This is a genomic window from Chryseobacterium soldanellicola, from assembly GCF_900100115.1.
In the GTDB taxonomy this organism is placed as follows: Bacteria; Bacteroidota; Bacteroidia; order Flavobacteriales; family Weeksellaceae; genus Chryseobacterium; species Chryseobacterium soldanellicola.
Genome location: NZ_FNKL01000004.1, coordinates 461,371 through 519,041 on the forward strand (window position 1 = coordinate 461,371; position 57,671 = coordinate 519,041).

Annotated in this window: 54 protein-coding genes and 3 tRNA genes (2 of these 57 only partly in view); 28 read left to right on the forward strand and 29 right to left on the reverse strand. The window is 34.9% G+C overall.

Annotation, left to right across the window (positions count from 1 at the left end; genetic code table 11):
- Together BLT04_RS16165 and BLT04_RS16170 are read right to left on the reverse strand one after the other, a co-directional pair.
- Positions 1-564, reverse strand: partial view of a CPBP family intramembrane glutamic endopeptidase gene (locus BLT04_RS16165; protein ID WP_089756833.1) — the 5' portion only. It extends 138 nt beyond the left edge of the window; 564 of the gene's 702 nt are visible here — the first part of the coding sequence; the start codon lies at positions 562-564; its stop codon lies beyond the left edge, outside the window.
- 43 nt (positions 565-607) lie between these two features.
- On the reverse strand, positions 608-1,219 hold the full coding sequence (locus tag BLT04_RS16170) for an L-threonylcarbamoyladenylate synthase (protein WP_089756834.1): 612 nt from the start codon (positions 1,217-1,219) through the stop codon (positions 608-610).
- Positions 1,220-1,320: 101 nt separating this feature from the next.
- Here BLT04_RS16170 and BLT04_RS16175 point away from each other — a divergent pair.
- The 6 genes from BLT04_RS16175 to BLT04_RS16200 all read left to right on the forward strand — a co-directional run bounded on the left by BLT04_RS16175 (position 1,321) and on the right by BLT04_RS16200 (position 3,078).
- Positions 1,321-1,393, forward strand: a tRNA-Met gene (locus BLT04_RS16175).
- A gap of 42 nt (positions 1,394-1,435) precedes the next feature.
- A tRNA-Met gene (locus tag BLT04_RS16180) sits at positions 1,436-1,508 on the forward strand.
- Positions 1,509-1,546: 38 nt separating this feature from the next.
- A tRNA-Met gene (locus BLT04_RS16185) sits at positions 1,547-1,619 on the forward strand.
- A 397-nt stretch (positions 1,620-2,016) separates the two neighbouring features.
- Positions 2,017-2,451: a transposase gene (locus BLT04_RS16190; protein WP_089756835.1), complete on the forward strand. Its 435-nt coding sequence runs from the start codon at positions 2,017-2,019 to the stop codon at positions 2,449-2,451.
- Between the two features lie 56 nt (positions 2,452-2,507).
- Positions 2,508-2,774 (forward strand): hypothetical protein, encoded by a 267-nt coding sequence (locus BLT04_RS16195; protein ID WP_089756836.1) that lies wholly within the window; start codon positions 2,508-2,510, stop codon positions 2,772-2,774.
- Positions 2,743-3,078: a helix-turn-helix domain-containing protein gene (locus tag BLT04_RS16200; protein ID WP_228421989.1), complete on the forward strand. Its 336-nt coding sequence runs from the start codon at positions 2,743-2,745 to the stop codon at positions 3,076-3,078. Before BLT04_RS16195 ends, BLT04_RS16200 begins: the two co-directional genes overlap by 32 nt.
- A 93-nt stretch (positions 3,079-3,171) precedes the next feature.
- Here the strand turns inward: BLT04_RS16200 and BLT04_RS16205 are convergent, their stop codons facing one another.
- A complete protein-coding gene (locus tag BLT04_RS16205) occupies positions 3,172-3,624 on the reverse strand; it encodes a carboxymuconolactone decarboxylase family protein (protein WP_089756838.1) in 453 nt (150 codons plus the stop codon).
- A 240-nt stretch (positions 3,625-3,864) separates the two neighbouring features.
- The gene (locus BLT04_RS16210) at positions 3,865-4,446 is read right to left on the reverse strand and encodes a hypothetical protein (RefSeq protein WP_089756839.1); all 582 of its coding nucleotides are present in this window, start codon (positions 4,444-4,446) and stop codon (positions 3,865-3,867) included.
- A gap of 337 nt (positions 4,447-4,783) precedes the next feature.
- Here BLT04_RS16210 and BLT04_RS16215 point away from each other — a divergent pair, with 337 nt between their 5' ends.
- From BLT04_RS16215 to BLT04_RS16225, 3 genes are all read left to right on the forward strand, one after another.
- A complete protein-coding gene (locus BLT04_RS16215) occupies positions 4,784-5,149 on the forward strand; it encodes a BlaI/MecI/CopY family transcriptional regulator (RefSeq protein WP_089756840.1) in 366 nt (121 codons plus the stop codon).
- Between the two features lie 2 nt (positions 5,150-5,151).
- The gene (locus BLT04_RS16220; RefSeq protein ID WP_089756841.1) at positions 5,152-6,999 is read left to right on the forward strand and encodes a M56 family metallopeptidase; all 1,848 of its coding nucleotides are present in this window, start codon (positions 5,152-5,154) and stop codon (positions 6,997-6,999) included.
- A 64-nt stretch (positions 7,000-7,063) separates the two neighbouring features.
- Complete coding sequence (locus BLT04_RS16225; RefSeq protein WP_089756842.1) at positions 7,064-7,951, forward strand: GLPGLI family protein; 888 nt, start codon at positions 7,064-7,066, stop codon at positions 7,949-7,951.
- Between the two features lie 69 nt (positions 7,952-8,020).
- Here BLT04_RS16225 and fsa read toward each other — a convergent pair whose 3' ends face one another.
- Positions 8,021-8,674 carry a fructose-6-phosphate aldolase gene (gene fsa / locus BLT04_RS16230; protein ID WP_089756843.1) on the reverse strand — a complete coding sequence of 218 codons (654 nt, stop codon included), beginning with the start codon at positions 8,672-8,674 and terminating at the stop codon, positions 8,021-8,023.
- Between the two features lie 115 nt (positions 8,675-8,789).
- Here fsa and BLT04_RS16235 point away from each other — a divergent pair, with 115 nt between their 5' ends.
- Entirely contained in the window at positions 8,790-9,275 is a 486-nt protein-coding gene (locus tag BLT04_RS16235) for a YdeI/OmpD-associated family protein (protein WP_089757311.1), read from the forward strand.
- A 45-nt stretch (positions 9,276-9,320) separates the two neighbouring features.
- Here the strand turns inward: BLT04_RS16235 and BLT04_RS16240 are convergent, their stop codons facing one another.
- Positions 9,321-9,881, reverse strand: coding sequence for a tetratricopeptide repeat protein (locus BLT04_RS16240; protein WP_089756844.1), 561 nt, complete (start codon positions 9,879-9,881; stop codon positions 9,321-9,323).
- Between the two features lie 192 nt (positions 9,882-10,073).
- Here BLT04_RS16240 and pepE point away from each other — a divergent pair, with 192 nt between their 5' ends.
- From pepE to BLT04_RS16255, 3 genes are all read left to right on the forward strand, one after another.
- Positions 10,074-10,766 (forward strand): dipeptidase PepE, encoded by a 693-nt coding sequence (gene pepE, locus BLT04_RS16245; protein ID WP_089756845.1) that lies wholly within the window; start codon positions 10,074-10,076, stop codon positions 10,764-10,766.
- A gap of 126 nt (positions 10,767-10,892) precedes the next feature.
- Positions 10,893-12,266, forward strand: coding sequence for a D-alanyl-D-alanine carboxypeptidase/D-alanyl-D-alanine endopeptidase (dacB, locus tag BLT04_RS16250; RefSeq protein WP_089756846.1), 1,374 nt, complete (start codon positions 10,893-10,895; stop codon positions 12,264-12,266).
- Between the two features lie 3 nt (positions 12,267-12,269).
- Complete coding sequence (locus BLT04_RS16255; RefSeq protein WP_228422000.1) at positions 12,270-13,427, forward strand: sensor histidine kinase; 1,158 nt, start codon at positions 12,270-12,272, stop codon at positions 13,425-13,427.
- A gap of 151 nt (positions 13,428-13,578) precedes the next feature.
- Here BLT04_RS16255 and BLT04_RS16260 read toward each other — a convergent pair whose 3' ends face one another.
- The 4 genes from BLT04_RS16260 to BLT04_RS16275 all read right to left on the reverse strand — a co-directional run bounded on the left by BLT04_RS16260 (position 13,579) and on the right by BLT04_RS16275 (position 19,544).
- Complete coding sequence (locus tag BLT04_RS16260; RefSeq protein ID WP_089756848.1) at positions 13,579-15,435, reverse strand: M61 family metallopeptidase; 1,857 nt, start codon at positions 15,433-15,435, stop codon at positions 13,579-13,581.
- A 129-nt stretch (positions 15,436-15,564) separates the two neighbouring features.
- Positions 15,565-17,196 (reverse strand): M1 family metallopeptidase, encoded by a 1,632-nt coding sequence (locus tag BLT04_RS16265; RefSeq protein WP_089756849.1) that lies wholly within the window; start codon positions 17,194-17,196, stop codon positions 15,565-15,567.
- Between the two features lie 445 nt (positions 17,197-17,641).
- The gene (gene tatC / locus BLT04_RS16270; RefSeq protein ID WP_170828496.1) at positions 17,642-18,469 is read right to left on the reverse strand and encodes a twin-arginine translocase subunit TatC; all 828 of its coding nucleotides are present in this window, start codon (positions 18,467-18,469) and stop codon (positions 17,642-17,644) included.
- A 115-nt stretch (positions 18,470-18,584) separates the two neighbouring features.
- Positions 18,585-19,544, reverse strand: a complete 960-nt coding sequence (locus BLT04_RS16275; RefSeq protein ID WP_089756851.1) for a KpsF/GutQ family sugar-phosphate isomerase — start codon at positions 19,542-19,544, stop codon at positions 18,585-18,587.
- A gap of 156 nt (positions 19,545-19,700) precedes the next feature.
- Here BLT04_RS16275 and recQ point away from each other — a divergent pair, with 156 nt between their 5' ends.
- The 5 genes from recQ to BLT04_RS16300 all read left to right on the forward strand — a co-directional run bounded on the left by recQ (position 19,701) and on the right by BLT04_RS16300 (position 26,255).
- Positions 19,701-21,905 (forward strand): DNA helicase RecQ, encoded by a 2,205-nt coding sequence (recQ, locus tag BLT04_RS16280; protein ID WP_089756852.1) that lies wholly within the window; start codon positions 19,701-19,703, stop codon positions 21,903-21,905.
- Between the two features lie 148 nt (positions 21,906-22,053).
- Positions 22,054-23,136, forward strand: a complete 1,083-nt coding sequence (locus BLT04_RS16285; RefSeq protein ID WP_089756853.1) for a glycosyltransferase — start codon at positions 22,054-22,056, stop codon at positions 23,134-23,136.
- Positions 23,137-23,345: 209 nt separating this feature from the next.
- Positions 23,346-23,696: a hypothetical protein gene (locus BLT04_RS16290; protein ID WP_089756854.1), complete on the forward strand. Its 351-nt coding sequence runs from the start codon at positions 23,346-23,348 to the stop codon at positions 23,694-23,696.
- Positions 23,697-23,817: 121 nt separating this feature from the next.
- A complete protein-coding gene (gene lpdA, locus BLT04_RS16295) occupies positions 23,818-25,221 on the forward strand; it encodes a dihydrolipoyl dehydrogenase (protein ID WP_089756855.1) in 1,404 nt (467 codons plus the stop codon).
- 209 nt (positions 25,222-25,430) lie between these two features.
- Positions 25,431-26,255 carry a CvfB family protein gene (locus BLT04_RS16300; RefSeq protein ID WP_089756856.1) on the forward strand — a complete coding sequence of 275 codons (825 nt, stop codon included), beginning with the start codon at positions 25,431-25,433 and terminating at the stop codon, positions 26,253-26,255.
- 35 nt (positions 26,256-26,290) lie between these two features.
- Here the strand turns inward: BLT04_RS16300 and BLT04_RS16305 are convergent, their stop codons facing one another.
- Entirely contained in the window at positions 26,291-29,527 is a 3,237-nt protein-coding gene (locus tag BLT04_RS16305; RefSeq protein WP_089756857.1) for a T9SS type B sorting domain-containing protein, read from the reverse strand.
- Positions 29,528-29,710: 183 nt separating this feature from the next.
- On the opposite strand from BLT04_RS16305, the gene BLT04_RS16310 reads away from it, so the two are divergent.
- From BLT04_RS16310 to BLT04_RS16325, 4 genes are all read left to right on the forward strand, one after another.
- Positions 29,711-30,304 (forward strand): TetR/AcrR family transcriptional regulator, encoded by a 594-nt coding sequence (locus tag BLT04_RS16310; RefSeq protein ID WP_089756858.1) that lies wholly within the window; start codon positions 29,711-29,713, stop codon positions 30,302-30,304.
- A 94-nt stretch (positions 30,305-30,398) separates the two neighbouring features.
- Positions 30,399-31,766: a TolC family protein gene (locus BLT04_RS16315; protein WP_089756859.1), complete on the forward strand. Its 1,368-nt coding sequence runs from the start codon at positions 30,399-30,401 to the stop codon at positions 31,764-31,766.
- 9 nt (positions 31,767-31,775) lie between these two features.
- Positions 31,776-32,837, forward strand: coding sequence for an efflux RND transporter periplasmic adaptor subunit (locus tag BLT04_RS16320; protein ID WP_089756860.1), 1,062 nt, complete (start codon positions 31,776-31,778; stop codon positions 32,835-32,837).
- A gap of 7 nt (positions 32,838-32,844) precedes the next feature.
- Complete coding sequence (locus BLT04_RS16325; RefSeq protein WP_089756861.1) at positions 32,845-36,030, forward strand: efflux RND transporter permease subunit; 3,186 nt, start codon at positions 32,845-32,847, stop codon at positions 36,028-36,030.
- Positions 36,031-36,282: 252 nt separating this feature from the next.
- On the opposite strand, the gene BLT04_RS16330 is transcribed toward BLT04_RS16325, so the two are convergent.
- The 7 genes from BLT04_RS16330 to BLT04_RS16360 all read right to left on the reverse strand — a co-directional run bounded on the left by BLT04_RS16330 (position 36,283) and on the right by BLT04_RS16360 (position 40,881).
- Positions 36,283-36,729: a KTSC domain-containing protein gene (locus BLT04_RS16330; protein ID WP_089756862.1), complete on the reverse strand. Its 447-nt coding sequence runs from the start codon at positions 36,727-36,729 to the stop codon at positions 36,283-36,285.
- Positions 36,730-36,860: 131 nt separating this feature from the next.
- Positions 36,861-37,442 (reverse strand): hypothetical protein, encoded by a 582-nt coding sequence (locus BLT04_RS16335; protein WP_139166271.1) that lies wholly within the window; start codon positions 37,440-37,442, stop codon positions 36,861-36,863.
- A 34-nt stretch (positions 37,443-37,476) separates the two neighbouring features.
- The gene (gene nudK, locus BLT04_RS16340) at positions 37,477-38,058 is read right to left on the reverse strand and encodes a GDP-mannose pyrophosphatase NudK (protein ID WP_089756864.1); all 582 of its coding nucleotides are present in this window, start codon (positions 38,056-38,058) and stop codon (positions 37,477-37,479) included.
- A gap of 34 nt (positions 38,059-38,092) precedes the next feature.
- Positions 38,093-38,998: a TIGR01777 family oxidoreductase gene (locus BLT04_RS16345; protein WP_089756865.1), complete on the reverse strand. Its 906-nt coding sequence runs from the start codon at positions 38,996-38,998 to the stop codon at positions 38,093-38,095.
- Between the two features lie 26 nt (positions 38,999-39,024).
- Positions 39,025-39,369: a hypothetical protein gene (locus tag BLT04_RS16350; RefSeq protein WP_089756866.1), complete on the reverse strand. Its 345-nt coding sequence runs from the start codon at positions 39,367-39,369 to the stop codon at positions 39,025-39,027.
- A gap of 6 nt (positions 39,370-39,375) precedes the next feature.
- Positions 39,376-39,978 carry an HPP family protein gene (locus BLT04_RS16355; RefSeq protein WP_089756867.1) on the reverse strand — a complete coding sequence of 201 codons (603 nt, stop codon included), beginning with the start codon at positions 39,976-39,978 and terminating at the stop codon, positions 39,376-39,378.
- A complete protein-coding gene (locus BLT04_RS16360; RefSeq protein WP_089756868.1) occupies positions 39,979-40,881 on the reverse strand; it encodes an arginase family protein in 903 nt (300 codons plus the stop codon). It abuts the gene before it with no gap.
- Positions 40,882-41,053: 172 nt separating this feature from the next.
- Here BLT04_RS16360 and BLT04_RS16365 point away from each other — a divergent pair, with 172 nt between their 5' ends.
- The 5 genes from BLT04_RS16365 to BLT04_RS16385 all read left to right on the forward strand — a co-directional run bounded on the left by BLT04_RS16365 (position 41,054) and on the right by BLT04_RS16385 (position 44,650).
- Positions 41,054-41,386: a single-stranded DNA-binding protein gene (locus BLT04_RS16365; RefSeq protein WP_089756869.1), complete on the forward strand. Its 333-nt coding sequence runs from the start codon at positions 41,054-41,056 to the stop codon at positions 41,384-41,386.
- A 14-nt stretch (positions 41,387-41,400) separates the two neighbouring features.
- On the forward strand, positions 41,401-41,865 hold the full coding sequence (locus BLT04_RS16370; RefSeq protein WP_228421990.1) for an HRDC domain-containing protein: 465 nt from the start codon (positions 41,401-41,403) through the stop codon (positions 41,863-41,865).
- 158 nt (positions 41,866-42,023) lie between these two features.
- A complete protein-coding gene (gene hisS / locus BLT04_RS16375) occupies positions 42,024-43,373 on the forward strand; it encodes a histidine--tRNA ligase (RefSeq protein WP_089756871.1) in 1,350 nt (449 codons plus the stop codon).
- A gap of 6 nt (positions 43,374-43,379) precedes the next feature.
- The gene (locus BLT04_RS16380; RefSeq protein ID WP_089756872.1) at positions 43,380-44,036 is read left to right on the forward strand and encodes a GNAT family N-acetyltransferase; all 657 of its coding nucleotides are present in this window, start codon (positions 43,380-43,382) and stop codon (positions 44,034-44,036) included.
- A gap of 68 nt (positions 44,037-44,104) precedes the next feature.
- Positions 44,105-44,650, forward strand: coding sequence for a PH domain-containing protein (locus BLT04_RS16385; protein ID WP_089756873.1), 546 nt, complete (start codon positions 44,105-44,107; stop codon positions 44,648-44,650).
- Positions 44,651-44,726: 76 nt separating this feature from the next.
- Here the strand turns inward: BLT04_RS16385 and BLT04_RS16390 are convergent, their stop codons facing one another.
- The 3 genes from BLT04_RS16390 to BLT04_RS16400 form a co-directional block, all read right to left on the reverse strand.
- Positions 44,727-44,963 carry a YtxH domain-containing protein gene (locus BLT04_RS16390; RefSeq protein WP_089756874.1) on the reverse strand — a complete coding sequence of 79 codons (237 nt, stop codon included), beginning with the start codon at positions 44,961-44,963 and terminating at the stop codon, positions 44,727-44,729.
- Positions 44,964-45,065: 102 nt separating this feature from the next.
- Entirely contained in the window at positions 45,066-45,908 is an 843-nt protein-coding gene (locus tag BLT04_RS16395) for an isoaspartyl peptidase/L-asparaginase (protein WP_089756875.1), read from the reverse strand.
- Positions 45,909-46,006: 98 nt separating this feature from the next.
- On the reverse strand, positions 46,007-46,894 hold the full coding sequence (locus BLT04_RS16400) for a cyanophycinase (RefSeq protein ID WP_089757312.1): 888 nt from the start codon (positions 46,892-46,894) through the stop codon (positions 46,007-46,009).
- A gap of 202 nt (positions 46,895-47,096) precedes the next feature.
- Between BLT04_RS16400 and cphA the strand changes: the two genes are divergently transcribed.
- Positions 47,097-49,724, forward strand: a complete 2,628-nt coding sequence (cphA, locus tag BLT04_RS16405; protein ID WP_089757313.1) for a cyanophycin synthetase — start codon at positions 47,097-47,099, stop codon at positions 49,722-49,724.
- A gap of 82 nt (positions 49,725-49,806) precedes the next feature.
- On the opposite strand, the gene BLT04_RS16410 is transcribed toward cphA, so the two are convergent.
- From BLT04_RS16410 to BLT04_RS16445, 8 genes are all read right to left on the reverse strand, one after another.
- The gene (locus BLT04_RS16410; protein ID WP_089756876.1) at positions 49,807-50,820 is read right to left on the reverse strand and encodes a terpene synthase family protein; all 1,014 of its coding nucleotides are present in this window, start codon (positions 50,818-50,820) and stop codon (positions 49,807-49,809) included.
- A 300-nt stretch (positions 50,821-51,120) separates the two neighbouring features.
- Positions 51,121-52,305: a hypothetical protein gene (locus BLT04_RS16415; RefSeq protein ID WP_089756877.1), complete on the reverse strand. Its 1,185-nt coding sequence runs from the start codon at positions 52,303-52,305 to the stop codon at positions 51,121-51,123.
- A gap of 91 nt (positions 52,306-52,396) precedes the next feature.
- Positions 52,397-53,230 carry a type 1 glutamine amidotransferase gene (locus BLT04_RS16420; protein ID WP_089756878.1) on the reverse strand — a complete coding sequence of 278 codons (834 nt, stop codon included), beginning with the start codon at positions 53,228-53,230 and terminating at the stop codon, positions 52,397-52,399.
- A 33-nt stretch (positions 53,231-53,263) separates the two neighbouring features.
- A complete protein-coding gene (locus BLT04_RS16425) occupies positions 53,264-54,382 on the reverse strand; it encodes a carboxylate-amine ligase (RefSeq protein ID WP_089756879.1) in 1,119 nt (372 codons plus the stop codon).
- 31 nt (positions 54,383-54,413) lie between these two features.
- Positions 54,414-55,367: an ATP-grasp domain-containing protein gene (locus BLT04_RS16430; RefSeq protein ID WP_089756880.1), complete on the reverse strand. Its 954-nt coding sequence runs from the start codon at positions 55,365-55,367 to the stop codon at positions 54,414-54,416.
- 48 nt (positions 55,368-55,415) lie between these two features.
- Entirely contained in the window at positions 55,416-56,129 is a 714-nt protein-coding gene (locus tag BLT04_RS16435; RefSeq protein ID WP_089756881.1) for an alpha/beta hydrolase-fold protein, read from the reverse strand.
- A gap of 96 nt (positions 56,130-56,225) precedes the next feature.
- Positions 56,226-57,437 carry an ATP-grasp domain-containing protein gene (locus tag BLT04_RS16440; protein ID WP_089756882.1) on the reverse strand — a complete coding sequence of 404 codons (1,212 nt, stop codon included), beginning with the start codon at positions 57,435-57,437 and terminating at the stop codon, positions 56,226-56,228.
- Between the two features lie 141 nt (positions 57,438-57,578).
- A protein-coding gene (locus BLT04_RS16445) for a leucyl aminopeptidase family protein (protein ID WP_089756883.1) crosses the window boundary here: on the reverse strand, positions 57,579-57,671 show its end. It continues 1,323 nt past the right edge of the window; only the last 93 of its 1,416 coding nucleotides appear in the window; its start codon lies off the right edge, out of view; it ends in the stop codon at positions 57,579-57,581.

Here is a 57,671-nt window from a genome sequence, read left to right on the forward strand (position 1 = left end):
CAAAGGGATAAGAACCTGGCCGACCGTTCCGTATGTGCTGTGAAGAATCCCGAACAAGAGCGCGGAAATTATTACTCCAATATAGGGATTATTGTAAATTTTTTCAACTCTGGTTTGCAGATAACCCCGCATTAGCAATTCTTCCAGAAAGCCTGCGGTTAAGCAGGTAAAGATAATTAATAAATAATTGTTTTTGAATATGGATGAAAGCTGTAATAGCTTGCCGCTGTATTTTTCATGGATTAACAGAGTAATTAAAACATTTAAAAAAGCGCTTCCAAATGTACAGATAAAGTATAAGCTAATGACAGCACCAATATAAAAGCTGATTGAATATTTTTTGTCTTTCCAAAGTAAAAACGAATTTTTTTCAATGAAAAAACTGTAAAGAAATATAATCAGTAAAACAAACCAAAGAACAATTCTGGTATAAAGAAATTTCTCTGCCGTAATATTTGCAGTTCCTGTAATCGTATTAAGTAAAGGAAGAACATATAGCATGACCAACGCCAAAAGCACAAAGGTGAGTAAAATCCCTAAAGAATATTTTCCGGTAAGACTCATAAATCAACGTAAAAAATTAACAATTAACTATTCACGATTGACATTAAATAATTCCTTTTCCCTGTCTGATAATTTCCGGTTCGCCGGAAGTGAGGTCAACAATAGTTGATGCGACATTGTCCCCATAACCGGAATCAATAACAATATCAACCAAATGATCATATTTTTCAGCAATTAATTCAGGATCGGTGGAATATTCGATAATTTCATCATCATCTTTAATAGAAGTTGATGCGATCGGATGCCCTAATTTTTCAACAATAAGCTGTGGAATCGGATGGTCCGGAACACGAATACCGATCGTTTTATGCCCTCTGTAAGCTAAAGGTAAGCTTTTGTTGGCATCTAAAATAAATGTAAACGGACCGGGAAGATGGCTTTTTAAAAACCTGAAAACAGAAGTGTCAATCGGTCTCGTAAAATCAGAAAGATGGCTCAAATCATTACAAATAATTGAGAATTGTGACTTTTCAAGCTTGGTTTTCTTCAGTTGGGCAAGTTTTTCCATGGCTTTTATGTCAAAAATATTGCATCCTAACGCATAAATAGTATCAGACGGATAGATAATCAATCCGCCATTATTTAAAGTTTTAATTACCTCATTAATAAGATTTTCCTGAGGGTTATTGGGATAAATTTTCAATATTTTTGCCATAGTACAAAGATACAAATAATAAGATAGTTTTTATAAAAGTCCTTTATTTAAAAGAAAAATTAGGATTTACAAAAAATAGTCGTATATTTGCAATCCAATATCGCGGGATGGAGCAGTAGGTAGCTCGTCGGGCTCATAACCCGAAGGTCATCGGTTCGAGTCCGGTTCCCGCTACTAAGTTTATGAACGATTGTCGGTACGTTCTAAAAAATACATCGCGGGATGGAGCAGTAGGTAGCTCGTCGGGCTCATAACCCGAAGGTCATCGGTTCGAGTCCGGTTCCCGCTACTAAGCAAGCGTTTTCGGTAAACGCTCTAAAAATATACCGCGGGATGGAGCAGTAGGTAGCTCGTCGGGCTCATAACCCGAAGGTCATCGGTTCGAGTCCGGTTCCCGCTACTATAGCAAGAGAATCACATGGTGGTTCTCTTTTTGTTTTTATTATTCGTTAAGTCTTACCATTGCGATGATTCCTGTCTGAAAATCTGTTGGCGAATTTTTTTCTGTGAAAATTAATAAAGAATTATTCAGTTCTATTTTTCTTATTTTATGATATTTTTTGTAGTAAAATTACTACAAGCTGTACACATTATTCTATAAAAAACGTGGTAGAAGAAATAAATTAATAGTTTATTTTTATAAAACAAACTGTTATTGTTAAAATTATGAAAATATATAGGCATTTTTGTGCATAAGGTGTAAAATTTACCATTCTCATATAGAGATTTACACTGATATTTTCAATCTTATATTTTAACTTTTTACCAAGGTCTAATTTAAATAACTAAATATTATCATGTTTTTTGATCAGAAAGATATCCACATCGGAAGGTTAATAGAATTACGAATAAGCGAACTGGAGATTGACTTATCGCGGATTTGTAATTTTTTTATGTGTACAGAAGAAGAAGCTAAAAAAATGTACGAATCAAAAAGTTTAGATTGCGACATACTCTTAAAATGGAGCAAATTACTGGAATATGATTTTTTCCGTTTGTATAGTCAGCACCTTATTTTTTATGCGCCACCGAGAAGTACAGATTACAATCAGAGAAATAATAAGACGGATCTTCCCCAATTCCGTAAAAATATTTACACAAGAGATATTGTTGATTTTATCCTCGAGCTGGTGAGAAATGGCACCAAAACGAAAAAAGAAGTGATCGAGCAGTACAGAATTCCCAAAGCTACCTTATATAAATGGATCAGTAAATATGATAAAGTGAGCTGATTTTCATAAAAATACAATTAAGTTGTTTAACGCCCTCAGAGCAATTTATAAACCGGATGAAAAATAAAAATTTAGCCTATAATGATTCTATTATTGGCAAAACTAAAAAAGAAATTATAGAAGAATTTGGCCATGGTTTCAATTTTTACCCTGACGACAGTTGGAATTATGAAATTGGTAAAACATGGTGGGGCATGAAAACAACTTTAATTATTGATTTCGAAAAAAATAAAGCAACAAAATTCAAGATCAAAAGCTACTACGGTAAGCTGAATTTAAATAATGAAAAGAATGCAAAAAATAGAAGCAACACCAAACTATAAACGGATTTTTGAAGATATTATTGATTTAAAATATCCTCAGAAAAAGGAAACCTGCTCGAAAATATTAAGCAAAAATGATTTGTCCTTTTTGGATATTATTAAGCTTAATAACATGATTTTTGATCAGCCAAACAGTTCGGGTGATAAAATAAATCAACAATATCGTTCTTATAATACGGATGCAATTTTAGAAATACTGGAATATCAGCAAAAAAATAAACTGAATAACAGCCAACTGGCTAATCATTTTAAGTTAAGTAGAAATACTGTAACAAAATGGAGAAAAATGTTTCCCGATTATTAACTGATGACTAAAATTATTCCTTCAATATTAAATTAAAAGAGAACCCTTACAGTTCTCTTTTTTTTATTAATCATCCTAAATTTTCACGATCTATTATCCAAACATGCCTACTTTATAGTCTCCGGGAATTTGCTTGAATGCGATATTAAACCTGTTCCATATATTAATTGAATTAACAACCAAAGTAAGATCAATAAGCTCTTCTTCAGAGAGCTGTTTTTTTACTTTTTCATAGACTTCATCCGGTACATGAAGGCTGTTTACGGCTTCTGCCCATTCCAGCGCAGCCCTTTCTCTGTCTGTAAAGTAGGGTGTTTCTCTCCATGCGCTTAGCCCGTAAAGCCTCTGTTCTGTTTCGCCCATCGCACGAAGTTCTTTTGAATGCATGTCAAGGCAATAAGCACATTGATTGATCTGTGAAATTCTGAAGTCAACAAGTTCCATCAGCTGTCTGTCAATTGAAGAATGTTTCAGATACTGATTAATTCCAAAAATCGGAGTGATTGCTTTTTTCCCTTTTTCGAATAAATTGATTCTAGGTTCCATAAAATATTAAAATTTAATTGTTATACCTTAATGACAATCGGATTTTAATTTCTGGACAGAATATATATGAAAATTTTAATTAAATTTATTTTTTGAAGCTACGGCGAAGTTTTTTATTCTATAAGATTGTAGATATAACGAAAATGCAACACATTTTAAAAATCTGTGACATTTCAAAATGCATGGAAAATAAAAAATCCCGCTAAAAAAGCAGGAATTTAATATTTTATTGTAAATTAATTATTGTGCTAATTGATTATACGGGGTCAGTTTATAGTCATCGGACATCGTCTGACCTAGGAATTCTTTTTTAGAATTTCCTTTCATTCTTCCTGCTGCATCGTTGGCATTAAAGTAAGCTTCACTAAGCTTTGTAGCTACTTCTGCAGGATTAAATTCAAATTTTGTATCCCCTTCTACACCAAGATAACCGTTTTTTCTGGTAAGGTTGGTGATATAGTTATTATAATTAATCATGGTATCTCTGAACATCGTATTGTGATATTCCATGCATTTTTTTGCTTTTTTAGAGGAGTTATTCAGAATACAGTTGTTCATATTTCCTCTGTAAAGACGCCATTCTGTCTCTACAATACCATATTCTTTTCCTAAAGCGGTTTTGCCGTTTGTAAGAATATTTGAATCGCCCTGTTTGGTGCTTACATCCTGTAAATGCTTGATAACCAAAGGAACTGTATTTTCAATTTTAGTTTTGGTCTCTCTTACCGCACTGAAATCCGCAGCCGGAGAATCTTTCTTTTGAGCTGTAGCAACGTTAAAAATAAGTAGTAATAGTACAATCAATAAATTATATCTTTTCATGAGAAATTTTTAAAGCACTAAAATAAATATAATTTCTCAGTTTAAACAAATCCATTTTAATTTTATTTAATAAAATTTAACAAGTTTTAAGAATTTCTATTGTATTTCGGGCTTTTTCTGCCAATTAATAAGGTGATATTTTAAGTCTGTTAAAAATTTAACATATTTTAATAAAATTTATTTCATTGATTATCAATTAATTACGTTGTTTTCTTTTTTATCACTAAAAAAATAGTTGTTTGAATCAGTTTTATTTCTACATTTGTATAACTAATTTCTTAGTGATATTGATTTTTACACTAAATTTATATCACATTAATGATAAAATGAACGGGATATGAAAATTCAGACTTTAACAAAAGCAGAAGAACAGGTGATGCAGTATTTATGGAAACTTGAAAAAGGATTTTTAAAAGACGTCCTTGATCTTTTTCCTGAACCAAAGCCGCATACCAACACAGTTTCTACTATTTTAAAAGTATTGAAAGACAAAGAATTCGTAGACTACAGCGTGTACGGAAGACAGCATGAGTATTTTCCGCTGATCTCGCAGGAGCAGTATTCAGGGAAAACAATGAAAAGTCTTGTGAAAAATTATTTTAAAGGATCTTACAAAAGCGCGGTTTCTTTTCTTGTTGAAAAAAACGAAATGACCGTAGAAGATCTTGAGATGTTATTAAACGAACTCAAAAAGAAAAACTAGCCATGGAAGCAATTCTTCTGTACTTTGGAAAAGTAATTTTATGTTCTGGTGTAATGTTTTTATACTATCAGTTGTCTTTAAAAGACAAGACATTTCATCATTATAACAGATTTTATTTGTTAGCGGCGATGCTGATATCACTGTTGTTACCCTTAATAAAGGTCGATGATTTTACGATCGAGGTCAATAGCGATGTGTACAGTCTGATTGATAAGATACAGAATTTTAATTCAGATAAAAACGTAATAAACAATGACCACACTTATTTTAGAATTATTTTTTCAGCTTTGGGATTGGTTTCTCTCTATTTTTTAGGGAAATTTATGTATGGGATTTTCAGAATCCAGCAGCTTAAAGGCCAATTTCAGAAAGAAAGTTTTGATGGAATTAATTTTTACCATACAAACTTGACCGAAGCCCCATTTTCTTACTTTAAAAACCTCTTTTGGAAGAATTCTATCATGCTGAATTCAGAAATCGGAGAACAAATTTTAAAGCACGAAATGGTACATATTGAACAGAAGCATTCCTTTGATAAAATCTTTATGGAAATCATTACTTCTGTCTTCTGGTTCAACCCGTTTTTTCATATCATTAAAAAAGAACTCAGTTTAATTCACGAATACCTGGCTGATAAAAAAGCCGTAAAACAATCGGACACAAAAGCATTTGCGCAGATGCTTTTAGCAAGCCACTTTTCCGGAACACAGTTGCCTGCGACCAGTCCGTTTTTAAGTTCAAACCTCAAAAAAAGACTAAAAATGTTACAAAAACCTCAAACCAAATTCGGATATGCGCGCAGAATTTTTGCATTACCGGTTTTATTTTCAGTAGCTTTTGCTTATATGGTAAACGCTAAAAATAAAGAAATTAAAGCAACGAATATTGAGATTGCGAAAGCTGTTTCTCAAATTAAAAAAGACACCATCAGACCTGAAAAAGTGAAAGAATTTGATGCTGTTGCTCCAAGATCGATTAAAAAAAATGAAACTGAAAAAAAACTTACTGATTTAGGTAAAAAAATAGAAGAGAAAAGTTTAGCCTTAAAAGGATTAAAACCTGAAAGCGAAGAATTCAAAAAGAATGTTGATGAATTGGGAGCTCTTTCAGCAGAGATCGGAAAAATTACAAGTTCTGACGATTTCAGAATGGCATATAGCATGAATGATGCAGATGTGAAAAAAATCAATGAATATTTCAAATCTGATGAATGGAAAGGAAAAGTAAAAGAGCTTAAAACCAACATGAATATTGAAATTCCCGAAATGCCGGAAATGGATTTTGATTTTCCTGAACCTCCGCAGCCACCGCTTCCGCCAACTACCCTGAATGAAAAGGATTTTCCAAGATCAAAAGTAAAAATCTATACTTTTAAAGATATGAAAGACATGAAATGGAGCCCCAAAGCTTCCATGGCTTTCAAATCTGCTGAAGATGCAAAAGAATCTGCTTCTACAGCAAAAAAAAGAGCTGAATTAGACCGGAAAAGAGCCAAGCTTAATGAAAAAAGAGCTAAGCTGGAAGGTGAAAGAGCAAAATTGGATGCCGAAAGAAGAGCTTTAGAAGGAAACAAAAGTGTTTACATTTACAGCAACTCTTTCAAACCGATGAAATTTGACAAGGTAAAAGTGATGACGATGAATAATAATAATGCTAAAATCATCACAGGATCAGGCTTACAAAAATACAGCGGAGACACGGCAAACATGAAATTTTATATCGACGGAAAAGAAGTGACTAAAAAAGAATTGGATGATTTGAGCCCTAACGATATTAAAAACATGAACGTAAACAAAAGAACAACCGACGGAAAAAGCTCCGGCGAGATCAGAATCGAAACTAAAAAATAAAGTTCCAACCGGCTTTGTCAATATCAATTAAACTCATGTTGGCAAAGCCTTTTTATAAATAATTATGAAAAATTATCTATTCCTTTTTACCTTCCTGAGTGTGTTTGTAACCGCACAAACCAACCGGTTTTATTATGATTACAAGTATATTTCAGATTCCACCAACAAAGCGGATGTGAAAAGCGATATCATGCTTTTGGATATTGATAAAAATGGCTCAAAATATTACAGCCGGGAAAAGTTTGTGTCAGATTCTGCAACGAAAGCAGATATTGCCAAACAAATGAAAGGCGGTTTTGGAACAAGCATAAATATCAAAAAAAATATAAAGCCGGGAGTGATCTATACAAGCGTTACCAAGGTTTATCCCGATTATAAAGTGTCACTTTCAGAAAAAATAGGAAATACAACCTATAAAATCGCCGAAGATCAGAAACCCGAATGGAAAATTCTTCCTGATAAACAGAAAATTGGTGAATATAATACCCAGAAAGCAACGACAACTTACGGAGGAAGAGAGTGGACCGCTTGGTTCAGCACAGATATTCCTTTTCAGGATGGGCCTTATAAATTCTACGGGCTACCGGGTTTGATCGTGAAGCTGGAAGATAAAACAGGGTCTCATATCATGACTTTAATTGGAAATAAAAAAACAGAGGCGAGCTCAGAAGAAGAGCTGCAAATGCCTGGTGTTACAATGATCGGTTTAGGGGGTAAAGATATCGAGGTAACAAAAAAGCAATTTAAAAAAGCCTGGAAAGATTATCAAACTGATCCTACAAAAGATATGAAGCAAACAATGAGTACTCTTCCCGCCGGCGCTGTAGTAAAGATGAAAAACCAGGACGGAAAAGATATTGACATGAATGAAATGTACAGAAACATTGAAAAAAGAGCAAGAGAAGAAATACAGAAAAATAATAATAAAATAGAGCCTGATCTATACAAATAATAATATATTTTAAATAAAAATCCCGAAATTAAGTTTCGGGATTTTTTATGCAATATGGTTGTTCAGTTATTAAGCTAATTTTTGAGAATCTGCAATAAACTGGGCCAATCCGCTGTCTGTCAATGGGTGTTTCAACAAATTCAAGATCGGAGGAAGTGGTGAAGTGATCACATCAGCACCGATTTTAGCACAGTCGATAATGTGCATTTGATGACGGATAGAAGCTGCTAAAATTTCAGTTTCATACATATAATTATCAAAAATCAATCTGATTTCCTGAATTAAATTTAATCCGTCCGTTGAAATATCATCTAATCTTCCCAAGAAAGGAGAAACATAAGTTGCCCCTGCTTTCGCTGCCAAAAGAGCCTGTCCTGCAGAGAAAATTAAGGTGCAGTTGGTTTTGATCCCTTTATCAGAAAAATATTTTAAAGCTTTGATACCATCTTTGATCATTGGGATTTTCACAACGATATTCGGGTGGATGGCCGCTAATTCGTCACCTTCTTTAATCATTTCTTCATAAGTTGTCGAAAGAACTTCTGCAGAAATATCTCCGTCTACGATCTCACAAATTGCTTTGTAGTGATTTCTGATCGCTTCAGCACCCTGAATTCCTTCTTTTGCCATCAATGAAGGATTGGTTGTTACTCCATCAAGAATTCCAAGGTCTTTTGCTTCTTTGATTTGCTCTAAATTAGCAGTGTCAATAAAAAATTTCATTTGTTTACAGATTTATTTTTACAAAGATAAACATTCCTTTCCGAGTGAGAAATTTTTAATTTTGGTTAGAAGTCGAAGTATCTCAAATAAAAACAATTTTATAAATTTGTTACTAATGAAAAACCACTTTACGGCTCAATTAGAAATTATCGGCATCAATCCTTTTGTTTTTATTCCTGAGAAAATTTTAAATGAAATTTTTGAAGCTTCGGGAAAAAATAAAAGTCCGATTCCTGTGAAAGGAACTGTAAATGGTAAAGAATTCAAACAAAACCTAATGAAATATTTAGGGGAATGGAGACTTTATATTAATATGATCATGCTAAAAGATTCTCCCAAACGTATTGGCGAGATTATTGAAGTTTCTGTGGAGTTTGATGATTCGGACAGAACGGTTTCCATTCATCCTCAATTAGATAAAGCGATCAGAAAAAATCCTGTTGCTCTACGGAATTTTGAAAACCTTATTCCTTCAAGAAAATTGGAATTGATTCGTTATATTAACAATTTGAAGACAGAAGCCAGTATTCAGAGGAATATTGAAAAAATAATTAAACATTTGAAAGGGGAAACAGATTTTTTTGGAAAAAGAATTAATTAATATAAAAACAAAGAATCCGGGAAAATTTTCCCGGATTCTTTTTAACTATGAATTTAACGCTTTGCTCAATTTTACGGCGTCCTGATTGTTAGGATCATATTGCAGTGATTTAGCAATATGTTCTTTTGCTTTAGCAGGATCACTTTGCTGCTCTGCAAAGGCAATATAAAAATAGGCATATGCCAGATTTTTCTTATTTTGCTCGATTTCTTCAGGTTTTACAGTTGCAATATACTTTTCATAAGCGATTTTTGCATTGGCATCATCTTTAGCAGATTGGTAGGCATAGGCCTGACTGTAATAGGATGGTGCCCAATCCGGTAATAGAACGGATATTTTTTTCCATGTATCAACTGCATTCGTCCAGTCTGACGCTTCCTGATAGGCTGTAGCAAGCTTTGCCAGCGCATCTGTATCTTTAGGATTGGCCTCAACCTGTTTTTTCAGGGCGTCAATTGCTGAATTGGCAGATTGGCTTGCGGCCGCTGTATTAGCTGTATTATTTGTACTGTCTGTCTGGGTTGTTTGTGCGTTAATAAAACTTGCACTTCCCACAAGGATTAAACCTGTCAACAGGTTTTTGATATTAATTTTAGCCATTTTCATAATCTTACATTTTAATTTTTAATATTACTTTCTAAAATTCAATAATAATTCCAGAAAAACGTAAATTTTAGAGTCTTTAAGTTTTTTTTGAAAATATTAACGGATAAAATGTTTTTTTTAGCTTAATTTTTGATTCGTTGCGGTTTGAGTTATCTTTGTAAAAACAGCTTTTAATAATTAATAATTTCACATATGAATATCTTATTAGCATCAACTTCAACACTTTTTGGAGGAGAATATTTACACTACTTAAAGGAAGAATTAATTCAATTATATAAAGGAATTGACGAAATTATTTTCGTTCCGTTTGCTAGACCCGGAGGTATTTCCCACGATGATTACACCGCAAAAGCACGTTCTTTTTTTGAAACAATCAATATTAAAGTAAAAGGGCTTCATGAATTCGAAAATAAGATTGAAGCTTTACATAATGCAAAAGGCTATTTTACAGGCGGTGGAAACACGTTTTTATTGGTGAAAACTTTGCATGAAGAAGGTTTAATGTCTGTTTTAAAGCAAAATGTAGAAACCGGAAAACCTTATTTGGGATGCAGCGCGGGAAGCAATATCGGCGGACAAAATATGAAAACCACCAACGATATGCCGATCGTTTATCCGCCAAGTTTTGATTGTATGGGATTGGTTCCTTTTAATTTAAATCCACATTATTTAGACCCGAATCCGGATCTTAAACACAACGGGGAAACGAGGGAAACTAGGATTAAAGAATTTTTAACACAAAATAATACAAAAGTTGTCGGGCTTCGTGAAGGAAACTGGATCCGAAGAATTGGTGAAAAAATTACCGTTCAGGGAAGCGAAATGACAAGAATTTTTGAGAAAGATAAAGAACCTTATGAGATTGAATCGGGTTCTGAATTGTAATTGTTATTTTAATTATATTTGAATTAATAAATGTGATTTAGGATCATATAAAAAATGAGAAAATGCTTCGTGAACATTCGTTTACGAAGCATCTTTAAAAGTAATTACAAGATAATAAAAAACTCAATGAAAAAAGCATTTGCCGTTCTGACCTTATCAACGCAGATATTTTTTGCTCAAAATATTACCCAGAAACTGGATGATGCAACGAAGAATTTAATGAATTCTTCGGGTGCTGTTGCAACCAATTTGTCTTTTTATGTTACAGATGAAAGTGGGAATTTAATTTATGATTATCAGGGAAATAAAGGACTTTCTACGGCTTCTACACAAAAAATCTTTACGGCTGCTGCAGCTTTGGAAACTTTAGGTAAAAATTATACTTTTAAAACAACTTCAGGCTATTCAGGAAATATTTCTGGAGGAAATTTAAACGGAAATCTTTTTATCAGCTCAAACGGTGATCCGACTCTTGGAAGTTGGCGTTACGATGCATATAAGCCGGATATTTTTAAAAAGAAATTAATTGAAGCCATCAAAGTTTCGGGAATTACAAAAATTTCAGGAGATTTAATTATTGATGATTCTTATTTTGACCATCAGACAATTCCCGGAGGCTGGCCTTGGGATGATTTGGGAAATTACTACGGAGCCGGAATTTGGGGTGTCAACTGGCGTGAAAACCAATTTGATATTGATATTAACGGAACAGATTTTAAAGATTTTTCTTATCCTCTGGAAGGGGTAAAATGGCTGAATGACCTGAAAACAGGAGGAAGCTCGGACCAAAGTTTAATTTTCACAGCACCACATTCTGACGTGGCTTTAATTAACGGAACTTTGCCTGAGGGGAAAACGGTGACTGTTTCGGGGTCAACGCCAAATCCGCCGTTGCAATTGGGTGTGGAAGTAAAACAGTGGCTGAAAGACTCAGGAATTGATTTTTCAGGGAAAGTTGTCACCAATTCCCAACTTGAATTGGAAGGAAAGCAAGCATTGGAAGCTCCAAAAAATAATGTAATTTTTACGTATCAGTCGCCAACTTTGGATAAAATTATTTATTGGTTTTTGAGAAAAAGCATTAACCTTTATGGTGAAGCTTTAATCAAAACGTTAGGAAAAGAGAAAAAAGGAAATCCAAGCTTTAAAAGTGGGGTAGCATATCTGAAAGAGTTCTGGAAATCGAAAGGAATTAATGCCAATATGATCAATTTTGCAGACGGAAGCGGGCTTTCACCACAAAATTATGTGGCTGCAAAAGCGGAAGTTCAGGCTTTACTGTATGCTAAAAAACAGCCTTGGTTTGAAGCCTATTATGACGGTTTTCCAACGCAGGACAACGGCATGAAAATGAAAAGCGGAACGATGAAAGACACCAAATCTTTTGCAGGCTATTATACTTCTAAAGATGGAAAAAAATACGTGTTTTCAATCATTATCAATAATTACCAGGGAAGCGGAAGTGCAGAATTACAGAAAATTCTGAATGTTTTAAAATAAATTATATTGAGAAAATCCATATTTGCCAGATTAAATAACTGGATTATTTTTAGCTTAATGACCATTGTGGTATTAACCGTGGTTATTGCATCTACAATTTTGATTAATTTTTTACGTAAAGAAGAGATCAAAAGGGTGGATATTTTGGTGAGCGCAATTAAATTTCAGCAGGAAGTTACAACGCCGAGTTTGGAAGCTCAGGCTTTGGTGCTCCAGATTTACAGCTCAAACACAACAATTCCGGTTATTATTTTGGATAAAGATGATCAGCTTATTGAGCATAAAAACATAGCGCAGGATATTGAAGGAAAGCCAAAAGAAATCGTAGCCCTAGCTAAAAAAATGGCAAAAAACTATCCGCCGATCGAGCTGAAATTTTCTAATCAGAATAATCAGTTTGTTTATTATGACAATTCAAAATTATTGAATAATTTACGGTATTCCCCATATATTTTAGGATTTTTTATTTTGTGCTATTTTCTGTTTTCCTTCTGGTTTTTACGAACAATTAAAAAAACAGATGAAGGTTATCTTTGGGCTGGTTTGGCAAAAGAAACCGCGCACCAGATTGGGACTCCATTATCTTCAATGATCGGCTGGATAGAAATAATGAAGCTTGATATGCCTGATTATGAAGGGGTTAGTGAGATTGAAAAAGATATTGAAAGATTAAGGACGATTTCTGAGAGATTTTCAAAAATTGGTTCGGTTCCTGAGCTGAACGATATGAATTTTAATAAGACCATTCAGGAAAATTATGATTATTTAAAGACGAGAGTTTCAAGAAAAATTAATTTTAGCCTGCATCTTCCGACGTATAATATTTTAGTCCCGCACAACAAAATTCTGATGAGCTGGGTGATTGAAAATTTAGTTAAAAATGCCGTTGATGCCATGAAAGGGGAAGGAACGCTGCAAATGTTTGTTTTTGAAAGAAATAAAAATATTCTGATCGAAGTAAAAGATACCGGCAGCGGAATGACCAAGCAACAGGCCGGAAATGCTTTTAAACCAGGTTATTCCACTAAAAAAAGAGGTTGGGGATTGGGATTGTCATTAGCAAAAAGAGTGGTTAAAGAATATCATAATGGGGATATTAAAATCTCTCAGACCGAAATTGGAAAAGGAACGACCTTTAGAATTATCATTAAAAAAGCTTAAAAAATATTTTTAATAAACACAGATAGCACAAATATTTTTCACAAATAGCACTATTAAAAAAATGTGAATTTTGTGATTACATTAATGTTATTCGTGTTAAAATAAAAAAGCGAGGAAAATTTCCCCGCTTTTTTATTGACATTAATTTTAATTACTTTTTTCCGGTCAGCCACTGGTCCTGCAATTTCTTTTCTGCCGCGGTAGGATTAGCTTTGAATTGAAGCGTTTCCATTGTCAGCTTATCAAGAATTGCTTTTCCTTTTAAGTCAATTTTATCGGTTTTGTCGCCATTTTTTCTTAAAACGGTAACGGTAACATTTTGGCCTTCTTTAATTGTTTTCGAATAATTAATAAAATCCTGAATATTTTTAACATCAATTGTTTTTCCGTCTAATGCAAAAACTTCGTCAGTAATTTTAAAGCCGATGCTTTTTGCAAAAGGCGATAATGCCGAGCTTTCATCAAAAACAAAAGTATTGTTTTTCTCGTTAAAACCGGTCTGATTCGGATCTTTGATCATCCAAAAAATAGGCGGAGTTTCCTGTTTGCCGATTTCCACACCAACTTGACTTAAGTATTCTGCATAAGGCGTTGGCTGATTTCCTGCGATGTATTTATTGTAAAAATCTTTAACTTGTGGATAGCCTGTAACGGTTACCAGTTCATCAATTAATTTATCATCTTTAAATGGTTTGTTTTCACCAAATCTTTGCGATAATTTTCTGATCATATCGCGGTAACCCATTTCACCGTTTGACAATTTTCTCAATTCAATATCAAGACACATGGTCAAAAGTGTCCCTTTTTCGTAAACATTTCTGTACTGATCTTTGTACTGATCCAGCAAAACATTCTTGCTCATTACCGTAAACGGCATAGTATCATCGTAGTTTTTAGAATTGGTAATTTTTTCGTTAATTCTTTTCAAGAACTCATTTTTATCAATTAATCCTTCCTGAATCTGGAATAAATTTGCGAAATACTCCGTTCCGCCTTCATACATCCAAAGGTGCTGAGACATTTTCGGATCTGCATAATCGAAATAATGAATTTCTTCAGAATGTGTTTTCAAAGGATTCACGGTATGGAAAAACTCGTGAGAAACAACGTCTGTAATTGCTTTGTCGATCGCATCTTTAGGCATCATTTCGGGTAAAACAACACTTGTAGATTCGTGATGTTCCAGAGCTCCGAAACCTTTAATCTGCGGCCCACCCGTACCTGAAAGATAAAGCAGGATCGCATATTTTTTATTGGTATTCATATCACCCAAAAATTTCTTTTGAGCAATAACCATTTTTTCTAAATTATCCTTAAAATCCGCAGCTTTATATTTTCCTGTCGGTGAATAAACTCCCAACACAAGATCCATTCCGCCAGCGTTGAAAGTAGTGTAATCAGGCTTTGTGTACATCAGCGGAGAATCGGTTACTTTAGCATAATTTGCCAATGTAAAAGTATCTGTAGCCTCAGATTTATCCTGATCTACCAAGGCCGTTGTTCCGTAGAAATCATTCGGTTTCTGAATCACTAACTGATAAGGAACATCCTGCATATTATCGATATAGCCTACAAAACCGTGGGTATTAATCAGATACACTTTTCCCTGCTCAATATCTGTTCCTGAAGGTGAAAATACAGCTTTATGTTTTGAAGCATCCATTTCTTCGTCAAAACTGTCGTTTACCAGATAGGTAACTTTGCTTAAATTCTGAGCATTTTTAAGCGAATAAGAATTATCATTGATTTTTGTGAAAGTCAATTCTTTTCCTTTATTGTCTAAAAATTTGATTCCTTCTACAAATCTTCCGTAATCATCTACAGAATACGTTCCGGGAACAGTTTTCGGAAAATGGAATTTTATATCGCCTGATTTCATTTTAGGAAATTCCATTGTTACCGCCACTTTATCGTCTTTTACATTAACAAGATCGATCGTGGTCTTTATCGACTGAGCGTTGACCAAAACGGCAGTTAAAACGCCTAAACTTAGTGCTATTTTTTTCATTGAGTTTAAATTATAGTTAAATAGTTGCTTAAAAATTGATTTTGTTACGAAAAGCTGTATTAAACTTTTCTTAAAATTCAAATAAATAAAAAGGCAACCGATATTTCACGATGTTGCCTTCATTTTTAATTACTGTGCTTTTTTATAATTGATGTAATAATTCTTGTTAAACTGTACCGGACTTCCTTTTTTAAGCTTTACCGTTTGCCAGCTTTCGGTTGGATTGATGGTTTGTTCGCCATCAATTCTGATTGGTAATTTTAAATTTTTAACACCATTTATATAACGGAATTTTAATTCTTCACCTTTCTGAATATATTCCAACGTCGGAATATTTGTTGATCTTAAATATTGATTAAAAACGCTTGAAAAATCAATTCCCGATTTTTTTGAAATATAATCTTCAACTTGTTTTGTAGTAACCGTTTGATGATAAAAATCTTTATTCAAACCTCTTAAAATCTGCCTGAATTTTTCATCATTATTAATAACCTGGCGAATCGTATGAATCATGCTTGCGCCTTTTGGGTACATATCGCCGCTGCCTTCTTTCTTTACGCCGTATTTTCCGATAATAGGATTGTCATTTGCGATAAGATTCCGAATTCCAATGGCGTAAATATCAGCAGATTTTTTGTCCATATATTTTTCGGTGAAAAGTACTTCAGAATAATTTGTAAAACTCTCATGAATCCACATATCAGCCTGATCTTTTGCTGTAATATTGTTGGCGAACCATTCATGACCGCTTTCGTGGATGATGATAAAATCCCAGTTCAGACCGACTCCTGTTCCTGATAAATCTCTTCCGAGATATCCATTTTGGTAGCCGTTTCCATAAGCCACGCTGCTTTGGTGCTCCATGCCTAAATAAGGTGCATCAACAAGCTTGTAAGAATCTTCATAAAAAGGATACGGACCAAACCAATATTCAAATGCCGAAAGCATTGGTTTTACCTGTTGAAACTGTTTTTTTGCCTTATCTAAATTATAATCCAGCACCCAATAATCCAAATCCAAGGTTCCTTTTTCTCCTTTAAAAGCATCTTTGAAATTCACATATTTTCCAATATTCGGAATAATAGAATAGGTATTGATCGGATTTTTAACCTGCCACGTATAAGTTGTTTTATCACCCTCAGTTTTTTTATCGATCAGCCTTCCGTTTCCTACGCCTACAAGGTCTTTTGGCGTAATAATTTTCATAATAACTCCATTATCAGGCTCGTCGCTCCAGATATCTTTTGTCGGAAGCCAGATTGAAGCTCCGACAGCTTCATCTGCAACGCTCATCCAAGGATTTCCTTTTTCATCCTGGGTAAAAATCCAGCCGCCGTCCCAGGGCGCATTTTTAGCAATGGTCGGATTTCCGGAATAGGCAATATTGATAGTATATTTTTCTCCTTTTTTGAAGTTTTTGTTTGATTTAATCCAGATAAAATCACCGTCCTGCTTAGATTCTGCCATTGGAAAGCTGGCTTCTACTTTATCCGCTTTCATCGGCTGTAGCAAATCGATCTGGAAAGTCGGATTAGCAACATCTTTAATGATTTCAAAGCTTATTGTATTGGTTCCTTTGATGCTTTTTTCAGCAAAATTAGGCTCAACGGATAAGTCATACTTTTTAACGTCCCAAAAATTCCGGAATTCGGTATTAGAACCTTTTAAGGTATCTTGTTTTGTATAAACTTTATTTTTTTCGAAGAGTTGCCCGAAAACCAATCCTGAAGCCAACAAAAGTGAATATGACAGCTTTTTCATTTACAATTTAATTAATCTTTCCAAAAATAGAAAATTAATCCGTAGCAAAATTGAGAAAAGCTAAAAATGTAGAAAAGGGTTTTAATCAAATATAAAAACGTAAAGCTTTTTTATTATTAATTACACATTACTTATTATCCATATCTAGGAGCTATTCCCGCTTTCCGTTACAATCTTTTTTTTCAAAAAAGGATTTTCTCTGCAATCGGGGCTAGGTATTTGTTATCTTTTTCAATATTTGTCATAATAATTAATACATTAAGTTTGCCATACACTTTGTCATCCTGAAAGGATCTTAACAGTTAAAAAAGATGGGTTATTCTAAAAACTTAATGAAGTGCTTCGTCGCTCCTGAACCTCGTTCACAAACCTTCAGTCCTGTCTGCATTGACAAAAAATCCCGCAGAAAATCCACGGGAATATATTGTAAGTTTAAAATCTAAAATTAATTCTGAACTGTTGGTAAGTTTCCTGAATTTTTCTGCACTTTTTTATAGGTATAAGCACACATCAGAATACTGAATTCATACAATAAAAGCAGTGGCAAAGCAGCCATCATCATACTCAAAACATCTGCAGGAGTGATAATTGCGGCAACAACCATAATTAGAACAATCGCGTGACGGCGATACGTTCTCATGAAAGCCGGTGTTAGAATTCCGATATTGGTAAGGAAATAAATAAGGACCGGAAAAAGGAAAATTACCCCCATTCCTAAAATTACCTGTAAAAACAAAGTGGTGTAATCGCTCAAATCATAAAGCGGAACGATAATATCTGAAATTTTAAAAATAACTCCAAAATTAATTGCAAAAGGAAGGATCAAAAAATATCCGCATAAAACACCGGTCATGAATAAAATCCAAACCGAATTAATAATAAAGATTGAATTTTTTCTTTCTTTCGGATGAAGTGCAGGACTGATAAATCGCCACAATTCCCAGACAATATACGGAAAAGCAGCCACAATTCCTCCAAAAATGGAAACTGCCATCATTACATTAAACTGCTGGTAAAGCTTGCTGGCGCGCACAGGAAAATCTTTCGGAAGATGAATGCTGTCTTCACCCAAAATCATTCTGGAAAAGTGATTCACGATCTTAAAAGTAGGAAAACCATTTCGTGTCGGACCAAAAAAGATATGATCCATGATCCAGTTAATATTGAAGCCGACAATAAACGCCGCAACCACAATCGCAAGAATCGAACGAATGAGATGACCTCTTAATTCTCCAATATGCCCAAGAAAGGACATGTCTTTACCTTCACTCACAGAATAATTTTTTAAGATACCAAATTTATGAAATATTTATAGAAGTTAGAGATTAGATATTAGAAGTTAGACTTTTCTATTTCAGAACTAATTTCTAACCTTTACTATCTAGATTTTAATTTATTCCCTCGTCTAATAATTTGTGTAAGTCAATGATTCCGAAATACTTGCCATTTTCTGTTACAATAAGCTGCCCGATATTATTCTCCTTTAAAATTTTCATGGCTTCTTTTGCCAATACATTTCTTTCGATGGTTTTTGGATGTAAAGACATAATATCTTTAGCCAAAACCTTAGAAACATCTTCACCTTTCATCAACATTCTTCGCAAATCTCCGTCTGTAATTACCCCGATGATCTGATCTCCGTTCGTTACCACTGTAATTCCGTGTCTGGACGCGCTGATCGAGATGATAACGTCTCTCACAGGAGAGTCTTCCGCAACCTGTGGTTTTTGAGACGAAAGAAAATCGTCAACTTTTGAGATTAAATTTTTCCCTAAGCTTCCACCAGGATGAAATTTCGCAAAATCATTCGCCTGGAAATTATTTAATTCCATTAAAGCAACGGCCAAAGCATCTCCAAGAGCCATCTGCAATGTTGTTGAGCTTGTCGGAGCCAGCTTGATCGGGCAGGCTTCCAGGTCAACATGAGTGTCTAAAATCACTTCCGAAAACTCTGCAAGCTTACTTTTTTTATTTCCTGTCATTCCGATCAAAGCGGAAGAATAATCCTTTAAATAAGGAACAAGGTTCATAATTTCCGGTGAATTCCCCGAATTTGAGATACATAAAACCACATCCTGCTTCTGAATAACTCCTAAATCCCCATGAATTGCTTCCGAGGCATGAAGAAACTGTGAAGGGGTGCCGGTAGAGTTTAAAGTAGCTACAATTTTGTTTCCGACGTGGGCCGATTTTCCGATTCCAACGATGATCAGCTTTCCTTTTGCGGAATGTATGATCTCAACAGCTTTTGCAAAATCTTCATCTATTCTGTTTTTCAATTTTTCAAGTTCAGAAATTTCTATCTCTAAGGTGCTTTTCGCTATTGAAATAATGTTGGCTCTTTCCATTTTATTTTATAGGGTCTACAAAAAAATTCTTAATAAACGTTATACTTTAAAAAGAATATTTAATATAAATTTTAGTTTTATAAATTCGTTCGCTTTTATGTTAAGCAAAAAAGTTATAACTTTGGATTAGATGCAAATTTAGCAATAGAAAATTAGATGAGCGAAAAAAAAGCCAACTTATCAGGCGAATTGAAAAAATATTTCGGGTTTTCTACTTTTAAAGGCCAGCAAGAGCAAATTATAGAAAACCTGCTAGAAGGAAAGGATATATTTGTCTTAATGCCTACAGGAGGTGGTAAATCCTTATGTTATCAGCTTCCGGCACTTATTTCCGAAGGTACGGCAATAGTTGTTTCTCCTTTAATAGCCTTAATGAAGAACCAGGTAGATGCTGTGAATGGCCTTTCATCTGAAGATGGAGTAGCACACGTTTTAAATTCATCATTAAATAAAACGCAGACCAAACAGGTTTTTGACGACATTACAAGCGGTAAGACAAAACTTTTATATGTTGCCCCGGAATCATTAATTAAAGATGATTATCTGGAATTTTTGAAGGAAGTGAAAATTTCATTTGTCGCAATTGATGAGGCGCACTGTATTTCAGAGTGGGGGCATGATTTCAGACCGGAATACAGGAATTTAAAATCGATTATTGATAAAATTGCAGATGTTCCTGTGATTGCCTTAACAGCGACGGCCACTCCTAAAGTTCAGGATGATATCCAGAAAACATTGGGAATGAGTAATGCTTTGGTATTTAAAGAAAGTTTCAACAGGCCGAATCTTTATTATGAAGTACGGCCGAAAGTAAATGTAGATAAGGAAATCGTAAGATTTATCAACGGACACAAAGGAAAATCAGGAATTGTTTACTGTTTAAGCCGAAGAAAAGTTGAAGAATTTGCCCAGCTTTTACAGGTCAACGGAATCAATGCGCTGCCTTATCACGCAGGTCTTGACCAAAAAGTAAGGGTTGCGAATCAGGATAAATTCCTCATGGAAGAAGTAGACGTTATTGTTGCGACCATCGCATTCGGAATGGGAATCGATAAGCCTGATGTGCGTTTCGTGATCCATTACGACTTCCCGAAATCTCTGGAAAGTTATTACCAGGAAACCGGTCGCGCAGGTCGGGATGGTGGTGAAGGCTACTGTCTGGCATTCTACGATCCGAAAGATATTGAAAAATTAGAAAAATTCTTGGCTCAAAAGCCTGTTTCCGAGAGGGAAATCGGGTTGCAGCTTTTAAATGAAGTCGTAGGTTATGCCGAAACTTCGATGAGCAGAAGACAATATATTTTGTATTATTTTGGTGAAAATTTTGATCCTGAAAAAGGAGACGGAGCAAAAATGTGCGATAACGCATCAAATCCGCCAAAATTAAAAGACGCAACCGATGATCTGCAGAAAGTTCTCGAACTGATCAGAGATACGGGAGAAAAATTTAAATCTAAAGATCTGATTTCCGTAATTGCAGGAAAAGAAAATGCAGTTACAAAATCATATAAGCTTGAGCAAAATTCTTATTTCGGATTCGGAAAAGAAGAAAAAGATAATTATTGGAAAACCATTTTAAGACAGGCAACCGTTCAGAATTTCCTGCAAAAAGATATTGAAACGTATGGTGTTTTAAAATTGTCTGAAAAAGGACGTGAAGCTTTAGAAAATTCGTCCAAAGAAAAATTCATGATCGCTGAGGACAGAGAATTTGATTTGTCACAGACAAAAGCCGAAAGTGATCAGGTTCAGATGCAGTCAGCGGGCGGTTTAGACCAGAATTTATTCACTTTATTAAAAGAATTAAGAAAAAAAGTAGCCAAAAAACACGGAATTCCACCTTATACGGTCTTCATGGACCCAAGTTTGGAAGATATGACGGTTCAGTATCCTATTTCCGTGGATGAGATCGCTAAAATTTATGGAGTCGGAGAAGGAAAAGCCAAAAAATATGGTAAAGAATTCGCCGATTTTATCAGTAAATATGTAGAAGACAACAATATCGAACGTACTCAGGATATGGTGCTGAAGCAGGTTGCAAATAAATCCAGCCACAAGGTTTTCATCATTCAGAGTACAGATAAAAAAATTGACCTTGAAGACATTGCAAGAGCCAAAAACCTGTCAATGAATGAGTTGTTAAAGGAAATGGAAAGTATTGTATATCAAGGGACAAAGTTAAATATCGATTATTATATTGAAGATAATTTTGATGAAGATATTGTAGACGGCTTCATGGAATTCATGACCGAATCTGAAAGTGACAGCATGAAAGTTTTGCTTGATGAATTCGGGGACGAGCTTTCTGATGAAGAAGTGAGAATGCTGAGAATTAAGTTTATAAGCGATGTAGCAAATTAAAAATTGAGAAAGCATCTGAAATATGCTTTTAACATTCTGCTATTTTTAGCAATACGGGCTTTTTGATTTTTAATTGAATGTTTTACTAAGGAAGAAAATAAAATAAATTGAATATGCCTGAGACAAAACTTTAGCATATTTTACTCTGATGAAAAAGATTTCTGTTATGTTTATTCTGCCGGATTTGGAAACCGGAGGCGCAGAAAGAATTGTTACCACTATTGCGAATCATCTCTCCAGAGATCGTTTTGAGCCTAAGATTTTGCTTTTACGCAAACAGGGCGGCTACCTCAAGCTTCTTAAAGATGACGTTGAAATTATTGACGTAAATACCGAGAGAATCAGACATTCTTTAAAGCCTATTTTAAGGGAAATTTACAGAAGAAAACCTGATATCGTGTTTTCGGGATATGGTGAAGTAAATGCTTATTTATCGCTATTTATCAAGCTTTTTCCGAAAACGAAATTCATTGCAAGAGAAACAAATGTTGTCAGTGAACACGTGACCAGAAAAGAAATCAAATTTTTCTATAATTTTTACAACAACTATCAGCGGATCATTGCCCAAAGTGATGATATGATGAAAGATCTGACTAAAAATTTTAAAATAAAACCCAACAAAATCATTAAAATTAATAATCCTGTCGATTTTGATTTTATTAATGAAAAACTGATGGATTCCAAAAAGCCGGAATGTTTTAAATATAATTATAAAAACGTTGTTGCCATCGGGAATTTATCGGGAAGAAAAGGTTTTGATAATCTGCTGAAAGTTTTTTCCAGACTTAAAAATGAGAACGTTTTGCTTCATATTTTAGGAGACGGAAAAGACAGGGAAATGCTGCATCACATGAAAGAATTTCTAGGATTGAAAAATGTGATTTTCCACGGTAGACAGGATAATCCTTATCAGTTTTTAAAATATGCCGACCTTTTTATCCTTTCCTCAAGATATGAAGGTTTCCCGAACGTTTTACTCGAAGCCGGAGCCTGCGGAACGTATTCTTTGGCCAATAATTGTCCGGGCGGCATTAATGAAATTATTCAGAACCAAGTAAACGGCGAAGTTTCTGAAATTGATAATCATGAAGATTTTTCACAGAAAATAATGAGCATTCTGCATCAGTCTTATGATAAAGATGCTATTAAAAATTCAATTAAATCCAGGTTTTCTAAGGATATTATTTTAGATCGGTACGAGAAGGTTTTGATTGATTTGATGAGCAAATAGTTTTAAGAATTAAGAATTAAGAATTAAGAATTAAGAATTAAGAATTAAGAATTAAGAATTAAGAATTAAGAATTAAGAATTAAGAATTAAGAATTAAGAATTAAGAATTAAGAATTAAGAATTAATTTTGATAATACTCTAAATTCCCGAGGAGTGTATTTTTTATATTTCCTTACATTTGCTTTATTTTAAAAATCAAAATTTTATACATGAAGAAAATTCCGAAATTAGGTTGTACCTGCGAAAAACCTCCTTTACATTATGCTGATTTCAGAAGCTCTCAATTGGGTATAGACCATACAAACGGAAGAAATGCTGAGGTAAGTATTTTTCAATGTAAGCTTTGTCAGAGAATATGGATTAATTATCTTGTTGAATTTGAACATTATTCCAATTCAGGAAGGTGGTACAGAGGGATTATTTCAAAAAAAGAACGTTCGGAAATCAAACCTGAAAATGTTATAGAATACCTGGAAAATCTTGAATGGTATCTGTATGGAGGTTCCTATTTTGAAAGTACCGGAGAACTTGGACAGGGAAAAGCTGATGTAGATTTATAATGTCATACATTATTAAAAATTTCCATTTCAAAAATTGATAAAACTCACTTTCTCACGTGGTAATTAATCAGTAAATTTGTAAGAATTAAAGAGATAATAATAAACAAATTCATAAAATAACATGAGTCAATTCGATGTTACCGTAATCGGTTCTGGTCCTGGTGGTTATGTTGCTGCAATCCGTGCTGCACAATTAGGTTTCACAACAGCAATTATTGAAAAATATCCAACTTTGGGAGGAACTTGTCTTAACGTGGGATGTATCCCGTCAAAGGCACTTTTGGACAGCTCTGAACATTTTGAAAACGCAAAACACAATTTTGCAGGTCATGGGATCATTATCAATGAGCCGCAAGCTGACATTGCAAGAATGATCGAGCGCAAGAACGAAGTGGTAAAACAAAATACAGACGGAATCAACTATCTGATGAACAAAAACAAAATCACTGTTTTTGAAGGGGTGGGAAGTTTCGAATCTGCAACTCAGATCAAAGTAACGAAAAACGACGGTTCTACAGAAACGATCGAATCTAAATATACCATCATTGCAACGGGTTCAAAACCATCTTCTTTGCCTTTCATTACATTAGACAAAGAAAGAGTGATCACGTCTACGGAAGCTTTAAATCTTAAAGAAATTCCTAAACATTTGGTTGTGATCGGAGGTGGAGTTATCGGTCTTGAATTAGGTTCTGTTTACTTAAGATTAGGTGCTCAGGTAACTGTTGTTGAGTTTATGGATAAGATCATTCCTACAATGGACGGAGCTTTGAGTAAAGAATTAACTAAAGTTTTAAAGAAACAGGGAATGAAATTCATGCTTTCTACGGCGGTTTCTGCGGTTGAGAGAAATGGTGATTCTGTAAAAGTTACGGCTAAAGATAAAAAAGGAGAAGAAGTAGTTGTAGAAGGCGATTACTGTTTGGTTTCTGTAGGTAGAAAGCCTTATACGGACAATCTTGGACTTGAAAAAGCAGGGGTTGAGCTTGACGAAAGAGGAAGAGTAAAAACAAACGACCACTTACAGACAAATGTTGCCAACATCTACGCGATCGGAGACGTTATCAAAGGCGCAATGTTAGCTCACAAAGCTGAAGAAGAAGGTGTTTTCGTTGCTGAAACATTGGCCGGACAAAAGCCGCACATCAACTATAACTTGATTCCTGGGGTTGTTTACACTTGGCCTGAAGTTGCCGGAGTTGGTAAAACTGAAGAGCAGCTGAAAGAAGAAGGCGTTGCTATTAAAGTAGGATCTTTCCCAATGAGAGCGCTAGGAAGAAGCCGTGCAAGTGGTGATGTTGATGGTTTGGTTAAAATCATTGCAGACGAAAAAACCGACGAGGTTTTAGGAATGCACATTATCGGAGCAAGAGCTGCTGACCTAATTGCAGAAGGTGTAATTGCTATGGAATTCCGTGCAAGTGCAGAAGATATCGCAAGAAGTTCTCACGCTCACCCGACCTATGCAGAAGCGATCAAAGAAGCGGCATTGGATGCAACAGCAAAAAGACCGATTCATATGTAGTATTTGATTAAAAATTTAATCATTTAAATATTTAAACTTAAAGGCTGCCTCAATTATGATGGCAGCCTTTTTAATTACTCTAAAACCCTCAAACCCTTAAACCCATCTACACTCAAACACTCAAACGCTCAAACCCATCCACCCTCAAACCCGCTCACTCCCAACTTGCAATTATTTTCCGTACCTTTGTCAACTAATTTTATTATTAAATGCTACTCGGAAAAACTCAGACTTTAAAAATTTCAGAAAAAAACCATTCAGGATGGATCTTGACAGATGAAGCAGGTGAAAAAGCTTTTCTACCTAAAATCTTTGCTCAGGATGATAAGGAAATTGATGATGAAATTGAAGTTTTCGTATATCAGGATGATAATAAATTAAAGGCAACCACAGAAATTCCTTTGGCTGAAGTTGGAGAATTTGCAGTAATGAGTGCTGTTCAGAGTCTTCCAAGTGGGGCATTTATGGATTGGGGAATTATTAAAGATTTATTCATTCCTTACAAGCAGCAGAAGTCTAAAATCGTTGAAGGTAAAAGATATTTGGTTTATCTATATGTTGACGAAGATCTTGATTTAATTACCGGAACGACAAAATTCAAAAGAAATCCGCAATACGAAAATTTGCCTTTCCAGAAAGGGGATAAAGTTGATTTGATTATCATGAATGAAAGCGAACTGGGCTGGAATGTTGTCATCAATAAAAAATACATCGGACTGATTTATACTTCTGATGTTTTCAAAAAATTATATCCTTTATCTGAAGAAGGCGGTTACATTAAAGCCATTCGTGAAGACGGGAAAATAGATGTCTCTCTTCAACCTGAAGGTTTTGAAAATATTGACGAATTCAAACAAAAAATTCTTACTAAGCTTGAAGAAAATTACGGTCTTCTTCATCTTTCAGACAAATCTTCTCCGGAAGAGATCAAAGATGAGGTCCAGATGAGTAAAAAGAACTTTAAAAAAGCAATCGGCGGACTTTACAAAGATAAAGTAATTGATATTTTAGAAGGCAAAATCAGATTATTATAAAATAAAAAGAGCAGAAATTTCTGCTCTTTTTTTATTTAATCTCTATTCTTAATCAGTAACCAGCCCGTGTAAACTCTTCCGTCTGAAACTTTGATCGTGTACCAATAGTTTCCGGTAGGAACAGGATTTCCATTCAGTTTTCCGTCCCATTCAAGAGGTTTTTTGTTGATGATTTGTTTAAAAACAGGAGTTCCTCTTCTGTCATAAACATTCACTTCTGAACCGAGATAATTTTCTAATCCAGCGACTTTCCATTTATCATTTCTTCCATCACCGTTCGGGCTGATCGCATTTGGAATATTAAATATCGAGAATGATTTTTGTCCGATAATACAACCTGCTTTTGTTCTTACGTAAACAGTATATTCGCCCATTTCGAGGTTGTTGAATACATTCGAATCCTGCCAGATGAAGTTGTCTAAAGAATATTCATAATTCCCGGTTGCCGACATGAGAACCGTTGCAGAATTATTGGTAACATTAATAGAAACAATTTCAGCTAAAACAGAATAACTCACCTGAACATTGTCTGTAGCTTCACATCCAAAGCTGTTTTTTACCATTACAGAATAATTTCCGGGCGTCGAAACTGTGATGGTCTGTGTTGTGGCTCCTGTACTCCATAAGTAAGATGAAAAACCGCTTCCGGCATCCAAAGTAGCAGTTTTTCCTTTACAGAACTCTATTTTTTCAGGTAAATTGACTGTAGGTTTTGGATTTAAGGTTAAACTTAATCTTACAACGATAAAACATCCATCCGGCGTCATCACTTTTACATGAATAACTGTCGAACCGACATTGAAAACATAATTTGAAGGATTTGAAATAACATTCCCAAGAGCGTCAGTATAAGTGAACGTATAATTTGTCGGATTGGTAATAATATCATCTTCATAAGAAGTTAGATTGATCACCATTGAGCTCGCTGTTGTTGAATTACAAAAAGTATCGCTATAATCATGAGCCGGAACATTGTTCGTAGAAAGCGTCACGGCGATAGCTGATTTTTCAGATTCACAGCCGTTTAAAGTTTGCGTAACAAAATACGTTTGCCCGTGAACAAGCGGTGTGGTAATCGGTAAAACCGTTCCTGCAGCATTATAATAAATTAATGAAGTTCCATTTACTGCCAAATTTGCAATCGTAGGATTTGCAGAAGCACAGAAATCCTGTGTAGCATTAGCTATAGGTTTTGGAGTCGTATTTACTGTAACCTGAATGGCAATTTTAGTACCTTCACAACCGTTGATCGTTTGAGAAGCGTAATAAGTCTGTCCGTTTACAAGTGGAGTTGTGGCAGGTAAAATATTATTAGCCGCATCATACCATTTTATATTCTGACCTGTAATTTGAATGTCTGAAATTTTTGGTTGATTGGTTGCGCAGAAAGTTTGATTAGTATTTAAAGTTGTCGGTAATGCAGGAGAGGTTATAATCACATTTTGATTTTGTGCTGAAATATTTCCGTTATTATCTTCATAAATCCAGTGGATTACATATGTTCCCGGAATTGAATAGGAAAGAGGATCTGTTGTCGTTGCTGTAATTGCTCCTGCGCAGTTATCTGTCGCTGTCGGAATATTTGTAACAGTTGTATGGCAATCTCCTGTAATATTAGGAAGATTTGTTGCATTTGGAACTGGTGGAGTAATATCTCCTACAATGACATGAATAGAAAAACTTCCATCACATCCATTTGTAGATCCAGAAACCTGACAGGTATATATTCCCGAATTTGCCGTAGTAGAATTTGGAATAGTTGGATTTTGTTGATTAGAAGTAAATCCGTTGGGTCCCGTCCATAGATATGTTGTTCCTCCCGAAGCATTCAATTGAATAGTTGAGCCAAGACAAAGATTCATACTAGAATTTTGAGGCAGATTATTACATCTGTCTAATCTTAATAAAAAACCGTCAAAATTAAGTTGATTTCCGTTTATTGAATTCAAAAAATATTCACTTGCAGATGGATCAAAATCACAATTCCAATCAAATAATCCAATATAATAATAAGAATCATTATAATTTACAGTCTGATAAATTCGTGAAACCGAATTGGGATGATTATAGTTTGCTGAACCAATCTTAAAAGAGTTTTTATATACTCTGTCAGTATCAAAGCTTATGGAGCATCCATCAATATATCCACTGCCTTTAACAAGGGTATTAGTTCCTAAATCAGGATTAGCATCGAAAGAATAATTGAATGTTCCGTTGATATGTAAATCGTTATTATCATCACAGCTTAAACCAAAGACTGATAAAGGGAAATTTTGTCCTGAATTTAAATATTTTTTTACATCAAGCAGATTATTATTAGTATCAAACCATAATAGATAAACACTTATATATGTATTTGAAGGCAATAAATATTGATTGCTTGAAGGATCGACGTCAATGGGTAAGAACTGAGCCTGCCATTGACCGGAGACAATAAGTTTGTCATTTTTATCAACTACAATATCAGAAAATCGTTGTTCGGCTTGAGTTCCGGACCAAAGTAAATTTCCATTTGTATTATATCTGAACAGAGTGTATTTTCCGGGACCATAGACATCATTCATAGCAAAATAGACATCATTATTAGAATTCAATGCCAATTTATTCTCCATACCACCCGGTATTTTTTTAAGCCAATCTACCTGTAAATTTGGATTAAATTTTATCACATACGATGCAACTGAAGAATTTGTATCGTTAAAAGCAGCGTTGATTGGTTGTGAAAAGACAAGATTGGAAAAAGTAAAAGTGCTTAAGTATACATTCCCATTATTGTCAACCTCTAATGAATTAGGAGTGGAGTTTAATAACTGAGTTTCATTAAGAAGATTTCCATTTGTATCCAAAACTGTAAGAGTAACGTAACCGTTAACTATGTTTCCCGATAAAGTTGATTTACTTGTTAATGCATATACCTTACCATTTTTTACCTTAAGGTCATATTCATAATCAGAACTCATTTCACTTATTTTGTGACTCCAAAGGTAATTTCCATTACTGTCCACTTTTATAACAAAAGTAGTCCCGTAAGTTCCTGAACTTGAATAATTAGTCGGAATAATTAAATTAACATTTGGACCGGGATCAGCATCGATACCACTAAATCCAAGTGTTCTTCCTAAAAGATAAATATTACCATTGCTGTCTTTAGCCATTTTAGAAATATCATCTTCATAATCTGTATAGCTTTTAAACTGTTTTACCCATGAAAAATTTTGTGAAAATAAGAATGCATAGCTAATAAGTGAGAAAAGAAATAAAATTTTTCGCATTGGTTACTAATTTTCCGGCAAAGATATAAAAACAGCCTGTTTATCAAAGATTAAGAAATAGTAATGTGTGGTATATCTCTTAAAACATGATGCAAATCATAATAATTTTCATTAATTATTTTGTTTAACAATTTTGTCAAAAATCAAAAATGAATTACATTTGCACAAAATTGTTTAACAATAATGTCAAACCAAGCAAAAAAAGACCAAACACAAGAATTAATCAAAGAGACAGCAAAGAATTTATTCTTTGTGAAAGGGAAATTTGACGCCACAACGCAAGAGATTGCCGATGCAGCGGGGGTTAACAGAACACTGATCAACTATTATTTTCGCTCAAGAGACAATCTGATTCAGATTATTTTTGATGAAGCACAATTGGTAGAACAGGAGAAATCTAGAGTAATTCAGAACTCAGACCTTCCTTTTAAGGAGAAAATGAGCCAGTTTATAGAGCACAGTTTATCGACCAGCCTTCAATATCCCTATTTAGAGACTTATATTGTTTCGCAAATCAATAAAGGGAACTGCCACAAAAAAGATATCGAAGAAGATGAGCTGAATAAACTATACGAAGACATCGAAAAAGAAATGGAACTCGGCAATATTGAAAAAATAAAACCGATTCAGTTTGTTTTAAACATGATTTCATTATTGGTTTTCCCAAGTGCTGTACGACCATTACTAATGGAAAATCTGATGATTACGGATAAAGAATTCGACAAAATCATCTCAGAAAGAAAGGAAATTATTCTGAATATGTTGTTTAAAAACTAAAAAGGTTAAAGTAATTTAAGAAATGATTCGTCCTTTAGGAATAAACACATTAGAAATCAACATTACATTAAAAAAATAAACGAGGTATAATATTATGAAAAGAAAACGTATAACTGCAAAAAAGCTAAAAATTGGGATAGCTGCTGCATTTATGATTTTCAGCTTTTCATCGGTGTCTGCTCAGCAGCAGGTTTCTTTACAGGAAGCCATCAAACAGGCACTGCAAAACAAAGCAGAAGCCAAGAAAGCTGCTTTACAGATCAAAAAAGCTGAATACAAAATTGATGAAGCCAGAGCCGGAGCTTTACCACAAATAAGCGCAAGTATTAGCAATACTTTCAACCCGATTTTACAAGAATCGGTTCTTCCCGGTGAGATTCTGGGCATGCCGGGACAGATGATTCCTGTTACTTTTGGAACGAAATGGCAGTCTGTAAATTCTGTAAGCCTTTATCAGAACATTTTTGACCAAAGGGTTTTTACAGGTTTAAAAGCCGCAAAATCAACACGTGAATTTTATATTTTAAATGCTCAGCTAACAAATGAGCAAATCATCGAAAATGTAGCAACAGCTTATTATCAGGTGTTTGTGCAGGAAGAAAATCTTAAAACTGTTGAAGCAAGCTATTCTAATACCGAAAAAGTAAGAAATGTTATTAAAAGCTTGGTAGATAATGGTTTGGCAAAATCAATTGATTTAGATCGTACCAATGTTCAGCTAACGAATATTGGCTCAAACAAGCAAACGTTAATCAATTCTGTAGAGGTTTCAAAAAATGCTTTAAAGTTTTATATGGGGATTCCTATTGAGACGCCGATTGAGCTTGAAGAAAAGACAATTGAGCCGAATCCGCAGCTTTTGGAGCAAAATGTAAGTCTGGATCAGAGATCAGAGGTTAAAGTTTTAAATAAGCAAAGGGAACTTTTAGTATATAATAAAAAGGCAACTGAAGCTTATCTTTATCCAACTGTTGGACTAACAGCTAATTATGGGTGGCAAGGTTTAGGAAATAAGTTTCCTTATTTCTCGGGAGCCTCTCAGGGTACCAACTGGAGTGATTATTCATCAATCGGTTTGGCTATTAAAATTCCGATTTTTATGGGTGGTCAGACAAAAGCCCAGATTCAGCAGGCAGATATAGATATTCAGGATCTGGATCAGGATATTGCCAATACAAAACTTACTTTGAGCCTGGATCACAGAAATGCCATTTCTAATATGGAAAATACATTAATTAACCTCGAAAGCATGAAGGATAATGTAGGATTGGCTGAAAGAGTTCAGAAAAATACTCAATCAAACTATCAGTACGGTTTAGCAACACTTACGGAAGTTTTAGATTCTGAAAATGCCTTAACGCAGGCAAAACAGAATTATGCCAACGCTTTACTGGAGTATAAGCAGGCTGAGATTAAATTAATTAAAGCCAAAGGAGAATTAAACACATTACAAAACCCATAATAAACTATAATGAAAAAAACTTTAATATATATCATCGTAGCCGCTGTACTTATCGGTTTGGCAGCATATAAGATCGCTGATAATAAAAAGAAACAAGATACAGAAGTAAAAGAAGTTGCCAAGCAGGTTGATAAAATCAATGTAAATGTGGTAACGGTGACAAGAGAAAATATCAATACAGATTACTCGGCAAACGGTACTTTCCTTCCAAAGCAGGAGATGAACCAGTCTTCTGAGATCGCCGGGCGTATCGTTAGCGTTCTGGTAAAAGAAGGATCAAGAGTATCTGCAGGTCAGACTTTAGCTGTCATCAAAAAAGATGCGATCGAGGTTGATGTTTCTCAGGCTCAGAATAATTTGCAGAATGCCATCATTGACAACCAACGTTATGAAAATGCCTACAAAACCGGAGGTGTTACAAAACAACAGCTTGACAACTCAAGATTACAGCTGAAAAACGCGCAGGCAGCAGTAAGAGCTCAGGGAGTAAGAGTAAACGATACAAGCATCCGTGCAGGAATCAGCGGAACGATCAATAAAAAAATGATTGAGCCGGGAACAGTGGTTTCGGTAGGGTCTTCAATGTTCGAAATCGTAAATATTAACAGCTTAAAACTTTCAGTTTTAGTGGATGAAAGCCAGATCGGAAGAATTCAGCTTGGCCAGGAAGTTCCTATTAATGTTAATGTTTTACCGAATGAATCTTTCAGCGGTAGAATTACATTTATTGCTCCGAAAAGTGATGCTTCTTTAAATTTCCCTGTTGAAATTGAAGTTCAGAATAAAGGAAACTTAAAAGCAGGAATGTACGCAACAGCTTTGTTTAAAACAAATCATGGTGCAGAAACTCAAAATATGCTGACAGTACCTGCCGAGGCATTTGTAAATGGGGTAAGCTCAGGACAATTATTTATTGTTCAGAACGGAACTGCTAAACTGATCAAAGTAACCATCGGAAAGATTTACGGAGATAAAGTACAGATATTAAGCGGTCTTAACGGTGGCGAACAGGTAATTACCAGCGGACAGATCAATCTTGACAATGGTTCAAAAATCAATATCGTAAAGTAGTAGATTTATGAAGTTAGCAGAAATATCGATCAAAAGACCAACGCTGGTAATCGTATTATTTACGTTACTTACGTTAGGGGGTATCCTGAGTTATACGCTCTTGGGATACGAATTGATTCCGAAGTTTGAAACCAATATGGTAACCATTTCTACGGTATACCCGGGAGCCTCGCCAGCCGAGGTGGAAACTTCCGTTACCCGAAAGATTGAAGACGCCGTAGGTTCTTTGGAAAACGTGAAAAAGGTAGAATCTTCATCATACGAAAGTTTATCGGTGATCATGGTTCAGCTGAATGCCGGAGCTGATGTAAATTATGCTCTGAATGATGCTCAGCGTAAGGTAAATGCGATTCTTTCGGAGCTTCCGGATGATGTGGATGCCCCTTCACTAAACAAATTCTCTCTCGATGATTTACCGATCATGACGATGAGTATTTCGAGTGATAAGCTAAACAGCAAACAGCTTTATGACTTATTAGACAAAAAAATAGAACCTATTTTCTCCCGTGTAAATGGTGTAGCGCAAGTTGACCTTGTGGGCGGGCAGGAAAGAGAAATTCAGGTGAATATCGATGAGAAAAAACTGCAGGGTTACGGACTTTCCATTGGGGATGTTCAGCAGGCGGTTCTTTCATCAAACCTTGACTTCCCGACAGGAGCCCTGAAAACAAGAACTGAAAAATCTACCATCAGATTATCAGGGAAATATAGATCTATTGAAGAAATGAGCAATCTTGTTGTCTCTTCAAAAAATGGAGTTCAGGTTCGTTTATCAGATGTTGCAGGGGTTTTTGATACTCAAAAAGATATTGAAAAAGTTGCCCGTTACAACCAGAACCCGACTATTTTATTACAGATCAAAAAACAATCTGATGCCAATGCGGTTTCCGTTTCTGAGAGTGTTCAGAAAACAATTGAAAGAGTTCAGGCAGATTATCAGGTACAGGGAATTAAAATTAAAACGGTTGATGACAGTACCGACTTTACCCTGGAAGCTGCAGATCACGTTATTTTTGACCTGTTCTTAGCGGTAGTTCTTGTAGCGATTGTGATGCTTTTATTCCTTCACAGTATCAGAAATGCATTTATCGTAATGGTTTCAATTCCGATCTCGTTGATTGCAACATTTATTGGAATATACCTGATGGGATATACATTAAACTTAATGAGCTTACTGGGGCTTTCCCTGGTTGTAGGTATCCTTGTGGATGATGCGATCGTTGTACTGGAAAACATTTACCGTCACATGGAAATGGGTAAAAGCAAGATCAGAGCAGCTTACGATGGTGCTTCTGAGATCGGATTTACCGTTTCTGCGATCACATTGGTAATTGTGGTGGTATTCTTACCGATTGCAATGAGCTCCGGTTTGGTTGCCGATATTTTGAAGCAGTTCTGTGTCACGGTAGTGATTGCAACGTTATTCTCATTATTGGCTTCATTTACAATTATTCCTTGGTTATCATCAAGATTTGGTAAGCTGGAGCATTTAACAGGTAAAAACTGGTTCCAGAAATTTATCCTTTGGTTTGAAGGATTGATTGACAAGTTCACACACTGGATCACAGGAATCCTTGAATGGTGCCTGAAATCTACTTTAAGAAGAATCATGACAGTGGTAGTGACTTTCATTATATTGATTGCTTCATTTATGTTGGTTGCTTTCGGATTCATCGGTGGAGAATTCTTCCCTAAAATGGACCGTGGCCAGTTCTTAGTTCAGATGGAATTATCAAAAGATGCTACAGTTGAAAAAACAAACCAGGTTACTTTAAATGTTGAAAAATATTTAAGAAATAATAAAGATGTAGTAGATATGATTACCACTGTTGGTCAGCAGTCTTCAGGATTTGGGAGTGCACAGGCTACGATCTATCAGTCTGAAATTCAGGTAATCTTAACCGATAAATCTGAACGTGCTGAAAGTACAGACATCATCGCTGCAAAAATGAAGCGTGATCTTGAAGAAAAATTCACAGGAGTTGAGTTTAAAACAGCACCGATCGGATTAATGGGGGCAGATAACGCACCGATTGAAATGGTCGTAACAGCTGCCGACAACGAAACAGCAACAAAAGAAGCGACAAGAATCTTAGAATTATTGAAAAAAGTTCCGGGATCTGTAGATGCTGAATTATCGACAGATACAGGAAGTCCTGAAGTAAGAGTAAATATCGACCGTGATAAAATGGCTTCTTTAGGCTTAAATCTTTCAAGTGTAGGACAGACGATGCAGACCGCATTCAACGGAAATACAGACGGAAAATACAGAGCCGGAGAATACGAATATGATATCAACATCCGCCTTTCTGACAACAACAGAAAATCGATTGATGATGTTAAAAACTTAATCTTTACAAATCCTGCGGGTGAGCAGGTCCGTTTGAGTCAGTTTGCGAATGTAGATATGAGCTCGGGACCGAGTTTGCTGCAGCGTAGAGATAAAGCGCCTTCTGTAAAAGTATTGTCAAAAGTGGTAGGTCGTCCTGTAGGAGACGTTGCCAACGAATGGTCTGCTCAGTTTATGAACAGCGACAAAAAACCGGCAGGGGTAAATTATATGTGGGGCGGTGATATGGAAAACCAGGAAGAAGGTTTCGGTACGTTGGGAATTGCTTTATTGGCTGCTATCGTATTGGTTTACCTGGTAATGGTTTCCTTGTATGACAGTTTTGTGTATCCTTTTGTGGTATTGTTCTCAATTCCGTTGGCGATGATCGGGGTAATGGTAATCCTTGCCTTAACAGCCAATTCACTGAACATCTTTACCATGTTGGGGATGATCATGTTGATTGGTTTGGTTGCGAAAAACGCGATTTTGATCGTCGATTTTACGAATTCGAGAAAAGCAGCGGGAGCGAACACTCACGATGCATTGGTTCAGGCTAACCATGCGCGTCTTCGTCCAATCTTAATGACAACGATTGCGATGATCTTCGGGATGCTTCCGATCGCTTTGGCAAGTGGAGCAGGAGCGGAGATGAACAAAGGTCTGGCTTGGGTAATCATCGGTGGTTTGACTTCATCGTTATTCCTTACATTGATTATCGTACCGGTAGTTTATTCAATCTTTGATTCAATCTTAAGAAGAGTAAAAGGTGGAGAAAAAATCGATTACGCTGCAGAAATGAAAGCCGATTATAAACATAGAGAACTAAGTGAAGACGGTTACACACCGAAACATTTAGATTAATATAACAACCTTAATTAACCGAAAAGCGTATCAGAAATGATGCGCTTTTTTTGTCATTGCGATGAGCAAAGCGAAGAAGCAATCTCAAAGATAAGCAGGATCTTTGTCATCCCGTAGGGGATCTAGGCGCGAATCTTTAAAAAAACTTTGCGCTCTTTGCATAAATTATTAAATATTAAATTAAAGCTTAAAGCCAATAAAAAAAGCTTCCGGAACAAACTGAAAGCCTTTATTTATTTTTATTGGAAAAAATTACTCAGCCATTGCTTCACCAGCCTTTCTGTAAATAAAACTTCCATAAATATGTCTTCTTGCAAAACGGCTTGGAGAGTCAGAATTTACCATTTTTATGTAGGTATTCCTTGGAACACCGATATATTCGTACATATTTCCGTTTAAATGCTGAACTTTCAACACCGATTTTTCAAGATAAAAATCCTGAATATTAGATTTTGTGATCGTTTCAGTATATTCTTCTTTATATTTTTCCTGCGTTTCTTCGTTGATGCTCACTAAAAAATGGTAAGCTTCAATAATAGATTTGCTTTTTTCTTCTGCTTCCAGTTTGCCGGCTTCATCATTGATGAATTTATCAGGATGCGTATCTTTCATCGTATTCCTGTAAATTGTTTTTAATTCCTTTAATGTAACGGTTTTATCAACCCCAAGAAGCTTTCTGTGCTCACCAACTCTTTTCATACTATATAATCCTTATTTCGCGGTGCAAAAGTAAGCTTTTTAATTGAAAAAATTGTAAGTTATTCAGTATTAATTTATTTGGCGATAATTATTTACAATTTATTGTTTAAAAAACTGAACGTCTAAAGCTCTTAATCCAATCTTTCCTGTTGAATATAAGTCAATGTTGAACCTTTGATGAAATCTTCCAGCGAAGTTTCTTTTGTCGCACTTTTATTCGTAAGCTCAATTAGATATAGAATTGAATTATTTCCTAATTTATTGTCTTTATAGTTAATTTTAAACACTTTGGTTCTGGGAATTGAGCTCAGAGCAGTGATTTCCGTTGCATTGCTCAGCTTTACATTATTTACATCAAAACTTGCACGGGGATCTTTTTGAAGCTTCAAAAATCTTTTTTGAGTTTTATCTGTCGTTTCATCTAAAAATTTCTGCATCTGATAATCTGTAAAAAGCTGTGGATAAAGCAAACCTTCTTTTAATAACTGACCAGTAATTTTATCGGTTTTATCATAGGAGAAAAACTTGTTACTGAACTGAACCTCAGTATCTGTAGCGGTTATTTTTCCGTCAAATCTTTTGTGGTTTTTCTTTTTGTATTCATTTTTGAATTGCTCGATAGCAGCTTTCTCTTTTGTGCTCATCATTTTGCCTTTCTGAGCAAAAATAGATGTTGATAAGAATAAAATAATTAATGAATATAGTAGTTTCATAGTGTTCTGATTTTAATTAACTTATTTTTAAACTTTAAAGAATATTTTTAAGTCGGAGATGCTGAAGAAGCATAATCGTTTTTGCATCCTTGATTTCTCCTGAATCAATCATCGTAAGAGCTTCATCGAATGGAAGTTCCAGTACTTCAATATTCTCTCCTTCATCATCAAGTCCGCCACCGTCTGCGATTTTCATTTCGGTTGAATATTCAGCAATAAAAAAATGAAGAATTTCAGTCACAGAACCGGGCGACATATAAGCTTCGTATATTTTTTCGACTTTAGAAATCCTGTATCCTGTTTCCTCTTCAGTTTCCCTTTTTATGCATTCTTCGGGATTATCATTGTCTAATAAACCGGCGCAAGCCTCAATCAGCATTCCTGTAGAATTTCCATTAATGAAAGTGGGAAGCCGGAATTGTCTCGTTAAAATTACCGTATTGGAATTTTTATTATAAAGTAAAATTACAGCGCCATTTCCTCTGTCGTAGGCTTCTCTGCTTTGTTTTTCAACTGTTCCGTCTTTTTTTTGAATATTGAAAGTTACTTTTTTTAAAACATACCAGTTGTCGGATAAAATTTCTGTCTTTTCAATATTTACGTTTATATTTTGCATAGATTTTACAATCTTGATTAAATTTTTAGCTAAATTAATTGTTAAGCAAATCTTCCAAAGCTTTTTTCAATTCAGGAAACTCAAACTGAAAACCTTCTTTACGGATTTTTTCCGAAGAAGCCCTTGAACCCTCCAGCAAAGCGCTTGCCAATTCTCCGAAAATTAATTTTAAAACAAAAGCGGGTACATTCGGCATGAATAATGGTTTTTTGAGAACTTCAGCGATTTTCTTTGTTAAATTTTCATTCGTTGTATGCTCGGGAGCAACGGCATTGTAGGCTCCATGGATATGAGGATTTTTTAAAGCAAATTCGTAAATCGAACAAATATCTTTAACATGAATCCAAGGCATATATTGTTTTCCGCTTCCTAAAGGTGAGCCGATGTAGTTTTTTATAGTTGGGATCATCTTTTTTAAAGCACCGTCTTTCTCCGAAAGTACAACCGCAGTTCGGATTTTTACCACTCTTTCAGCAAGATTCTGCTCTTTAAAATCATCTGCAGCTCTTTCCCATAAAACGACAACTTCACTTAAAAAATCATTTCCCGGAAGATCGCTTTCAGTAAAAATTTTCTCCGTAGTTTTAGTTCCATAGAAATTAATTCCTGATGCAGAAATGAAAGATTTTAGCGTAATATTTTTCTTTCTTAATGTATTTAATAAAAGTTTTGCCGAATCTACACGACTTGAAATCAATTCCTTTTTTCTTTCATCGGTCCAGCGTTTTTCTGAAATATTGGCTCCTGCCAAATGAATTATATGAGAAACATTTTCAAAAGCCGCTTCGTCTACGGTTTGATTTTTAATATCCCATTCATAATCGTTTTCACGTTTTTTCTTGCGGGTTAAAAACCTGACAGTATAATCATTCTGAATTTTTTTTAATAATTCATGAGCGATCATTCCGCTGGCTCCTGTGATGACAACAACTTCTTTCATGTTAATAATTTTAAGTTTAATCTGTATTATAATTGATTTTTTACAATCAATACAAAATCATCTTCCAGAAGTTTATAGCCGTGATCATAAATAAATTTGTATTCAGAGCCATTTTTATAAACCTTCAGATTCGTGAAATAATCAAAATCAAAACCCAAGCCATCGAGCTTAGATTTGGAGATTTTAGTTTTTCCGTCAACATTTATCTCGTTTAAAATCCTGTAATTTTTACGGAGTTTGTTGTTAACATTCCGCATCAGATTACTGGAATCTTTATTCTGCTTATTATTATAGGCATTCCGGCAGGCGTCATTGCAGAATTTTTTGTCTGACCGACCGATAATTTTTTCGCCACATTCTAGACAATTCATAATTTTTTACTTTTTCATTTTGTGTGTATGTTTGTGTTTTTTCTTTATCAAATTTTTTAATCTGCTATGAGTAGGATAGCTTCTGTTGGATGTAATATTGTTAAAAAACAAGGCTGTAATTAATAAAATAATACATCCCGACAATACCGGTGAAACAACATACCAATATCCCAATTCCGGAATTTTACCCACAGAGCTTACGGCAATCAGAGCTGTTGCACCGCCGGGAGGGTGTAAAGTTTTCGTGTACTGCATTAAAACAATAGAAAAAGCTACAGCCAAAGGTGCAGAAAGCCAAATAATATCCGGGACAATTTTATAAACGGTAACGCCGACAAGCGCGGAAATAACATGACCGCCGATCAGATTTCTGGGCTGTGCCAGCGGGCTTTGGATCGCCCCGTAAATCAAAACACTGGAGGCTCCGAAAGAACCGATCAGAAAGATATTTTCTAATTGTAAAAGCTGATGAGACTGTATAAATGCAATAATCCCGATTCCGAAAAATGCACCCAAAAACGACCAGAAATGTTCTTTATAATCAACCAGCGTTTCCTTGTAAATCACATATTTTGAAACTCTGAACATTCTTTTTATCGTCTTCCTCATTTAGTCTTCATTATTTATTATCTGAATTAAATTTTCAATAAATGGTTTGGTATAATCACCATTTTTATCATAGTCAGAATCCAAGATCGTGATTTCGATTCCGAAACATTTTTCGTTATTTAACAAAGGCAGTAGAATTTCTTTCAAATCGTTATAATCAATGCCGTCTTCCATTCTACTGTCAACGCAGGGCATAATTTCGTCCTTTAAAACATCAACATCAAAATGAATGAAAAAACCATCAAGTTTTTTTTCTTTGATTAAATATAAAAAATCTTCGGAAGTTTTTCTGAAACCATTTTTTCTTAATCTATAAAGATCGAAATAATGGATTCCGGAGTTTAAAATTTGCCCAACATATTCACGATCATCAATTTCTGCATTTCCGACACAGAAAATATTTTCTTCCTTAAAATAAGGTCTAAGACTTTCAATATTTGTCAGTTTTTCATGACCTAAACCTGCAACAATCGCAAGATCCATTCCTGCCACACCACCGCTTGTGGAAAGTTGGGGAGGGATGTAATCTGTGTGCCCGTCGAGGTAAAATAAACCATAGTTTCCCAGCTTTTTGAGTGCAACTGCATTTCCGATAAGGATACTGCAGTCGCCACCGAGAATAATGTTGAAGATATTTTGATTAAAATTTTTCAGAATAATTTCAGATTGCTTTTTAGCGTATTCAATAATTTTATCAGCATTTTTTACGCCAGTTTCTGCATCAAAATCCATTGCATATTCCGGAGCTTCAAGTCTGAAAATATTTTTCGGATTAATTTTTTTATGAAAGTCAAATTTTCTGAACCAGTCTGGAAGTTTTTTTACTCCAGGCTCTGTTTCATGTTCTTTTTTTGTAAGTCCCAGATTAATAGGGAATTCAAAAATGTTTATTGGTCTTTTCATAAAATTACAATAATCAAATATACTAAAAATATCCGATTTCAAACGACTACAAACGGATTTAAATAGTTTTCTCCCGACTCCGGCTACTTAAATCCCCAATCTTTGTAACAGAGATTTGAGAAAAAAGTGAGCGTCTCTTATCTGAATTATTAAACAATTAAATTAAAAAATTATGTCACTAAGAAACAAGGTAACATTAATAGGTTACACAGGAAAAGAAGTTGAAATAGTAAACTTTGAAAGCGGAAGTGTGAAAGCAAGCGTATCGTTGGCGACAAGCGATCATTACACCAATGCAAAAGGGGAGAAAGTAGAAGAAACACAATGGCACAATTTAATTGCTTTTGGAAAAACCGCGGAAATTTTTCAGAAATATGTTTCCAAAGGAAAAGAAATTGCCATCGAAGGGAAATTAACCTATAGATCTTACGACGATAAAGACGGCGTAAAAAGATATATTACAGAGATTAAGGTAGATGAAATTCTGCTTTTGGGAGGTAAATAAAGGTAAAAACACAAATGATGAAAGTAAAAGTTTTTAAAATAAGATTGCCGGAAGAATTTCTATATCAGGATCAGAAAACATTAGATAATTTCCTTGAATACAATGAAATTATAAAAGTGGAAACGGCTTTTGTAAACAATGAAAATTATTGGTCTGTAGTCCTGTATTTTGATGAATTGAAACCTATACAAAATGCAAATATTACCGTTAAAGAGCCCAAAAATGCAAAATATTCGGCGGAAAATGACATTTTAAATAATGATGAAATTAAAATTCTGGAAGCCTTAAAACTCTGGAGATCAGAAAAAGCAAAGGAACAAAATCTGCCAACATATTTTATCGCAACCAACAAAGAACTGGCTTCTGTTGCAAAATATAAGCCAGCCAAAAAAGAAGAACTGCTGGATATCAAAGGTTTTGGAAAGCATAAAATTGAAAATTATGGTGAAGAAATTTTAGAAATCCTGGAAAGCATTTAGATTAAATTTTCATAGAAGCTAAATAAACACAAATGATTGAATAAAAATCAATCAAAAGCTGGAGAAATATTTCTTCAGCTTTATTGATGTATCAAAAGTCTTTTCAATTCACTATTTTTGCAATACTTATCAATTAATTATCATTTATCAATATAAAAATGAAGCCAAGTTTAGCAAAGGGGACGAGAGATTTTACAGCAGAAGAAGTTTTCAGAAGAAAATATATTATTAATATTTTACAGAATAATTTCGAGTTATTCGGGTTTCAGCCATTGGAAACTCCAAGTTTTGAAAATCTTTCAACATTAACAGGGAAATATGGAGAAGAAGGAGATCGTCTGATTTTTAAAATTTTAAATTCAGGAGATTATACCTCTAAAGTAAATCAGGAAGATTGGGATAATAAAAGCCATCAGAAACTAACTTCCCAAATTTCAGATAAAGCCCTTCGTTACGACCTAACTGTGCCTTTTGCGAGATTTGTAGCAATGAACCACGGTAAATTGACATTCCCTTATAAACGTTACCAAATTCAACCGGTTTGGAGAGCTGACCGCCCTCAGAAAGGACGTTTCAGAGAGTTTTATCAATGTGATGCCGATGTTGTGGGAAGTGAAAGTCTTTGGCAGGAAGTGGAGTTGATTCAACTGTATTTAAAATCTTTTGCGGATTTAAAATTGTCTGTAACCATTCATATGAACAACCGGAAAATTCTCTCCGGATTGGCAGAATATGCAGGAATTACAGATAAATTGATCGATTTTACCGTTGCTCTCGATAAATTAGATAAAATTGGAAAAGATGGTGTTATAAAAGAATTGCTTGAAAGAGAAATTTCTAAGGAATCGATTGATAAGTTGGAATTTTTATTCAATCAGTCAAATGATGCGCTTGAAAATCTTCTTCAGTTAAAAGAAAAATTTGCAGGAAATGAGATTGGCTTAAAAGGAGTAGAAGAGTTGGAATTTGTTCTTACTAAAGCCGTAAGTTTAGGAATTGATATTCAAAATCTTGTTTTTGATATTACGTTGGCGAGAGGTTTAGATTATTATACAGGTGCAATTTTCGAAGTAAAAGCTGACGAAGCACAAATGGGGTCTATTGGCGGAGGCGGAAGATATGATAATCTTACAGAGGTTTTCGGAGTGAAAAATATTCCGGGAATCGGGATTTCTTTTGGATTAGACCGGATTTATCTGGTGTTGGAAGAGCTTGATCTTTTCCCTAAAGAAGCCACTTCAAAAGTAGAATATCTATTCGCTAATTTTGGAGGTGAGGAAACACTGGAAGCCTTAAAACTTATTATGAAGTTAAGGGAAAAAGGCATTTCTGCAGAGCTTTATCCCGAGAATTCAAAAATAGGAAAACAATTTACTTATGCAGAAAAGAAAGGAATTAAAAACCTCGTTTTCTTAGGCGAAGAAGAAATAAAAAACGGAACTGTTACTTTTAAAAACCTTGAAGCTGGAGAACAGAAAACAGTTTCTTTGGAAGAGTTTTTAGGATAATTAAATTTGAAAAAAGAAGTCACTAAAGATATAATAGAAAAATGGCTGAAAGGCTGGTCTTTGTCAAGAGATCTGCCTTTGCCGATTAAATATAAATCAGGCTTTAAGGTTGAAGTTGGAGATCCAAAACAAAAAGAGCGTTATGTATTCGCAGAACTCAACGAAGATTTCATTCAGCTAACAAAATTGATCGACGAACCTTGGGTTTTTCTAAAAGTCTGTGCTTCTTTCGATGATTTTAAAGATAAAATATCAAAAAAATGGGAAATTCAGCCACAAGGTTATATGATGTATTGTTTTCATCCGATGAATTTTCCCAATGTGACTCTGCATAATGATTATAGGGTAGAGTTTGATCAATATAACTCAACTTTTGTGGTGAAAATTGTTACTAAAAATGGTGAATTGGCTTCAATGGGTCGGGTTGTTCTTGTTGATGATTTGGCTGTTTATGATAGAATTTTGACCGAAAATAATCACAGAAGAAAAGGGCTTGCTACTTTTGTCATGAAAGAACTTGAAAAAATTGCCTTATCAAAAGGTATTTCAAATAATTTCCTAGTGGCAACGAAAGAGGGTAAAACTTTGTATGAATCATTGAGTTGGGAACATTACAGTATTTATACTTCAATCGTAATCACTGATGAAATTTCGAATTTTTAAAATGAATAAAAATTATATTCGAAGAAAGTAGTAATTTAGGTTCATAAATTATTTTAAAACGATAATACATGAGTGAAAAATCAAGACTTGACGAAATAAAAGACGAGTTAGAAAAATTAGATATTAATCCCACAATTTTTGCAAGAAAAGAGATTCGCGAGCTACCGGAAATACTTTCAGCAGATGAAAAAATCGTTTATTTGGTTGAAGGCAGAAATAAAACCTCAAAACATCACATTATTTTGGTAGCAACTGACAGAAGGCTGATTTTTGTTGATAAAGAATTTATGTATGGATTAAAAGTTGAAGATTTTTCTTACGACAAAGTGAGTTCAATTCAATATGAAAAAGAGCTGATGTTGGCTTCAATAGACATTCATACAGCAGATAATATCATTGAAATTGACGGGGTTGGAAAATATTTTGCTGAATTATTTTGTGAAAAAGTAAGAGATTTCATGTCTCGTCCGAAAGAATATTTTCAGCCTAAACACCAACCTACAGTTTTAGATCAGTTAGAACATTTGGGAAAACTAAAAGAAAACGGAGTTTTGACTGAAGAAGAATTTTCAGACCAAAAGAAAAAGCTGATAGAAAAATTAAACCAAAAATAAGCATTAATAGTAAAAAATCCTCGTAATCAAATAATTACGAGGATTTTCTATATATGAATGTTAAAAAAAACTATTCTTAATTATAAGAATCTTCTGCCTTTGTTTTCACTTCGTCCACTTTACTTTGAACTTGGGAAGCAACATCGTTGGCTTTCGTTTTCAGATCATTTCCCCATTTATTTAAATTATCTTTTGCATTATTGATCTTATCTTTTACCGCTTGCTGCTCTTCCGGAGTCGATTGCTTATATTTCCAATAAGCCAAAGCACCTAAACCTAATAAAGCTAAAAAGCCTTTTGTCTTGTTTCCCATGATTTCTATTTTTTTAAGTTATTAAATATTAAAATTTTGTTATTAGTAATCATGTAAAATGTGTGCCAAAAAAACAGATTGAATTATAAATAAATGTTAAAATTAATTGAAAACTTCAAAATTTTCTCCGTCAAAACTTGCAAAAACCATTGTAGGATGAGAATCCTGATGATAAATATTTCCATCTTTATCAATGGCAATCGCACCTGCAAAACCATCGATTGTTTTTAATTCTTCAAAAGTTTTAATAAAAGCATTTTTAAGGCTCATTCCGTCGGTAACCCGGGTAACAATTTTTGCGGAAGTAGCATTGCTTACAATATCTTCGCCAACGCCTGTACAGCTTACTGCGCAGAAAGAATTGGCATAATTTCCTGCAACCGTCGCAGAATCAGAGATTCTTCCGGGAATTTCAAATCCTTTTCCGCCAGTGGAAGTGGCAACAGCAAGTTTTCCATTTTTATCAATCGCTACGCAACCGACAGTTCCTTTTCCGCCGTTGTTGAGTTTTGCTTCATATTCTTTTCTTCTTTGAGGAATTTCAGTTGAAAAATTTTCAAAACCGTGCTCGGAAGCGTAATTTTTTGCGCCATTTCCGCCCAAAACCCTGTCATCTTCTTTCATTAATTCTTTTGCAACAAAAATTGGGTTTTTTACATCCTGAATATTGATAACACCGCTCAATTTTTGCGTTTCACCATCCATAATGGCTGCGCTCATGCGAATTACACCGTCACTTTGAATTTGCGAACCGATTCCGGCATTAAACAGTTCATCATCTTCAAGCAAAGAAACGGCATACGCAACCGTATCAAAAGCAGAATTGTTCTGTAAATATTCAAAAGCTTTTTGAGCGATATTTTTTAAAGAATTTTGTTTGGCAACTTTTACTTCGTGGCTTTGATCGCTTTCCGAGAAAAACCCGCCGTGGATGATTATTTTCATGAAAATATAATTGATAGTTGATAAATGATAATTGATATTTTTGACGAAGTTAATTTATTTATCAACCAAATCATTGATCAATTATCGCTAATCATTTATTATTTATCTTGCGGTATCGGATTAAACTGAGAATTTTCAATCGTTAATGTTTTTGTCGTTAAATCATAATGATCGTTCATCGACATTACATGAACGGTTAAATTATCAATAGAAATAGGTTCTCCAAGGTTAATATTAGTAAGATTGGTATCTTTAATAAATCTTCCGTCTACCAAGATTACAAGCCCGGAGCCTACAGCGGTCATGACATCGTTATGAATAAAAAGCCCGGTATCTTCACCCAATCCAATTCCCAATGTTCTCGGATTATTGACAACAGCCTGAAAAAGACGTCCGATTCTTCCCCTTTGTACGAAATGAGTATCAATAATTACATTATCGATTAATCCTAAACCTTGTGTAGTTTTAATTTCACCTTTCAACAAAGCTTCCGAACTGCTTCCCTGATAGATCATATTTTCAGAGGCAGCAGCGGCCCCGGCAGAAGTTCCTGAATAAATAAAATCCTGCTCCTGGTATTTTAATAAAATAGTATCGTGGAATCTTGTTCCGCCAAGAATTGAGGTTAATCTCAACTGATCTCCACCGGTGAACATCACTACATCTGCAGCATTTGCTCTCGCAACCATCGCGTCGGAATTGGCTTCTCCACGATTATGGATATCAAGGATATTGACATTTTTAGCACCCAAAAACTCGAATGCTTTCTTATATTCTGTACCTACAATCTGGGGGATTTGGGAGGCGGTTGTTACGATTTCAATGACAGAATCTTCTTTAAGCTTAGACTCGTTAATGATTTTTCGTAAAATGCCTCTTTCAAAAAAGTTGAGGTTTTTCTCTATATTCTGATCGAAGTCGGTTTCTGCGAAGCTGCCCTTGTTTACAGCCCCTCCGATAACGATTAATTTTCCAACTGGTTTCATCATAGTGTGCAAATTTAAAAAATAATTAACATTTAGCGAAATCTATACCACATTTTAGTTGATTTTGAGGTTTTTAGATTTGTTAATAAAATTTCGGTCTTTTTTGACAAATCTTTAAGTGTGGTATCGTTTTATTTTAGCTTTTACATTATCTTTGATTTTAGAAGATGTTATTATTAAATTATAAAAATGCAAAATGACTATGAAAATTGAGAAGATACAGGCTTTGCGCGGTCCGAATATTTGGAGTATCAGAAGAAAGAAGCTGATACAGATGAGGTTGGATCTTGAGGAGATGGAAAATTTTCCTACCAATAAAATCGAAGGCTTCAGAGAAAGGATTGAAAAGCTGATACCGTCATTATATACGCATCGCTGTTCGGAAGGGGTAGAAGGTGGTTTTTTTCACAGAGTGGAAACCGGCACCTGGATGGGGCACGTCATTGAGCATATTGCTTTGGAAATACAGACTTTAGCGGGAATGGATACCGGTTTTGGAAGAACGCGTGAAACCAAAACTCCGGGGATTTATAATGTTGTTTTTGATTATATTGAAGAAAATGCAGGAATTTATGCTGCAGAACAGGCTGTAGAAATTGCACAGGCTTTAATTAAAGGAGAAGAATATGATTTAAATGCCTGTATTCAGAAATTAAAGGAGATCAGAGAAAGAGTGCGTCTTGGCCCTTCGACGGGAAGTATTGTTGAAGAAGCGGTTTCCAGAAGGATTCCCTGGATCAGATTAGGGACAAATTCTTTGGTACAGCTTGGTTACGGGGTCAATCAGCAAAGGTTTCAGGCTACAATTACAGGGAAAACAAGCTCAATTGCCGTAGATATTGCATGTAATAAAGAGCTCACAAAAAGAATGCTTCATGATGCCGCAATTCCTGTTCCAACGGGAGATCTGGTGATGGAAGAAGATGAATTGGAAAGAGTTATCAAGAAAATAAATTATCCGATCGTTTTAAAGCCTTTGGACGGAAATCACGGAAAAGGCTCCTCAATTAATGTTAATGATTGGGAAGCTGCGAAAATCGGTTTGGAACACGCTCAGAAATATTCTAAAAAAGTAATTGTTGAAAAATATATTACGGGTTATGATTTCCGAGTTTTGGTGATTAATAATAAAATGGTTGCGGCTGCAAGAAGAGTTCCTGCTCATGTTGTGGGCGACGGCGAATCAAACCTTCAGCAATTAATTGATAAAGAAAATAAAGATTCAAGAAGAGGGTATGGGCATGAAAATGTATTGACTGAAATTGCAGTTGACAAAGATACTTTAGAACTTCTTGAGAAGCTTCATTACACCCTTGAATCAATTCCTCAAAAAGGAGAAATTGTTTATTTAAAATCAACGGCAAACCTTTCTACTGGCGGAACTTCCATTGATGTTACAGACATGGTTCACCCAGAAAATATTACGATGGCAGAAAGGATTTCCAAGATCATCGGTTTGGATGTCTGCGGAATTGATATTATGGCCGAAAACCTTACCCAACCTTTAAAAGAGAGTGGTGGAGCGATCATTGAAGTTAATGCTGCTCCGGGCTTTAGAATGCACCTGGCGCCAAGTGAAGGACTTCCGAGAAACGTGGCGGCGCCGGTTGTCGATATGTTGTATCCTCAGGGAAAACCTTTTACAATCCCGATTATTGCAGTTACCGGTACCAACGGAAAAACTACTACGACGAGATTAATTTCACATATTGTTAAAAATAACGGTTTCAGAGTTGGATTTACGACTTCTGACGGAATTTATATTCAAAATACGATGTTGACGAAAGGCGACACAACTGGTCCTCTTTCTGCTGAATTTATCCTGAAAGATCCAACAGTAGAATTTGCCGTTCTGGAAACAGCAAGAGGCGGAATTCTGCGTTCAGGATTAGGCTTTTCTCAATGTGATATCGGTGTTTTAACCAATATTAAAGAAGATCATTTAGGTTTGAATGATATTCACAATCTGAAAGACTTGACGAAAGTAAAGAGAGTCGTGCTTGACAGTGTAAAGAAAACCGGTTGGAGCGTGATGAATGCCGATGATGAATATTCTATGAGAATTGTGAATGACTTACAGAGTAATGTTGCGATTTTCAGCATGGATGAAAATAATCGTCACATTAAGAAATTCGCAAAAGAAGGAAAAATTACCTGCGTTTATGAAGAAGGTTTTGTAACCATTAAAAAAGGCGACTGGAAGATCAGAATCGGTAAAGCAAAAGATTTCCCGATCACAATGGAAGGAAAGGCGAAATTCATGATTGAAAACGTTTTGGCAGCGAGTCTGGCGTGTTATCTTCAAGGTTTTGGTATTGAAGATATTTCAAATTCTTTGAGAACATTTATTCCAAGCGCACAGCTTACTCCGGGAAGATTGAATGTTTTTAAGTTTAAAAGCTTTAAGGTTCTGATTGATTTTGCACACAATCCTGCGGGTTATGAAGCGATCGAAGATTATCTAAAAAATGTAGAATCTACCAAAAAGATAGGAATCATCTCGGGAGTCGGTGACAGAAGGGATGAAGATATCAAATTATGCGGAAAAATTGCAGGAAGAATGTTTGATTATATCATTATCAGAAACGAAAAACATCTTCGCGGAAGAAAAGAAGAAGAAATCAACGGATTAATTATTGACGGAATTCACGCTGCAGGAAGAGATGTAAGCTATGAGATTATTCCTAAAGAAATCGATGCCCTGAAACATGCCATGGGAATGGCCGAAGAAGGCGCATTCATTACGGCTTTAAGCGATGTAATTTCTAATGCAATCGAGCTGGTACAGGATTATCAGGCAAGAGAATTGCTGGAAGATGATAAGATTTAAACTTAATATTTTTTAGTTTTAAAAATAATTGAAATCCCTGAAATTAGATTAAAAACAACTATTTTCAGGGATTTCTAATTTCTTAATCCTGACTGATATATTCGCCATCTACATATCCTCCGTTTACATAACGGGTTGTATCATTGGTATGCCACGCATAAACTCCGGCTACCATAATGCCAAGATCCTGCACATAATTATACACCATATCCTGCCATTTATCAAATGGTGGCAAATATTGCTGTAATATCAAAAATTCCTTTAAATAATTATCGTGTAGTTCCAAGGCCATCATATAGGCATCTTTTGTCGATATTTTATGCTCCTGCTGCAATACTTTTACAAGATTCATCGTATCTTCTTCTCGATGAAGCTCCTTTGGAAGAGAAATAATATCATTGTGGATTCCGATCATTAAAGCGCAAAGCGTATGGAGGCGTTTAATATGTGGGTGCTCTAATATTTCGTCGGGAAATTGGCGGTATTCTTTCTGCATGGCTACGTACTGACAAAAAGGATGTGCACCGCTTGTGGCTTCACGAATTATGAGGAAAACAGCCAAAGGAGGAATCGTATTTGTCCTGTAATAAACCCTTTCATACGAATATCCGATAAGAACATCATGTATTGTTTTTATAAATTTTTTATATAATCGTTCCGGCATCTCACATTGTAGACAATCTTGTCTTAATATCCAGAATTGATGGGATATACCATTATCAGTAGGTTCATTAGAATCGTCACCATTTAGTAATGCCATCGTGCGATTACATATTTCATCCATTTCCTTGCTTGAACAACGGTCCCAATAATCATCCATCATCGCACCATTGGCTGCGTAGCTTGCTAATGGCCGCAATTCTTCAATGTTTTTTAAAAAAGGGCAGCCTCGTGATGCAATATCAACCAGATTATGTTTTTTATGCTTTTCGCGGGATTCTTTGCTGTGAAAAATATACTCTTTGTCAATCCAGTCGTAATATTCTTGTCTTTGTTGTTGAAAATCAGGATGAATAAAATCAGGAAATGGATATTGAGGTTTTGGAAGTTGCTGTAAGCCAGCATAAAATTCGTCATTTGAAATTGTTGTTTTCATAATATTTTGTTTTATGGTTAAAAGTTTATGTTAAAAGTAATTAAAATAAATCAAATTATTGTGAATTTTTAAAGTTCTGATAATCAAAAAGTTATTTATCTTATGTAAACGAAAAAAAGCAGGCTTAATTAAAGTTTTTTAAAGGCTTGAAATGGGTTATTATTGTGAGGTTTCAGGTTTCGGCTTCGAAGAAGCCGAAACCCTGAAACCAAACTCCATTAAAAAACCTTCGAAATTTCGAAGGTTTTTGCTGTAATGCTGAGCAAAGCGAAGCATCTGTATTTTGATATAAAATTTTAGTTATTCCTCTCCAAAAAACGCATTAGAACTGCCAATCCAGATGGCATCTTTTTTATTAAAATCTACATTTACCATCGCGGCTTTTGTCATTCTTCCAAGGTTTTCCAATAAAATAGGGCGTTCGTCATTTTCTCTCCAAATATACAATAAACGGATTTCAGCTTTAGAAAATTCTCCGTTAATATCTTCAAAAATGGGTTCGTAAGTTACTTTTCTTTGTAAAATATAATTTTCTTTATCCTTAATCGCGTCTGTAATTTCTTTTGTTGGATTTAAATTAACTCCACTTCCTGCAAAAGAAAATAAAGGCTTCAGAACAAAATTTTCAAGCTTTTCACTGTCCGGAAATTCGTGCAAAAAATAACTTTTCGGAACAAACTGATGTTTCAGCATCGGCAAAAGAAATTTTGATATTTTAAAAAACCAGTTCGGATGCGTAACCCAGGTTACATCAATATCTTCACGGAAATCAAATTCAGTCTTAAGATCAGGAATTTTGTCTAATTCATCAAAAATCACTCTGTTGTAGATTCTTTTGATCTCAACTAATTTTCCGTCGTTTTCATAGAATAATTTTTTCCCTTGCTTTTTAACTTTCGTTAGACAAACCGTTTTTATTCCCAATAAATTTTCGGTAAGGGCAAAATCAATCGCTGTCTTTTGCTTTTCAGGATAAATTTCTAATAAAACGACATTTTCAGGGTTTTCATTGCCAAGAATTAACTCTTTTAAATAATTTTTAAATTCTTCATGGGGCATTTTGTTCCTGATTTCAGTAAGAAAAGGATACACTTCACAAAATGTATCTTCGAAAACTTTTTGAAAAGCATACAGCGATGGGAAGGCTTGAAGTTCAATTAATTGAGGTTCAATTTCACCATTTTCGCTTTTACAGATTCCAAAATCGATGGTAAAAAAATGAGGCTTTTGGGTATCGTTGGGAACATTACAGTTTTCAGGAACAGCTTTTTGAAGGGTTTCCGGAGGTAAAGCTTTGATCTGATCAATAATACTTTCGGTAGCGTCAATAAGCTTATTTTCAAATTCTTTGGTTAAAAAAAGCGGACTTTCAGAGATTCTAAAAGTAGGTTCGATCCCACTTTTTTGCTTTAAAATATCCTTTAATTGCTGATATTTTTCCTGTGAAAACTCGCTATTAAATTGTTTTCTGTATTTTGAAATCATATTTTTTTCTTTGTGATTTTAAAAAATCGAGCAATTATTTGCTCGATTCTTTGTTAATGATAGTTTATATTTAAAAAATGTGGATTTTATTTTAAGCCATTGCTTTAATTTCCTTCAAAACGTTTTTTTTTGCAAACTGCAAAAATCTCGGGAGGATCTGCGCCTGAGTTAAGATAATCTTGTCTTCATCATCCATTCTGTCGATTGTTTCAAGATACTTTTCCATTCCGAAATTCTCGATCATGGCTTCTTTATTTTTCTCGTCTTTCAGATTTTCAACCATGCCTTCAGGATTGGCCTCAGGATGAAATTGTGTTCCAAAGATCTCTTCGGAAAAACGGATCGCCATCACCGCTCTTTCCAGATTGATATGCGGACGGAATTTTTCAATGGCCACGATTTTCATTCCCAGTTCATCAAAACGTTCATGATTTGGTTCAATAAACTGAAACGCTCTTGAATCTACCGCGTAGAAAGGGTCGGGAAGATTTTTAAATAAAAATTCCTGTTCGCCTTCTTCTGTTTTGTGAACCGGCATTACCCCGAAAGAATAAGATTTTCTCTTACAGATATTACCCAATTCCCAGTGAATGCTGGCCAATTGAAATGAATGACAAATTAAAAATAAATACTTTTTATCGTCATTATACTTATTATGTTCAAAAATCTGATCTAAAAAGCTGGCAAATTTGTCCTCCCATTCAACGCCTTCCCTGTGAGGATCTCCGGGACCTCCGGAAGAAATAAAAATGTCAAAATCCTGAATATCCGGCATTTCATTCTTAAACCTTACATCAAATGTTTTAATGTTTACGTTTTCCTCAGAGCTTCGCTGAAAAGCTTCAGAAATTTCTTTAATGTTTCTAAAACCCTGATTGACATGATTGTTGTTCATATCCAGCAAAGCGATTCGAATATTCTTCATACTACTTCATATTTTTACAAAGTTACCAAAAAATTATAAAGTGGTTTCGCCATGTGTTATGCCATACTCTGTTTCTGAGATCATATAATCAACGACTTTTTTAAGATCTCCTGTTTCTTTAAAGACCTGAAGCTGTCTGTCTGCCCCCGTTCCGTTTTCCAGGATTTTCCATGCATATTCCACTTCATTTCTGCATCCTAATTCATCCACTACATCATCAATAAATTCAAGCAATTCTTTTAATAAATCCGGATAAGGAACCGATTCTTCTTTCCCAAAATCAATTAATTGTGAATGTATTCCGTCTCTGGAAGCTCTCCATTTATTTTCATTAAGCAATAATCGTCTGTAGCTTCTGAAACTTAAATTCTGCTGATGCAATTTGTAAATTTTAGCAACCAAACTTTGCATAATGGCAGCAAGACAAACCGTTTCTTCAATCCTTAAAGGCATATCGCAAATCCTGAATTCAATCGTCGGATAGAATGGATGAACCCGCAGATCCCACCAGATTTTCTTGGCATTATCGATCGTTCCTGTTTTTACTAAAAGATCAACATAGCTGTCAAATTCTGCCAGAGAATTAAAATAACTCGGAATTCCCGTTCTCGGAAATTTCACGAAAATTTCCTGTCTGTAAGATCTGAAACCTGTATTTCTGCCAATCCAAAATGGGGAATTAACTGACAATGCATAAACGTGGGGCAGAAAATACCGCATCACATTTTGAATTCTTACTCCTTCTTCACGATTCGGAATCCCGATATGAACATGGAGGCCGAAAATAAGATTTCCGCGGGCAACATCACCCATATCGTCTACAATTTTGTTGTAACGCTCACCATCCGTTATCGTGTTGTGTTCCCAGTTTGAAAAAGGGTGGGTTCCGCCTCCTGAAACGCGGAGTCCCTGCTCATGGGCTGTTTTAATTAAATGTCTTCTAAGATTCGTTAATTCAGCTCTTGCTTCCTGAATATTCTGGCAGATACCGGTTTCCATTTCAATCATGGATTCGTGCATTTCATGCTTTAAGTTTTCACTTAAAACAGCTTTTCCGCCTTCGATGATTTTCGAAACATGAGAAACCAGATCCCGGCTCTCAACATCAATGATCTGATATTCTTCTTCGATTCCAATAGTAAATTGATGCATTTTTTTTCGTGCTTTTAATGTTTTTTATGGTTTATTTTACTGAATCTTTTACAAAAGTCCCCCAAGAGATATTTTGTTTTCCTGGAACATATTCTTTAGCTTTCTCAATTGCTAATTTTGCAGAATGTTCTACGATCCATGCGAAGTTTTCTTCACCCACAGAATTTCTGTCTGCATCCGGAGCAGGGTTGCAGAAGTCGATCGCATAAGGAATTCCGTCTCTGATCGCGAATTCTACTGTATTAAAATCGTAGCCCAAAGCCTGATTCATTTTAATGGTATAATCGTGAATGGTTTTTAATAATTTCTCCAATTCTTCACCTTGCGTCTGATGCGTTGTTGCATATCTCAGATGATGTGCATTTCTCGGCTCATAAGGCATGATGTGAACATATTTCTGTCCCAAACAATATACTCTGTAATAATCGTCGAAAACGATCTCTTCCTGAACCATCATTACCAATTGCTCTGTTTCGCTCAGTTTATTCCAAAGATCTTCAGGATTTTCAACTCTGTAAACGCTTTTCCAGCCGCCACCGTCGTGAGGTTTCATATAAGCAGGAAAACCTACATATTCGAAAATGTATTCCCAATCGTGAGGAAATTTCAGGTTTCTGAATGACTTTTCTGTAGTATCTGTCGGTCTTTCATGAGATGGCAGCAAAACCGTTTTTGGAAGTGGAATTCCCAGTTTTGACATTAAAGCATTGTTGAAAAACTTTTCGTCTGCGCTCCACCAGAAAGGGTTGTTGATAACATAAGTCCCATTTAATGCAGCATTTTTTAAATATGCTCTGTAAAAAGGAACATCTTGTGAAATTCTGTCTATAATTACTGCATATCCGTAATCTGCGCCTTGTTCTAATTTGTCAATAGTCACCGCTTCTGCAATAATTTCTCCACCTCCCAATTCATTTACCTTGTCAATAAATGCCCAAGGAAATGTATCTTCCATCCCGAATAGAATTCCTACTTTTTTTGCCATAATTGTTGTTTTTTTAATGTTGTATATATTTTTTTGATTTAATTAAATTTAAGAGAAAAATCTTCCGATAAATGTCGGGAAAACCATTCTCCATAAAGGCCAGTCATGGTTGATCCATTTTCTTTCATCATACCAGAAATCAATGCCTTTTGCGCGTAAAATATCTGCCATTTCAAGGTTTTTATCTTTACAGATATCCTGATCGGAAGTGCTTAAAACAATGTGCATATGCTTGTATTTCCAGGCTTCGTCGTTTTTTACAAACTCTCTCGGACAATTGAAATAAACCAATTCATCAGAATATCCATCCATGAAATTTCTTATGCTGAAAGCTCCCGAAAGAGAGAATAAATGCGAAACCACATCCGGAAACCGGAAGGCAAAATTGGCGGCGTGATATCCTCCGAAACTCGCTCCGGCAACTGCTACACGATGTGTTTCATGAAGTTTCTGGATATACGGAATAAACTCTTTAATTAAAAACTGAACGTATAATTCATAATTTTTAATCCTTTGTTGTGGAGATATTTTTTCGTCATAAAAACTCCAACCATCGATGGTTTGTATATTGTATAATTTGACTTTTCCCTGCTCAATAAACCAGTTGATGCTTCCGTTTAAATGAAAGTCATTGTTTTGAGTATATTGGCCTTGAGAAGTGGGAAACATAACGATCGGATAACCGAAATGTCCTGTAACTTCCACTTTAAGGCTTGTTCCTAATATATGTGAATAATAATCGGAGTGTTCTATCTGAGGCATATTTAATTATAATTGATGAATGATAAATGATAATTAATAATTAGATTATGAATAATTTTGCTAATTCCTAATTCCTAATTCCTAATTCCTAATTCCTTAACTTGTCGGTCTGCTTTGTGGCGGAAGAATATTTAAAAAATGATCCTGAATTTTTTCTGCAGCGCAATCCAGTCTTTCCTGAATTTTGGCCGAATCATTTGATTTGTAAACAATTCCAACATGATAATCGATCGGGATAAATTTTGCGACTTCCTCGCATTCAAATTCGTTATAATCGGGCTCTTTATCTTTAATTAAAGCCACGATCAGCCCGGAATAATATCCCGTCGGTTTTGTTATTTCATAATTTTTGCCTCTTAATAAAGCATCTTCAATTTTTGCCCATTCCCGCCAGATATTGATATTGCTTGAAGCTTCCACCAAATCAGGGATATGCGCACCTCCGACCCTGGAAGATGTTTCCAGAAAATACCATTTTCCATCTTCTTTCCCGCGGATAAATTCTGTGTGAGTTGCACCGTTTAGTAAGCCAAAACTCGATAAAACTTTAGCATTAACTTCATCTAAAGCTTTAAATTCGTCAGAATATCTGCCTAAAGTTTTTGTTCTGAAAACGCCACCTTCATGAGAAACCTGCATAGGCGGGGCAAGATATTTTGAAGCAGAGGTAAATATAATTTCTTTATTAAACGTAAGGCTGTCAACATGATAAACATCGCCGGGCTTAAAACTTTCCAGTAAAAACAAATGTCTTTCCTCTCCGAGAGCATTGAGCGCATCCCAAAGCTCATCTTTTGTTTTAATTTTTTGTATTCCTGATGCTGAAGCTTCAGAACGGGGTTTTAAAACCCAGGGAGCCGGAATTTTATCAATGAAACCGTTGACTTCATCATTATTAAAAACAGCGGTAAATTCAGGAACATTAATCCCGGAATCTTTAGCTTTCTGCCTCATAGCCAGTTTATCCCTGAAATAGCGGTGCGTTGTCTGTCCCATTCCCGGAATACGGAAAGTTTCGCGGATCAGGGCTGCTTTTTCCACATCATAATCGTCCAAAGCAATCACAGCATCCACTTTTCTGGTCTGCATCAAATGTGAAAATCCCTGTACGAGATGATCTAAATTCCAGACAGAAGGTTTTTGCTCGGGCATATAAAATACCTCGTCGATAGCATGCCACGGCCAGTTTTTTTCCTTAAGATTTTCGGAAGTTATTAAGATTATTTTATTACCGAGCTTCTTCATTTCGTCCATGAAGTCATAGCCCTTGTAATAGCACGAAATACATACTATTGTTTTCTCCTCCATATAATGTTTTTTATGTTTTAATAAATTTTCAAAAATAAAATCAAATTTTTATTAATTACTTAATGGTAAAACTTGAAATATGCTGAGTATTTGAAAATTCCTATATCAATTATACAGAGTTTTTTTGTAATAAACTAATTTTTAGTGATAATTTTCGATTAAATCTGCCAATAATTGTACACCAAAACCGGTGGCTGCCTTTTCCTTTGCGTATCCCACATTTCCGAAAGCGAC

Coding starts and splice junctions, on each gene's coding strand:
- BLT04_RS16170 (WP_089756834.1), bottom strand. CDS start 1,219: ATGGCAAAAATATTGAAAATTTATCCCAATAACCCTCAGGAAAATCTT.
- BLT04_RS16190 (WP_089756835.1), top strand. CDS start 2,017: ATGTTTTTTGATCAGAAAGATATCCACATCGGAAGGTTAATAGAATTA.
- BLT04_RS16195 (WP_089756836.1), top strand. CDS start 2,508: ATGAAAAATAAAAATTTAGCCTATAATGATTCTATTATTGGCAAAACT.
- BLT04_RS16200 (WP_228421989.1), top strand. CDS start 2,743: ATGCAAAAAATAGAAGCAACACCAAACTATAAACGGATTTTTGAAGAT.
- BLT04_RS16205 (WP_089756838.1), bottom strand. CDS start 3,624: ATGGAACCTAGAATCAATTTATTCGAAAAAGGGAAAAAAGCAATCACT.
- BLT04_RS16210 (WP_089756839.1), bottom strand. CDS start 4,446: ATGAAAAGATATAATTTATTGATTGTACTATTACTACTTATTTTTAAC.
- BLT04_RS16215 (WP_089756840.1), top strand. CDS start 4,784: ATGAAAATTCAGACTTTAACAAAAGCAGAAGAACAGGTGATGCAGTAT.
- BLT04_RS16220 (WP_089756841.1), top strand. CDS start 5,152: ATGGAAGCAATTCTTCTGTACTTTGGAAAAGTAATTTTATGTTCTGGT.
- BLT04_RS16225 (WP_089756842.1), top strand. CDS start 7,064: ATGAAAAATTATCTATTCCTTTTTACCTTCCTGAGTGTGTTTGTAACC.
- fsa (WP_089756843.1), bottom strand. CDS start 8,674: ATGAAATTTTTTATTGACACTGCTAATTTAGAGCAAATCAAAGAAGCA.
- BLT04_RS16235 (WP_089757311.1), top strand. CDS start 8,790: ATGAAAAACCACTTTACGGCTCAATTAGAAATTATCGGCATCAATCCT.
- BLT04_RS16240 (WP_089756844.1), bottom strand. CDS start 9,881: ATGAAAATGGCTAAAATTAATATCAAAAACCTGTTGACAGGTTTAATC.
- pepE (WP_089756845.1), top strand. CDS start 10,074: ATGAATATCTTATTAGCATCAACTTCAACACTTTTTGGAGGAGAATAT.
- dacB (WP_089756846.1), top strand. CDS start 10,893: ATGAAAAAAGCATTTGCCGTTCTGACCTTATCAACGCAGATATTTTTT.
- BLT04_RS16260 (WP_089756848.1), bottom strand. CDS start 15,435: ATGAAAAAAATAGCACTAAGTTTAGGCGTTTTAACTGCCGTTTTGGTC.
- BLT04_RS16265 (WP_089756849.1), bottom strand. CDS start 17,196: ATGAAAAAGCTGTCATATTCACTTTTGTTGGCTTCAGGATTGGTTTTC.
- BLT04_RS16275 (WP_089756851.1), bottom strand. CDS start 19,544: ATGGAAAGAGCCAACATTATTTCAATAGCGAAAAGCACCTTAGAGATA.
- recQ (WP_089756852.1), top strand. CDS start 19,701: ATGAGCGAAAAAAAAGCCAACTTATCAGGCGAATTGAAAAAATATTTC.
- BLT04_RS16285 (WP_089756853.1), top strand. CDS start 22,054: ATGAAAAAGATTTCTGTTATGTTTATTCTGCCGGATTTGGAAACCGGA.
- BLT04_RS16290 (WP_089756854.1), top strand. CDS start 23,346: ATGAAGAAAATTCCGAAATTAGGTTGTACCTGCGAAAAACCTCCTTTA.
- lpdA (WP_089756855.1), top strand. CDS start 23,818: ATGAGTCAATTCGATGTTACCGTAATCGGTTCTGGTCCTGGTGGTTAT.
- BLT04_RS16300 (WP_089756856.1), top strand. CDS start 25,431: ATGCTACTCGGAAAAACTCAGACTTTAAAAATTTCAGAAAAAAACCAT.
- BLT04_RS16305 (WP_089756857.1), bottom strand. CDS start 29,527: ATGCGAAAAATTTTATTTCTTTTCTCACTTATTAGCTATGCATTCTTA.
- BLT04_RS16310 (WP_089756858.1), top strand. CDS start 29,711: ATGTCAAACCAAGCAAAAAAAGACCAAACACAAGAATTAATCAAAGAG.
- BLT04_RS16315 (WP_089756859.1), top strand. CDS start 30,399: ATGAAAAGAAAACGTATAACTGCAAAAAAGCTAAAAATTGGGATAGCT.
- BLT04_RS16320 (WP_089756860.1), top strand. CDS start 31,776: ATGAAAAAAACTTTAATATATATCATCGTAGCCGCTGTACTTATCGGT.
- BLT04_RS16325 (WP_089756861.1), top strand. CDS start 32,845: ATGAAGTTAGCAGAAATATCGATCAAAAGACCAACGCTGGTAATCGTA.
- BLT04_RS16330 (WP_089756862.1), bottom strand. CDS start 36,729: ATGAAAAGAGTTGGTGAGCACAGAAAGCTTCTTGGGGTTGATAAAACC.
- BLT04_RS16335 (WP_139166271.1), bottom strand. CDS start 37,442: ATGAAACTACTATATTCATTAATTATTTTATTCTTATCAACATCTATT.
- nudK (WP_089756864.1), bottom strand. CDS start 38,058: ATGCAAAATATAAACGTAAATATTGAAAAGACAGAAATTTTATCCGAC.
- BLT04_RS16345 (WP_089756865.1), bottom strand. CDS start 38,998: ATGAAAGAAGTTGTTGTCATCACAGGAGCCAGCGGAATGATCGCTCAT.
- BLT04_RS16350 (WP_089756866.1), bottom strand. CDS start 39,369: ATGAATTGTCTAGAATGTGGCGAAAAAATTATCGGTCGGTCAGACAAA.
- BLT04_RS16355 (WP_089756867.1), bottom strand. CDS start 39,978: ATGAGGAAGACGATAAAAAGAATGTTCAGAGTTTCAAAATATGTGATT.
- BLT04_RS16360 (WP_089756868.1), bottom strand. CDS start 40,881: ATGAAAAGACCAATAAACATTTTTGAATTCCCTATTAATCTGGGACTT.
- BLT04_RS16365 (WP_089756869.1), top strand. CDS start 41,054: ATGTCACTAAGAAACAAGGTAACATTAATAGGTTACACAGGAAAAGAA.
- BLT04_RS16370 (WP_228421990.1), top strand. CDS start 41,401: ATGATGAAAGTAAAAGTTTTTAAAATAAGATTGCCGGAAGAATTTCTA.
- hisS (WP_089756871.1), top strand. CDS start 42,024: ATGAAGCCAAGTTTAGCAAAGGGGACGAGAGATTTTACAGCAGAAGAA.
- BLT04_RS16385 (WP_089756873.1), top strand. CDS start 44,105: ATGAGTGAAAAATCAAGACTTGACGAAATAAAAGACGAGTTAGAAAAA.
- BLT04_RS16390 (WP_089756874.1), bottom strand. CDS start 44,963: ATGGGAAACAAGACAAAAGGCTTTTTAGCTTTATTAGGTTTAGGTGCT.
- BLT04_RS16395 (WP_089756875.1), bottom strand. CDS start 45,908: ATGAAAATAATCATCCACGGCGGGTTTTTCTCGGAAAGCGATCAAAGC.
- BLT04_RS16400 (WP_089757312.1), bottom strand. CDS start 46,894: ATGAAACCAGTTGGAAAATTAATCGTTATCGGAGGGGCTGTAAACAAG.
- cphA (WP_089757313.1), top strand. CDS start 47,097: ATGAAAATTGAGAAGATACAGGCTTTGCGCGGTCCGAATATTTGGAGT.
- BLT04_RS16410 (WP_089756876.1), bottom strand. CDS start 50,820: ATGAAAACAACAATTTCAAATGACGAATTTTATGCTGGCTTACAGCAA.
- BLT04_RS16415 (WP_089756877.1), bottom strand. CDS start 52,305: ATGATTTCAAAATACAGAAAACAATTTAATAGCGAGTTTTCACAGGAA.
- BLT04_RS16420 (WP_089756878.1), bottom strand. CDS start 53,230: ATGAAGAATATTCGAATCGCTTTGCTGGATATGAACAACAATCATGTC.
- BLT04_RS16425 (WP_089756879.1), bottom strand. CDS start 54,382: ATGCATCAATTTACTATTGGAATCGAAGAAGAATATCAGATCATTGAT.
- BLT04_RS16430 (WP_089756880.1), bottom strand. CDS start 55,367: ATGGCAAAAAAAGTAGGAATTCTATTCGGGATGGAAGATACATTTCCT.
- BLT04_RS16435 (WP_089756881.1), bottom strand. CDS start 56,129: ATGCCTCAGATAGAACACTCCGATTATTATTCACATATATTAGGAACA.
- BLT04_RS16440 (WP_089756882.1), bottom strand. CDS start 57,437: ATGGAGGAGAAAACAATAGTATGTATTTCGTGCTATTACAAGGGCTAT.